The following is a 57,671-nucleotide window of genomic DNA, read 5'->3' on the forward strand; positions in this document are numbered from 1 at the left end:
GAACTGACGGCGAGCCGAAAGCGCGAGCCACTTGCCCAAGGTCGAAAAACGGCGATTATGCCAGAAAATCAGTTGGTTGACGAATTATTGCATCGCCGCTGGCGGGCAGCGTGGCCCTTGGAGCGGGCGCGCCCGGCCTGCGCTCACGCGCCGGCGAGGACGCCCGTGCGCGCCGGGTCCTGGCGGTAATAGCGCGCGAGCAGCCGATAGAGTTCGGGGTATTCCGCCTCGAATGCCTGCGGTTGAACGAACAGCGCTTCGCTGCACACGGCGAAAAACTCGGACGGGTGATCGGCGGCATAGGGATCGATCAGCGATTCGCGCTCGAAGCGCGCCCATCGGCGCCGCGGAACGGCGTCGACGCGTGCGCAGAATGCGTCGTAGGCATGATCGAACACATCGGCCCAATGTTGCGCGTCGAGCGGAGCGTGCCACCGACGAAAGAGGGGCGGATGACCGTCCGCTTCGCCACCAAGCATATCGATCTTGTGGGCGAACTCGTGAATCACGACGTTGTAGGCATCGCGCCCGTCGGTCAGTTGCGCGTCTTCCCAGGACAAGATGACGGGACCGCCTTCCCACGCTTCGCCGCTTGCATCGTGTTCGACTTCATGCACGACGCCGTCTTCGTCTTCGACCGTCTTGCGGATGATGAACTCGCCGGGGTAGACGATCACGCCCACCCAGCCGCGATAGAGATCGAGGCTCAGATTCAGGACGGGCAGGCAGGCCTGCGCCGCGATCCCGACGACAATTTCGTCGGTCAACTCGAGGCCGCGGGCCGTCGAGAATTCCTTTTGCGCGATGAACAGGCTTGTCGTCTCACGCAGCCGCGCGAGATCGGCGGGACCGAGCTGAGCGAGAAAAGGCAGGCGCTCGAGCGTGGCTTGCCACAGCGCATCGTCGATGGCGTGCTCGCGCAGCGCACGTTCGCGACGGCGCGAGTCGAGCCAGCGCGTGAACCTAGTGAGCATCGGTGGAGAGGCTGTCGTCGATGAGCGCCGCCTTCGTGACTCGAAGAAAGCGGCGCCTGAAACCTTAGCCGCCGCGGCGCATCATATCGAAGAACTCGGAGTTGCTCTTCGTCTGGCGAACCTTGTCAAGCAAGAACTCCATCGCTTCGACTTCATCCATGTCGTGGATGAATTTGCGCAACACCCAGACCTTTTGAAGGATCTCGGGCTTGATCAACAGTTCTTCGCGGCGCGTGCCGGACTTGTTCAGGTTGATCGACGGGTACACGCGCTTTTCGGCGAGGCGACGTTCGAGGTGCACTTCCATATTGCCCGTGCCCTTGAACTCTTCGTAGATGACATCGTCCATGCGGCTGCCAGTTTCGATGAGCGCAGTGCCGATGATCGTCAGCGAGCCGCCTTCCTCGATGTTGCGCGCCGCACCGAAGAAGCGTTTCGGACGTTGCAGCGCGTTCGCATCGACACCACCCGTGAGCACCTTGCCCGAAGCAGGGATGACCGTGTTGTACGCGCGGGCGAGACGCGTGATCGAGTCGAGCAGAATGACGACGTCGTGCTTCATCTCGACGAGTCGCTTCGCTTTCTCGATGACCATTTCGGCCACCTGGACGTGACGCGTCGCGGGTTCGTCGAACGTGGAGGCGATGACTTCGCCGGCCACCGATCGCTGCATCTCCGTCACTTCTTCGGGGCGCTCGTCGATGAGCAGCACGAACAGGACGACATCGGGGTGGTTCTGCTTGATCGCGTGCGCGATGTGCTGAAGCATGACGGTCTTACCCGACTTCGGCGACGCCACGAGCAACCCGCGCTGGCCTTTGCCGATGGGCGCAATCATATCGATGATGCGGCCCGTGACGTTCTCCTCGCCGCGCATTTCGCGCTCGAGCAGAAGCGGCTTGTTCGGATGCAACGGCGTGAGGTTCTCGAACATGATCTTATGTTTCGAGGCCTCGGGAGGCTGACCGTTGACTTTGTCGACCTTCACGAGTGCGAAGTAGCGCTCGCCATCCTTCGGCGTGCGGACCTCGCCTTCGATCGTGTCGCCCGTGTGCAAATTGAAACGCCGGATTTGCGAGGGGCTGATGTAGATGTCGTCCGTGCTCGCGAGGTACGACATTTCCGGCGAACGCAGGAAACCGAAGCCGTCGGGCAGTACCTCGAGCGTGCCGTCGCCGAATATGGTTTCGCCGGTTTTGGCGCGCTTCTTGAGGATGGCGAACATCAGCTCTTGCTTGCGCAGACGATTCGCGCTTTCGATCTCGAGGCCATTCGCCATCTCGATCAATTGAGACACGTGCTGAGACTTAAGCTCGGATAAATGCATACAGGAATCCCGCCGGGGAGAAGATGCGACGAAAAGAAATATGGGAGGAGAGTTGAGCGGAACCGCTCAGGGACTTATACGTCTTGAAGTCTTATGATTGTAGCATAGCACAGGCCAGCACCCGTTCAGACGGACGCTGTGCCGCGCGCCAAGCCTGTTGCCCAGTTGCAACAGGCTTGGCGCGCGCCGATTACAGATGGCTGTCGAGGAACGCCGTCAATTGCGACTTCGACAACGCGCCGACCTTCTGCGCCGCGACCGCGCCGTTCTTGAACAGGATCAGCGTGGGGATGCCGCGCACGCCGAATTTCGCCGGCGTCGCTTGGTGCTCGTCCACATTGATCTTCGCGATCTGCAGGCGATCGCCGTAATCCTTCGCGACTTCATCGAGGATCGGGGCGATCATTTTGCACGGGCCGCACCATTCGGCCCAAAAATCGAGAAGCACGGGCTTGTCGGACTTCACCACGTCCTGTTCGAACGATGCGTCGCTGATGTGCTTGATTTGTTCGCTCATGTAAAAGTACCTCTTCGGGTTCGAGGCCCGCGTCTGAAATTGCTCGCCACGATACACCAAAACGGGAGATCGTTCCGAGCGCGCGCGACCGGCCGGGTATACCTGGAAACGGGAACGGCGCTGGCTTTGGCCGGAAAGCTCGCGGGCCATTCGATGCCAGGGCTCGCGATTGCGGGTCGTCTGCTTGTCATATTAGCCCAAATTGCTATGCCTCGTGCAAACCGATAGCGCTGATACGAGCGCGGCCACACGCGGGCGTCGCCACGCTCGATAGCACGCAGACTGCGAGAAAAACGTGGGTGCCTGTCGCGCGCCGCGTGAACCGATGATAGAATGCGACGTGACGGGCCTCCTCGCATGGAGGGGCGGTCAACCTGGTCAGGTCGGGAACGAAGCAGCCACAGCCGTTTTCCACCAGTGCCGAGGGTCAGGCTCGTCACCTTCGCTTTCCTTCTCAGTTCTTCCTTTTCTCTTCCTTCGTATTTCCCCGCGCATCTGCCCTGGTGTTTCCCCTGGTATTTCGCCGTCATCGGCCGTTTTGATGTGCGTTGTTCCGCGCGCATCGTTGCATTGGCGCCGCATCGTTGCTGATACAATTTCGCGATGACCTATCAAGTTCTCGCACGCAAGTGGCGACCGAGGGATTTCGCTTCGCTCGTCGGACAGGAACACGTCGTTCGCGCGCTCACGCATGCGCTCGATGGCGCGCGTCTGCACCATGCGTATCTGTTCACCGGAACGCGCGGTGTCGGCAAAACAACGTTGTCGCGCATTTTTGCCAAAGCACTCAATTGCGAGACAGGGATTACAGCCACGCCGTGCGGCGTCTGCCGCGCATGCCGCGAGATCGATGAAGGGCGTTTCGTCGATTATGTGGAGATGGACGCGGCGAGCAACCGGGGTGTCGACGAGATGGCCGCGTTGCTCGAGCGCGCGGTCTACGCGCCGGTCGATGCGCGCTTCAAGGTCTATATGATCGACGAAGTGCATATGCTGACGAACCACGCCTTCAACGCGATGCTGAAGACGCTGGAAGAACCGCCGCCGCACGTCAAATTCATCCTTGCCACCACCGACCCGCAAAAAATCCCTGTCACGGTGCTTTCGCGCTGTCTGCAATTCAATTTGAAGCAGATGCCGGCCGGCCATATCGTCGGTCATCTCGAAAGGATTCTCGCGGCAGAGCAGATCGCTTTCGAGCCCCAGGCGCTGCGGCTGCTCGCGCGCGCAGCCGAGGGCAGCATGCGCGATGCGCTCTCGCTGACCGATCAGGCGATCGCCTATTCGGCCAATCAGGTTACCGAGGAGGCCGTGCGCGGCATGCTCGGCGCGCTCGACCAAAGTTACCTGGTCCGCTTGCTCGATGCGATCGTCGCCGGGGATGGCGCGCTGGTGTTGTCCGTCGCCGATGAGATGGCGTTGCGCAGCCTTTCTTTTTCCACTGCGCTGCAAGATCTCGCGAGCCTGCTCCACCGCGTGGCCTGGGCGCAGTTCGCCCCCGCATCGGTGCTCGACGAATGGCCAGAGGCGGGTGATCTGCGGCGTTTTGCGCAGGCGCTCGAGCCCGAGCAGGTGCAGTTGTTCTACCAGATCGCGACGCTTGGGCGCGCCGAGCTCGGGCTGGCGCCAGACGAGTACGCTGGCTTTACGATGACGCTGCTGCGCATGCTGGCGTTTGAGCCCGCGCTGCCGCCGGGGTCGGGGCCCGCAGGGCCGACGCAGAAAAGCGGGGGACCCGCGAGTGCATCGAATGCCGGCGCCGGTCGCCGCAGCGCCGTCATGGCGCAGGGCAGTTCAGGCGGCGCCGCGCAAAACGTCGGCGCAGTACCGACGCCGCGCGCCGCACCGCGCGGCGTTGACGTCGGCGTCGGTCAGCCCGCTGCCGACGTTTCCGCTGCGTTCGAGCGGCAGGAAAGGGTGACGACCCTCGCAGCCGCCGCCATCGACACTACGCCAACCGCATCGCCCGACGTTTCCCGAACCGGCGCGTCGCCCGCGCAGCGCGCTGCCGAGCCGCAAGCTGCGCAGGAGCAGGAGCAGGAGCAGGAGCCACCGAAGCCGGACGTCGAAGGGCGCCCGCATATGGGCGGGGCAAGCGCCGCACTCGACGTCCTGCGCAACGCAGGCTTGCGCGTATCGACGGATCGCGGCCGGACGGCGGCCACGTCGGCAGCGCCCGCGCCCACGCCGGTCAAAGCAGCGCCGCCGCGTACGCCTGTCGTCGTGCCCACGCCGCGTCCCCGCAGGCCGGAGGCGCAGCCGCCGCAACCCGACCGGTCTGCGTCGTCCGGCGCGTCGGCCGTGCCGGCTCCGTGGGACGACATGCCACCGCTCGACGACTATCCGCCGCCGTCATCGGAAGACGACTATTTCGCCGGTCCGCCGGACGACGGCTTCGTTCCCGTGTTCGGGGCGGGGCCTGACGACGTGCGCATCGATGCGTCGGCTGTGCCGACCACGCCGGCCGTCGATTTGAGCAAGCTGCCGCCGCCGATCGCGCTCGACGCCGTCGGCTTTGCCGGCGACTGGCCGGCGCTGGCCGTGAGCCTGGGTCTCACAGGTGTCGCGCATCAGCTCGCGTTCAACAGCGAATTGACGGAACTCGACGGCGAGGTGCTGGTGCTGAGTGTGCCGGTGCCGCAGTATGCGGACGCCACGCAGGTCGCGAAGCTGAAGGGCGCGCTCGCCGAACGGCTTGGCAAAGCCCTCGACGTTCGCGTCACGGTCGGGCCGGCGCGCCGCACTGCGGCCGTGCTCGAGGCCGCCGCGCGTGCCGAGCGCCAACGTGAGGCCGAGCGCGAAATCGGCGCCGATCCCTTTGTGCAATCGCTGATTCGCGACTTTGGCGCGAGTATCGTGCCGGGCTCGGTGAAGCCGATCGCGCCCGATATCGACGCCGGCGCCGGCGCGCATTAAGGCCGCCACACGGCACGCCGAGGCAGCGCCTCCCGACGAACGATAGAACGCTCTTCCAAACAACCCATTGGCGGCATCGCATCGATGCGAGGCGCCGCACACGCAACGACCATACGATCGAAGGAGCATATCCATGATGAAAGGCCAACTCGCCGGGCTGATGAAGCAGGCCCAGCAGATGCAGGAAAACATGAAGAAGATGCAGGAGCAGCTCGCGCAGATCGAGGTCGAAGGCCAATCCGGCGCCGGCCTCGTGAAGGTGACGATGACCTGCAAGAACGACGTGCGTCGCGTGTCGATCGACCCGAGTCTGCTCGCCGACGACAAAGAGATGCTCGAAGATCTCGTCGCGGCGGCATTCAACGACGCCGTGCGCAAAGCGGAAGCGACGGCGCAGGAGAAGATGAGCGGCATGACCTCGGGCTTGCCGTTGCCTCCCGGTTTCAAGCTGCCGTTCTGATCGGTTGAACCGGAGCCGATGCCCGAAGGAAGGCGCCCCAGAACAGTCCGTGGGGCGCAGCTTTCAGGGCGCGTACCGACTGACATGAAACAGCCTTCCGCTCTCGTTGCGCTCGTCGAAGCGCTGCGCGCACTGCCCGGTGTCGGACCCAAGTCCGCACAGCGCATGGCTTATCACCTGATGCAACACGATCGGGAGGGAGCCGAGCGCCTCGGCCGGGCACTGCTGTTCGCGACGGAGCATCTGCGGCATTGCGAAAAGTGCAATACGTTCACCGAGGCGCGCATCTGCGATGTCTGCGGCGACGAGTCGCGCGACCCGACGCTGCTGTGCGTGGTCGAGACGCCTGCCGATCAGATCATGCTCGAGCAGACGCTGACCTATCGAGGTCTGTACTTCGTCCTGATGGGGCGCCTGAGTCCGCTCGACGGCATCGGCCCGAAGGAAATCCACTTCGACCGGCTGGTCAAACGGGCTTCGGACGGCGTCGTCAAGGAAGTCGTGCTCGCGACGAATTTCACGAATGAAGGCGAGGCAACGGCGCACTATCTCGCGCAAACGCTCAAGGCGCGCGGACTCTCGGTCACGAGGCTGGCTCGCGGCGTCCCGGTGGGGGGCGAGCTCGAGTACGTCGACGCCGGCACGATTGCACGCGCCGTGCTCGACCGGCGCGCGTTATAGCGGCTTGCTTCCTTGCATCAGTCGTCGCTTTCGTTGGCTGCGGCCAAGAGCAGACGCATCGTTGCCGGGATGCAGGCTGGCTGTCCCCGAAGGATCTGGAAAAGGAGAAGATCGACATGAGCGTATCGGCTGGCCCGCTCGCGGGCGTCAAGGTGCTTGAACTCGGCACGCTGATCGCAGGGCCGTTCGCTGCACGATTTCTCGGAGAGTTTGGCGCCGACGTGATCAAGATCGAAGATCCGAACGGCGGCGATCCGCTGCGCAAGTGGCGCATGCTGTATCCGGAAAACGGCGGCACGTCGCTCTGGTGGGCTGTGCAGGCGCGCAACAAGAAATCGGTGACGTTGAACCTCAAAGCGCCGGAGGGCAAAGACATCCTCAAGCAACTCGCGCGCGAGGCGGACATCGTCGTCGAAAACTTCCGGCCGGGGCTGCTGGAAAAACTCGGGCTCGGCTATGACGTGTTGAGCGCCGACAATCCCGGTCTCGTGATGGTGCGGCTGTCGGGGTATGGCCAGAGCGGCCCCTATCGCGATCGGCCCGGCTTCGGTTCGATCGCGGAGGCGATGGGCGGGCTGCGGCACATCACGGGCTACCCCGAGTTGCCGCCGCCGCGTATCGGCATCTCCATCGGCGATTCGATTGCCGCACTGCATGCGGTGATCGGCGCCATGATGGCGCTTCACCACCGGCAAGCGAACGGGGGTAAAGGGCAGGTGGTCGACGTGGCACTCTACGAGGCTGTCTTCAACATGATGGAGAGCATCGTGCCTGAATACGGCGTCTATGGCGCCGTGCGGGAACGAACCGGTGCTTCGCTGCCGGGCATCGTGCCGTCGAACACGTACCCCTGCAAGGACGGCAGCCTCGTGATCGGGGGCAATAGCGATCCGATCTTCAAGCGCCTGATGCTGGCGATCGAACGTCCCGATCTCGCCGAAGACCCGGAACTCGCGCACAACGACGGCCGCGTGCCGCGCACGCGCGAGATCGACGATGCGATTGCGCTCTGGCTTGCCGAGCGCACGATCGATGAAGCGCTCGACGTGCTCAACCGCGCCGATGTCCCGGTCGGCCGCATCTACAGTGCCGCCGATATGTTCGCCGATCCTCAGTTCGCCGCGCGCAAGATGATCGAGCATTTCAAATGGCAGGATGGCCTCGACATCGCGCTGCCGAACGTTACGCCGAAACTGTCCGAGACACCGGGCGGCACGCGTTGGCTCGGCCCGGAACTGGGCGAGCATACCGACGAGGTGTTGCAATCGCTCGGCTACGACGCCGTGGCGATCGAAAGCCTGCGCGAGCGCAAGATCGTTTAGCGGCTAACCGGCGTGGTTCCAACGGCCGCCTTCCTGAGAGGCGATTGGAATGGGCGGCCGGCCTGCCGCCTCACGGCGTGATGACGATCTTGCCCGTCACGCGCCGCTGCGCCATGTCGGCCAACGCACGCGGAGTTTCCTCCAATCGATAGCGGGCGCTGATGTGAGGGCGAAGTCTGCCTTCGCGCAACCAATGCACGAGTTCCTCGAACGCTTGCGCGTTACGCTGCGGCTCGCGTTTCGCGAATTCTCCCCAAAAGACACCGACGATGCTCGCACCTTTGAGCAGTGCGAGGTTGAGCGGTAGCTTTGGAATTTCCCCGCTCGCAAAGCCGACGACGAGGTATCGCCCCCGCCAGCCGATGCTGCGGAAAGCGGGCTCGGCAAAGGCGCCGCCTACGGGGTCATAGATGACTTCCGGTCCGCGGCCGTCGGTGAGTTCCCGAAGGCGTTCGCGCAGGTCTTCGATGTCGTAGCGGATTGTGGCGTCGGCGCCGTGTTCGCGGGCGACGGCGAGCTTTTCGTCGCTCGAGGCCGCCGCGATCACGCGCGCGCCGAGCGCTTTACCGATCTCGACGGCAGCGAGCCCGACGCCGCCGGCGGCGCCCAGCACGAGCATCGTCTCACCGGCGCATAGCGCACCGCGGTCGACAATGGCGTGGTGCGAAGTGCCATATGCCAGAGTGAATGCAGCCGCGACGGCGAAATCGATGCCGTCCGGCAACGGCATACAGGCTTGCGCCTGCGCAAGCGCCTGCTCGGCGAAGCCGCCGACGCGCGTAAATGCCGCCACGGCCATACCCGGGCGCAAGTGCGCAACGCCGGCGCCCACGGCTCGCACGACCCCCGCGACTTCCGAGCCGGGGGTAAACGGCATGGGCGGCTGGAACTGATACTTGTTCTCGATCACGAGAACGTCGGGAAAATTGACACTGGCCGCTTTTACGTCGATGACGACTTCGCCCGGCCCCGGCTGCAAATCGGGCACGGTTTCGACGACGAGCGTTTCAGGCGGTCCGTACTGATGGCAGCGAATGGAGCGCATAACCGTTTCCTTGCGAATTGATCGACATGCGGGCAGTGTAGCCGACGTCGAACGACCGTGCCTTTTCAAAGCTTTGCGAGCGGAAGCGAACACAGTCGCACGATCGTAGAGGCGCTGTCGGTCCTCGGTTACAATCGCCGCATGCGAATCCTACTGAGCAACGACGACGGCTATCTCGCGCCCGGGCTTGCGGCGCTTTATCACGCGCTCAAGCCGCTGGGCGAAGTCACGGTGATGGCGCCCGAGCAGAACTGCAGCGGTGCATCGAACTCGCTGACGCTTGCCCGTCCGCTTTCGGTCTGGCGCTCGGCCAACGGTTTTTACTACGTGAACGGCACGCCCACCGATTCGGTCCACATCGCCCTTACCGGGATGCTCGATCACAAGCCCGATCTGGTCGTCTCAGGCATCAACAACGGCCAGAACGTGGGCGAAGACACGCTCTATTCGGGCACCGTCGCAGCCGCCACCGAAGGCGTGATGTTCGGCGTGCCGTCGATCGCGTTTTCGCTCGTCGAAAAAGACTGGGCCCATCTGGAGGACGCGGCGCGCGTGGCGGCCGATATCGTTCGTCACTTTTTGGCGCAACCGCTGCCGTCGCATCCGCTGCTCAACGTCAACATTCCGAACCGGCCGTACGGCGAGCTGGGCGAGTGGGAAGTGACGCGTCTGGGCAAGCGACATCCGTCTCAGCCCGTCATTCGGCAAACGAACCCGCGCGGAGAGCCTATCTACTGGATCGGGCCGTCGGGCGAGGCGCTCGACGCCACCGAAGGCACCGACTTCCACGCGCTCGCGAACGGCCGTGTCTCGATTACGCCGCTGCAGCTCGATCTCACCCATACGCAGATGATGACCGCTACGCGCGAGTGGGCACGCGCCGGGCGTCGCGATTCATGACGGGCGAACGCGCCAAGCGCTTTCCACTTGGGCTTGCCGATCTCGAACGCAAGCCGCGCGGCGCCACGGAACGCGTGCGCGAACCGCTTGCTGCCCGCGAGGGGGCGGCGCGTCGCGTTGACACGTTCGCGTCGCATGCTGCCGACAAAATGGGGGCGCCCAATGTCCCGCTCGCGAGCGCGCTTGCATTGACCTCGGAACGGGTGCGCGAGCGCATGGTCGAACGGCTGCGCGGCAACGGCATTGCCGATGCGCGGGTGCTCGATGCGATAGCGGCGGTGCCGCGCCATATGTTCGTCGATCCGGGCTTGGCGGCGCAGGCCTATGAAGACGCGGCGCTACCGATCGGTCACCAGCAGACGATCTCGAAGCCGTCGGTCGTGGCGCGTATGCTCGAACTCGCCGCCGCAGGCCGCCCGCTCGATCGCGTGCTGGAGATCGGCACCGGTTGCGGGTATCAGGCTGCCGTGCTTGCACGCATAGCGCGCGACGTCTATTCGATCGAACGGATCAAGCCGCTCTACGAACGCGCCAAGTTGAACCTGCGTCCGCTGCGGGTGCCGAACATTCGACTGCACTATGGCGATGGGCGCGTGGGACTGCCGGCCGTCGCGCCGTTCGATGCGATCGTCATCGCGGCGGCCGGTCTCGATGTGCCTCAGGCGCTGCTCGAACAGTTGGCCGTCGGTGGCAGGCTGGTTGCGCCGGTCGGTTCGCAGAGCGGGCAGGCTCAGGTGTTGACGCTCGTCGAGCGTGTGGCGCCGAGCCAATGGCGAGAGTCTCGTCTTGATCGCGTTTTCTTTGTCCCCTTAAAATCCGGAGTGATTTGACACCGATGTTTACGTTGCGCGCGATGCAAACAAACAACGAACAGGCGCGGCTGACAGCCGCTCAGCGCGTCATCTGTGCGCTTGCCCTCACTACGCTCGCCGCGTGCGCGACGCGGCTCGATCAGGCGCCTGTCGTCGACCGCTCGAGCGCGCTTTCGACGGGCGCATCGGCAGCCACGCCGTTTGGCGCGTCGCAGCCGGCCATCCCACAAGGGCCGCCCCCGCCGGGCTACTACCGTGTGAAGCCGGGCGATACGCTCTATCGGATCGCGCTCGAAAACGGCCAGAACTATCGCGATATCGCGACCTGGAACAACCTGGCGAATCCGAACCAGATCGAAGTCGACCAATTGCTGCGCGTTGCGCCCCCTGGGGCGAACACGGCGACGACGACCCCGGGCGTCGCGACCGCTCCGATTACGAACGGCGGGGTGGTACAAGGCGCGCCGCTGACACCACCGACGGCGGCTGCCGCCGCCGCGTCGGCCGCCACGGCGAACGCCACGGTGCCGCCGATCTACGGAGCGGGACCGGGCTCGACGGCTACGACGATTCCGCCGCAGCCTGCCGCAAGCCCGGCCGCGGGTGCGTCGACTGCCGGCGCGGGGGAAAGCACCATCACTTTCGCGTGGCCCGTGCATGGCAGCATCGTCAATACGTTCGACGACAACAGCAACAAAGGCTTGAATATCGGAGGCACGCCGGGCGAGGCAGTGAAGGCCGCGGCCGACGGTCGGGTCGTCTATGCGGGAAATGGGCTGCGCGGATACGGCAATCTCATTATCATCAAACACAACGCGATGTATCTCACCGCCTATGCACACAACCGCTCTTTGATGGTAAAAGAGGGGGACGCGGTGACGAAGGGGCAGAAGATCGCCGAGATGGGCAACAGCGATTCCGACCGCGTGATGCTGCACTTTGAGATCCGCCGACAGGGCAAACCTGTCGATCCGATGAAATACTTGCCGCCGCAATAAGCGATACGACCATGCCGACATCGAAGCGCCGCAAGCAGCAAGCCGAAACGGACACGCTCAGCCGCGTCACGCCCGACCTGGTGCATGACGCCGGCGCTTCGACGACCGAGCCCGAGGACGAAACGACGGAGTCCGAAACCGATTTCGAGCCCGAGTCGTCTGCTCGCGAGTCCGAAGAGGGCGAGGGGCGGGAAGAGGCGGCGGAGCCCGGGCCCGATCCGGACGATTTTCGGGCACTTTTGCAGGCCGAACTGACGGCCGATACGATTCAGCACTACCTGAACCGCATCAGCGTCAAGCCGCTGCTGACGGTCGAGGAGGAGCAGCGCTATTCGCGGCTCGCCAAAGCCGGGGAGTTCGAAGCGCGTCAGGTGATGATCGAGCGCAACCTGCGGCTTGTCGTCAGTATCGCCAAAGGCTACTTGAATCGCGGGGTGCCTTTGCTCGATCTGATCGAGGAGGGCAATCTCGGGCTCATGCACGCCATCGAGAAATTCGATCCGACGCGCGGCTTCCGCTTTTCCACGTACGCCACCTGGTGGATCCGCCAAAGCATCGAGCGCGCGATCATGAATCAGGCGCGCACGGTTCGGCTGCCGGTGCATGTGATTCGCGAACTCAATCAGGTGCTGCGGGCCAAGCGACACCTGGAAAAGAATTCGATGAATTCGGGCGAGCCCGTAGAACGGCGCGATGCCAGCATCGACGACATTGCATACCTGACGGGCAAGACCACAGACGAAGTCACCGATATCCTGGCGCTCAACGAGCATACGGCCTCGCTCGACGCGCCGCTCGATCTCGATCCGGCCAGTAGCCTGCTCGATCTATTGTCGGACGACCAGAGCCAATCGCCGGACGCCGAAGTGCAGCACCGGGAACTCGAGACATTGACGCGCGCCTGGCTGTCGCGTTTGTCGGACAAGCATCGGCATGTGATTGAACGACGTTTCGGCCTCAACCACATCGAGCCGGCGACGCTCGAAGAACTGGCCGATGAAATGGGCCTCACGCGCGAGCGGGTGAGGCAGATTCAGCAGGAAGCGCTGGTGCGCCTGAAACGCTTCTTCGCGTCCAACGGCGTACGCAAGGATGCTGTCTTATAGGGTGGCCGTGCAAGCGCGCTCCACCCCGTCTACCCGCTCTACCCGCGAACAACTCCCAGGTTAATGACTCCGATTCTCGTTTTGGACATCGAGACGATCCCCGATGTCGCCGGCATCCGCCGGCTCGACGATCTGCCCGCTTCGATGAGCGATGCCGAAGTGGCCGACCACGCCTTCGCGGCACGTCGCGAAAAGACCGGCAGCGATTTTCTGCCGCACCACCTGCAGTGTGTGGCTGCGATTTCGTGCGTCTTTCGCGACCGCACCGGATTGCGCGTGCGCTCGCTCGGTACCGTTGAGGATGGCGAGGCGGCGCTGATCCAGTCGTTCTATCGAGTCATCGAAAAGTACACGCCCCAACTGGTTTCCTGGAACGGGGGCGGTTTCGACCTACCCGTACTGCATTACCGCGCGCTCATCCATGGGATTTCCGCTTCGCGCTATTGGGATTTGGGCGAAGACGACCGCGACTTCAAATGGAATAACTACATCAGTCGGTATCATGCCCGGCATACCGATCTGATGGACGTGCTTGCCATGTACCAGGCGCGCGCCAATGCGCCGCTGGATGCGCTGGCCAAGCTTTGCGGCTTTCCGGGCAAGCTGGGGATGGACGGCGGTCAGGTCTGGACCGCTTTCCGCGAAGGCCGCATCGAAGAAATTCGCAATTATTGCGAGACGGACGTCCTCAACACCTACTTGCTCTACTGTCGTTTTCAATTGATGCGGGGAGCGTTTTCGCCTGACGAGTACGCCGACGAAATCGCCTTCGTCAAGCAATCGCTCGCGCAAGAGAGCGCGCCCCATTGGGCCGAATATCTGGCTGCTTTTGCCGATACGGCAGCGCCGGGCGGCGCACCGGGCTGAAAAAAGGGTCGAGCTGCGCCGCGATCCCTATCGCCGTCGTTTGACGGTTTCGAGGGGCGGGTTTCACGTGTGCCGATTGGGGCCAGTCGAACGAGTCAGACGAACGAGTGAGACGAACTAGTCGAGTTCGAGCACGATCGGCTGATGATCCGATGCCTGGGTGGCGCCGTCGATCTCGCAACTGCGTAGGCGGGCGCGCAAATCCTCCGTGACAAAGACGAAATCGCAGGTGATCGGGCCGTCGCTCCACTGTTTTGTATCGTAGACACCGGCAGTGAGCGGTGGCGTTTGGCCCGGGTGCAGCGTCGTCCAGGCGTCAATGAAGCCGGGTGCGCCCGCCAACGGCGCGATGAATCGGCGATACGCCTCGGAGTCGAACCTGCTATTGAAATCTCCACAGACGACCGCGCTGACGGGCCGCGAAGTCGGCGCGAACGGACCCGTGGCATTCTCGGCCGCCGCCGGGTGGGCGGCGTGATCGGCGGCTTCCAACTGCAATCGCCGAAGCTCATCGACTTGGGCCAGGCGCTGCTGAAGCGAATAAAATTCGAGATGGGTGACGAGGATGCGTAGCGGTCCGCTGCTCGTTTCGACGACCGCTTCGAGCGCAACGCGTTGCATCGAGGGCGCGCTCGCGTCGGCGGGCCATGGCAGCGAATGGCGCAGGACGAGCGAAACGGGCAGGCGCGTCGCGATCGCATTGCCGAACTGTCGCCGTGACGGCGAGCCGTCGAGCGAGGGCAGATCGGCGCCGATCGCATCGAGCACGGTGTAGCCGGGCAGCGCCTGCGCGATTTCGGCAAACTGGTCTGGCCCCGGTCCGCCCGGCAGGACGCCGAAGCCTCGCGTGATTTCCTGCATGCAGATGACATCGAAATCGGCGAGGCGCCTCGCTGCCTTGAGCGTTCGATCGAGATCGACGCGACCGCCGGCATCGCGTCCCCATTGCACGTTCCAACTCACGAGCTTCACGACTCACCCTCCGTTGCATTGCCCGGTTCGTCTACAATCTCGCCTTTCGTCCCATGTCTGCCAGGAAACCGCAGGTGTCCGAATCCCCTCGTAGTATCGCGCGTCGTAGCGAGCGCGGCGTTGCGCCCGCCGAAACCGTCCGTGCCCCCATTATCGAAATCGACTCGCTCGACGTGGAGGCGCGAGGCGTCGGCCGGTTGACGACCGAGAACGGCGAGCCCGGAAAAGTCATTTTTGTCGAAGGCGCGCTGCCGGGCGAGCGCGTCACCTATTCGAGCTACCGCAAGAAAGCAAGCTTCGAGCAGGCTCATGTCGTCGACATCTTGCGTGCAAGCCCCATGCGCGCGGCGCCGCAATGCCGTTTTTTCGGCGTCTGCGGCGGTTGTTCGATGCAGCATCTCGACGAACGCGCACAAGTCGCGATCAAGCAGCGCGTGCTCGAGGATAACCTCTGGCATTTGTCGAAGGTCAAGCCCGAAACCGTGTTCCGGCCGATCCACGGGCCGTCATGGGGCTATCGGTATCGTGCGCGGCTGACCGTTCGCCACGTTGCGAAGAAGGGCGGTGTGCTCGTCGGTTTCCACGAGAAACGGAGCAGCTACGTTGCCGACATGACGAGCTGCGAAGTGTTGCCGCCACATGTTTCCGCAATGCTCGTGCCGCTGCGCCGACTCGTGGAGGGCTTGTCGATCCGTGACCGCTTGCCGCAAATCGAGTTGGCCGTCGGCACGAGTGTCACGGCGCTCGTGTTACGTGTGCTCGAACCGATGACCGCGGACGACGAAGCGCAGGTGCGAGCGTTCGCCGATTCCTATGGCGTGCAGTTCTGGGTTCAACCGAAAGGGCCCGACACGGCCGTGCCGTTTTACCCGCTCGACGTCGACCTCGATTACACGCTGCCCGAGTTCGGCATCCGCATGCCGTTCAAGCCCACCGATTTCACGCAGGTCAATCATGCGATCAACCGGGTGCTTGTGGGCCGCGCTTTGCGCTTGCTTGCGCCGCGCCGCTCCGACCGCGTGCTCGATCTGTTCTGCGGCCTCGGCAACTTCACACTGCCGCTCGCCCGGATGGCACGCGAAGTCGTCGGCATCGAGGGCAGCGACGCGTTGACGACTCGTGCGCTCGCCAATGCAAAGATCAATGGCGTCGACCGTCATACCTCGTTTGCCTGCCGCAATTTGTTCGACGTGACGGCTGACGACTTGCGTTCGCTCGGCCCGTTCGACAAATTCCTCATCGACCCGCCGCGCGAAGGTGCGCTCGCCGTGTCGAAGGCGCTGGCTGAAATCGCGCAGAGCGGTGATGGGTCGCTGCCGGGCCGGATCGTTTACGTGTCGTGCAACCCGGCGACGCTCGCACGCGATGCGGGCTTGCTCGTGCATGAGGCTGGCTATCGGCTGAAGGGCGCGGGTGTCGTCAATATGTTCCCGCATACGTCGCACGTCGAATCGATCGCGCTGTTCGAGCGTCAGTAACGCTTGCCGGTGGTGCTTGTACCGGGCTACCAGCGACATCCCGAATCGTCGAGCGCGTCGTAGGCCAGCATCGGCAACGCCAGCAAGCCCATGTTGGCGTGCGCCTCGCGGCAATCGGCCTTCGCCGCCTTTGCTGTTTGTCTTTCAAATTCGCTCTGTGTCGGTGCTGGTGGCAGACTGGCCGAGCCGGCGCCCATCGCAGCAGTGGCGCGCTCGGCGTTGCTGCCGTAGCGGTACGAGCGCGCCGTGCCGATCTCGCCCCGTGCGCTTTGCCAATTCACCGTGGGCGCGACGGCGGCAGAGGTCGCAGAATGCGGCGGCTCGTCGAAGTGATCTGTTGCGGAGGGTGGTAACCGCGCGGGTCTGGGCGGCGCCGTACGTACCGGCTGAGCGGGGCGCTGCAAGGGTCGTCGGTTTTCGGCTGCGCGAGCGTTCGTCGCTTTCGGCGCCATGATGGGGCGCAGTGGTGCAATCAGCGAGACGACAAGCGGCTGACGGCCCGGTTGGGTGTGGCGGATATCCGTCTCTTGCTTCGGCGTGTTCAGCAGCCACCATGCGAGCGCGTGCAGCGAGCTGACCAGGATCAGCGTGCCGCCGACAGTCAAGCGACGCTTCGGGCTGCCGCGTTGCTTCCATGGCGCGCCCCATCGAGGGGCACCAGCGTGCGAAATGCAGGGTGTGGCGGACACGGGATCTGACGGGATTCGCGGATCGGCTAATGACAGGGCTGTATCGGACGGATCGCAGGCTGAAAGCCGGGCGATTCGGCAATCTGTCGATCGTAGCTGTCTCGTGATTGACCGGGCAACGCGAACTTACTGAGATTGTCGGGCAGCGAGCAGGCGGCGAGCCATAAAAAGAAAGCCCCCGCGGCGCCAGGCCGTGCGGGGGCTTGCATGAATCGGGCGAGGCCGGCACTTGCATGCCGGCTTTCGACGCGAAGGGCGTTGCCGCCCCTGAATCGTCAGTTCCGGTTGCCGCCGAAAATGCCGAGCAACGACAACAAGTTGACGAAGACGTTGTACAGATCGAGATAAATCGAGAGCGTTGCCGAAATGTAGTTCGTTTCGCCGCCGTTTACCACGCGCTGAACGTCGAACAGCATGTAGGCGGAAAAGATCACGATCGCGAGCACCGACACGGTCAGCATCAAGGCCGGCAGATGCAGGAACATGTTCGCGACGGCTGCGAGCATGATGACGATCACGCCCATGAAGAGCCATTGGCCGAGGCCCGAAAAATCGCGCTTGCTGACCGTGGCGATCGTGGCCATGGCCGCGAAGATGACGGCCGTGCCCCCGAACGCGAGCATGATCAGCGATGGCCCGTTCGAAAAGTGCAGGATGATCGTCAGGATGCGCGAGAGCATCAGGCCCATGAAGAACGTGAAGCCCAGCAGCACCAGCACGCCCACCGAACTTTCCTTCGTGCGCTCGATCGCGAACATGAAGCCGAACGCGATCGCGAGGAACGCGAACATGCTCATCACGGGGCTCGTCGCGGCGAACAGCGAGAAGCCGGTCGCGACACCGATCCATGCCCCGATCACCGTCGGCACCATCGACAGCGCCAGCAACCAATAGGTATTCCGTAGCACCCGGTTGCGGACGGCGGCCGAGCCGACGGCGCCGCCGCGGGCGACGTTGTACGGATAGTCGTTCATGCTTTCTCCTTGCGTAAAACGCATTCGAACCAGGTTTGCCGAATTGCCGGCGACGAGCCGAACATATAGCTTACCCGTTTCCTAAGATCGGTCCGGTGGGCGCGAGTTTCAAGCGCACAGACGCTTTTTACACCACCTTTCGTCAGTGTAAGGGTTTGGTCGCAATCATACACCGGAACATGCTACAATTGCAGATTCATTAGAATCTGTAACCCCTTAATTTTTTGGAGTTTTTATGGCGATCGAGCGTACCCTGTCGATTATCAAGCCCGATGCAGTGGCGAAAAACGTGATTGGCCAGATCTACAGCCGTTTCGAAAACGCGGGCCTGAAGATCGTCGCGTCGCGCATGGCTCAACTCTCGCGCGCCGACGCCGAGAAGTTCTATGCCGTGCATGCCGCACGCCCGTTCTTCAAGGACCTCGTCGACTTCATGATCTCGGGTCCGGTGATGGTGCAAGTGCTCGAAGGCGAAAACGCGATTCTGAAGAACCGTGACCTGATGGGCGCAACGGATCCGAAGAAGGCCGAGAAGGGCACGATCCGCGCCGATTTCGCCGACAGCATCGACGCCAACGCCGTGCACGGCTCGGACGCAGCGGAAACGGCGGCCGTGGAAATCGCCTTCTTCTTCCCGGAAATCAACGTCTACTCGCGCTGATCGCCGGGCGAGACGTCCGCGTAACGATGCTTGGCGCGCCCGGGTCGCCTGGCGTTGCGGCGCGTTTGACGCGCGGCGATATCAGGCGCTCCGTTTTGGAACAGCAGGATCCGACATGACGAGCAGTACTCCCGTCAATCTTCTCGACTTCGATGCCGCAGGTCTGGTCGCCTATTGCAACAGCCTGGGCGAGAAGCCGTTTCGCGCCAAGCAATTGCAGCGCTGGATTCACCAGTACAACGCCGCCGATTTCGACGGCATGACCGATCTCGCGAAATCGCTGCGCACGAAGCTCAAGGATCGCGCGGCGATCGTGATGCCGCCCGTGGTCAGCGATCACGTGTCGAGCGACGGCACCCGCAAGTGGCTCGTCGATGTCGGCAACGGCAACGCGGTCGAGACGGTGTTCATCCCCGAAGAGACGCGCGGCACGCTGTGCGTGTCGTCGCAGGCCGGCTGCGCCGTCAATTGCCGGTTTTGCTCGACGGGGAAACAGGGTTTTTCGCGCAATCTGACCACGGCCGAAATCATCGGTCAGTTGCGCATGGCCGAATTCGCGCTGCGCGCTGCGCTGGGCCGTCCGCATGCGCCGGATAGCAAGGGCGAGCGCGTCATTACGAACGTCGTCATGATGGGCATGGGCGAGCCGTTGCTCAATTACGATGCGCTCGTGCCGGCGCTGCGCTTGATGCTGGACGATAACGCCTACGGGTTATCGCGCCGTCGCGTGACGGTGTCGACCTCGGGCGTGGTGCCGATGATGGACCGTCTCGGCGCCGATTTGCCGGTCGCGCTTGCCGTATCGTTGCACGCGCCGAACGACGCATTGCGTGACATGCTCGTGCCGTTGAACAAGAAGTATCCTTTGCGCGAATTGATGGCCGCGTGCGGGCGCTATCTCGAAGTGGCCCCGCGCGATTTCATTACGTTCGAGTACTGCATGCTCGACGGCGTGAACGACAGCGACGCGCACGCACGCGAGTTGCTGGCCCTGACGGCTGACGTGCCGTGCAAGTTCAACCTGATTCCGTTCAACCCGTTCCCGGAGTCCGGGCTGGTTCGCTCCAAGTCCGAGCGGATCAAGCGATTTGCACAGATCCTGATCGATGCGGGCATCGTTACCACCGTGCGCAAGACGCGCGGCGACGACATCGACGCCGCCTGCGGCCAATTGGCGGGCGCCGTAAAGGATCGGACGCGTGTGGCGGAACGGATGGGACGAAACACGGAAGGCCGGACGAACAAGATCATCGAAGTGCGGCCCGTGCGCTGAGGCCTGCGCGGTCCGTGCGGTAAGGAGGGCATGTCGCCTTGAGCGGCATGCGGCAGGAAGGGGGTGCGCCCGCCGGGCGTTGACCAGATGGATGCTTCGCGCAGCGAGGCCATCGAGTCGGCTCGGCGAGGCGCGAAGTGGAAAAAGAGAATCGACGCGAGGATCAGGGATGAGCGAATCGCAGCATCCGCAATCAGAAGGCACACAGACGAGCGCAAGGCGTTCAGGCGCCGAGGTAGGCACCGCGCCCCAGACTGCGCCGGGCGCCGCTTACACGCCGCTCGATTCGCTTGCCGCGGTCGGAGCTCGACTTGCTCAATTGCGGGAAGCGAAGGGCTGGTCCGTCGACGACGTGTCCGCGCGATTGAAAGTGTCGCCGAACAAGATGCGTTCGCTCGAAGCCGGCGACATCAGTCAACTGCCCGGTACGACGTTCGCGATCGGTGTGATCCGCAGTTACGCCAAGATGCTGGGCACCGATCCGGAGCCGCTGGCGCAGGCGCTGCGGCGCGTCAAAGGCGAGGCTGAGCCGGATTTGTCGATGCCCGCTTCGATGGGGGCCGATCTGCCGCGTGGGCGCGTCTCGGTATCGCTCGGTGGTGCGCCGAAACATCGGTCCTGGTGGTGGGGGGTGGCAGCAGGCGTAATCGTTCTCATCGCGCTGGCGATGTGGCGTCAAGGCGGCGACTCGTCGGCGTGGCTGGCACGGCTGAAGGCCAGCGCGGGCGGGATGGCGGCCAATCCCGCCGGCCCTGCCTCGGGAGCGGTTGCGCCCGGTACGGCCGTGACAGCCGTGACGGCAGCGGGCCCGGTCGGCGAACAGCCGGCGGCCGCTTCGGGCGTCGCTGCTGCCGCGCAGGACACGAGCGGCGCAGTGATCACGCATTTGGAAACGCCTCATACCGCGTCGCAGCCGGCGATCGTTGAAGCAGCGCCGCCGGTGACGACAGCGTCGGCGCCGTCGTCCGGCGCCTCGGTTGAGCCGCAAGCGGGTGCGCAGAGCGCCGCGACAGCTTCGGCACCGGCCGCCCAGCCCGCGGCAGCCTCGCAGGCGACGGCAGGGGTGCCCGCTTCGGGGGCGTCGACGATCGCGGTCAAGGTCACGCAAGATAGCTGGTTCAGCGTGCGCGACAAGAGCGGCAAGGAAGTGTTTTCCGGGCTTGTTCATGCCGGCGACACGAAGGAAGTCACCGGTACGCCGCCGTTCAAGGTCACCGCGGGCAACCGCGCGGGGCTCGAATCGATGACGCTCGATGGGCAAGCCGTCGACGCAGCCAGGTTCGGTCCCAACAAGGGCAACGTTGCACGTTTCACGTTGCCGTAACGTTTCGACGCCACGGCGGCGCGCCGCGGCTTTCCCAATCGGGCGCGCAGCCGCTGGCCGGTGCTGCGCGCGCAGCGTAACCAGGACTCAAGGGTCTTTCGATGCCTACCGACAGCACTAGTCAGATTTGTTCTTCCGTGCCGGTTTTCGGCGGTCCCGCGAAGCGTCGCGCCTCGCACGCGGTCGACGTTCGCTGGGGCGGCCAGCTTGTGACGATCGGCGGCGATGCCCCCGTGCGCATCCAATCGATGACGAACACGGATACGGCCGACGCCATCGGCACGGCGATTCAGGTGAAAGAGCTCGCGCAGGCCGGCTCGGAGCTCGTTCGCATCACCGTCAATACGCCCGAAGCGGCGCAAGCCGTTCCCGCCATTCGAGAGCAGCTCGATCGCATGGGCGTCACGGTGCCGCTCGTCGGCGATTTTCACTACAACGGCCATTTGTTGTTGCGCGATCACCCGGCCTGTGCCGAAGCACTCTCGAAGTATCGAATCAATCCCGGCAATGTCGGCCAGGGCGCGAAGCGCGATACGCAATTCGCGCAAATGATCGAAGCCGCGATCCGCTTCGACAAACCGGTGCGCATCGGCGTGAACTGGGGCAGCCTCGATCAGGATCTGCTCGCGCGGATGATGGATGAAAACGCGGCTCGCAGCGAGCCGTGGGAAGCGCAAAGCGTGATGTACGAGGCGCTGATTCAATCGGCGATCGGCTCGGCCGAGCGCGCCGTCGAACTGGGTTTGTCGCGCAGCAGGATCATCCTGTCGTGCAAGGTCAGCGGCGTGCAGGATCTGATCGCGGTCTACCGCGAGCTCGCGCGTCGCTGCGAGTTCGCGCTGCACCTGGGATTGACCGAAGCCGGCATGGGCTCGAAGGGCATCGTCGCGTCCACGGCCGCGCTCGGCGTGTTGCTGCAAGAAGGGATCGGCGACACCATCCGCATTTCGCTCACGCCTGAGCCCGGCGCGTCGCGCACGGGCGAGGTCATCGTCGGCCAGGAAATCCTGCAGACGATGGGGCTGCGCTCGTTCACGCCGATGGTTATCGCCTGTCCCGGCTGCGGCCGCACGACAAGCACATTGTTCCAGGAGCTGGCGTCGCAAATTCAGTCGTACCTGCGTGCGCAGATGCCTGTGTGGCGCGACGAATATCCTGGCGTCGAAAAGATGCACGTTGCGGTGATGGGCTGCATCGTCAACGGGCCTGGCGAGTCGAAGCAGGCCAATATCGGCATCAGCTTGCCGGGCTCCGGGGAAAATCCGGCGGCGCCGGTGTTCATCGACGGCGAAAAGGTGAAAACGCTGCGCGGTGAGCGCATTGCCGAGGAATTCCAGCAAATCGTGAGCGATTACGTCGAGCGCCGCTATGGCCGCACGAGCGTCGCAAACTAAAAGTCGACCGAACAACGATGACAGAACAGAAGAGAAAGCTCGAGAAGCTCGCAGGCGTCAAAGGCATGAACGACATCCTCCCGCAGGATGCCGCGCTGTGGGATTTCTTCGAATCGACGGTCAAGTCGATGCTGCGTGCGTACGGCTATCAGAACATCCGCACGCCTATCGTCGAGCACACGCAGCTGTTCACGCGCGGCATCGGCGAAGTGACCGATATCGTCGAAAAGGAGATGTACAGTTTCGTCGACTCGCTGAACGGCGAGCATCTGACGCTGCGCCCTGAAAATACCGCGGCCGTTGTGCGCTCGGCCATCGAGCACAACCTGCTGTACGACGGGCCGAAGCGGCTTTGGTACATCGGACCGATGTTCCGTCACGAGCGCCCGCAGCGCGGACGCTATCGTCAGTTTCACCAGGTCGGCGTCGAGGCGCTCGGCTTTGCGGGACCCGACACCGACGCCGAAATCATTCTGATGTGCCAGCGTCTGTGGGACGACCTTGGCCTGACCGGCATCCGTCTCGAAATCAATTCGCTTGGCTTGGCGGAAGAGCGCGCGGCGCATCGCGTCGAATTGATCGCTTATCTTGAAAAGCATGTCGATTTGCTCGACGAGGACGCCAAGCGTCGGCTCTATACGAATCCGCTGCGCGTGCTCGACACGAAGAATCCCGCGCTGCAGGAGATCGCGCAAAATGCGCCGAAGCTCATCGACTTTCTCGGCGACGTCTCGCGTGCTCACTTCGACGGGCTGCAGCGCTTGCTGAAGGCCAACAATATTCCCTTCACGATCAATCCGCGTCTCGTGCGCGGTCTCGATTACTACAACCTGACCGTGTTCGAGTGGGTGACCGATAAGCTCGGGGCGCAAGGCACGGTCGCCGCCGGTGGCCGCTACGATCCGCTCATCGAGCAGTTGGGCGGCAAAGCCACGGCCGCGTGCGGCTGGGCGATGGGCGTCGAGCGTATCCTCGAATTGCTGAAGGAAGAATCGCTCGTGCCGCAGGAAGAGGGATGCGACGTCTACGTCGTCCATCAGGGCGAGCGCGCGTGTGAGCAGGCGTTCGTCATTGCCGAGCGTCTTCGCGATACGGGGCTCGACGTCATCCTGCATTGCAGCGTCGACGGCGCACCGGCGAGCTTCAAGTCGCAGATGAAGCGCGCCGACGCGAGCGGTGCGGCGTTCGCGGTCATTCTCGGAGAAGACGAAGTTGCCAACGGCACGGTCGGCGTCAAGCCGCTGCGCGATGCGGCGGCGGCGGGCGAAAAGAGCGAACAGCGAACGGTGCCGGTTGAAAACTTGACCGAATTTCTAATCAATGCGATGGTTGCAACCGCCGAAGACGGCGACGACTGACGCAACCGTCGCCGCGTAAGACTAACGACGGCGCGAGACAAGAAGGAATCGCTTGGCGATGAGTTATCACGACGAACAAGAATCGATAGAAAGCTTCAAGGCTTGGTGGGCGCAATGGGGCGATAAGACCACCTGGATCGTCCTCGTGGCGCTTGTCGCCGCAGCGGCATGGAACGGTTGGAATTTCTGGCAGCGCCGTCAGGCCGCGCAGGCCGCGGTGCTCTATGAACAAGTCCAGCAGGCTGTCGCGTCGAAAGACAAGGCGGCTGTCGTACGCGACGCCGGCGACATGGAGTCGCGCTACGGCGGCACAGCCTACGGCCAGATGACTGCGCTTGCCGCGGCGAAGGCGCTTTACGAAGCCGGTGATGTGGCCGGCGCCAAGGCGCAATTGCAGTGGGCCGTGGATCACGCCCGGGACGACGAGTACAAAGAAGTCGCGAAGCTGCGGCTTGCCGCCGTGCTGCTTGACGAAAAGTCCTACGACGCTGGCCTCGCATTGCTCGACGGCACGCCACCCGAAGGCTTCCAAGGCGCGGTAGCCGATCGCCGTGGCGATTTGCTGGCGGCTGCGGGGAAACGGGCTGAGGCGCGTAGCGCCTACCAGCTCGCGCTGTCGTCGCTCGGCAAGAGCGATCCGTCCGCACGCCAGCTCGTCCAATTCAAGCTCGACGCGCTTGGCGGCTGAGCGGCGCTTGCCGGCGCTGCAGCTGACCGCCTTTACCTGAACAACCTTTGACGAAGCTTCGCTCACCGATGAATTTGCTGAAACGTATCGCCGTGCCCGTCGCTTGCGCGATGACCGTCCTCGCGATGGCCGCTTGCTCGTCCACCAAGGACGAACGCCGCAATCCGGTGCCGCTTACCGAGTTCAAGCCTGTCTTCAATGTCGAGCGGGCCTGGAAGGCGAGCGTCGGCAAGGCCGGCCGTTACTTCTTCTCGCCCGTCGTCGTCGGCGATGCCGTGTATGCGGCTGGCGGCAACGGCACCGTGGCGAAGATCGACGGCAAGACCGGGCAGGACATCTGGCGCGCCAAGCTGCACACCGACCTGACGGCGGGTGTCGGTAGCGACGGCACATACACCGCGGTCGGCGCTGAGAAAGGCGGTGTGCAGGTGATCGGCTCGGACGGCAAGCTGCTCTGGAAGACGTCGGTACCGGGCGAAATCGTATCCCCGCCGCTCGTCGGCAACGGCTACGTGATCGTCCGTACGATCGACGGTCAGATCAATGCCTTCAACGCGGCCACCGGCGAATTGCGCTGGCAGTATCACAACCGGGCCGTCCCGCTCAACCTGCGCGTGTCCGCAGGCATGGCGTTCGCGGGTCAGGCGGCGGTGCTGGCAGGGTTCCCGGGGGGCTCGCTCGCGGCGATCAACCTGAAGACCGGCGACGACTATTGGCAAGCGCCGGTGTCGTTTCCAAAGGGCGTGACCGAAGTGGAGCGGATCAACGACGTAACGGGCGCACCGACGCTCGTCGGCGCCCAGGCGTGCGCCGTGACCTTCCAGGGGCGCCTGAGCTGCTTCGATGCCAACAACGGCCAGCCCGTCTGGGAGAAGCCGTTTTCAGGCGTCAGCGGTCTTGCGGAAGACAACAAAGTGGTGGTTGCGCCCGACGATTGGTCCGTGCTGGAAGCGTTCGATGTGACGTCGGGCAATCTGCTCTGGAAGAACGACAAGCTCAAGAATCGCGATTTGAGCGGGCCGTATCTGCTGGGGCCCAATGTGGTGGTCGGCGATTACAAGGGCTTTGTCCATTTCCTGTCGCGTGACGACGGTTCGTTCCTCGCGCGAGCCAAAACGGATGGCAGTGCGATCACGGCTGCGCCGGTGGCAGTGGACAATACGCTGATCGTGCAAACACACGACGGCGACCTGTACGGGTTCGTATCGCGCTAGGCGCGGCGATTCCTAGCGTGGAGACTGCGGGCCGGCTCAGCCGGCCGCAGCCGTTTGAGTGCTGGCGCGGGATCTGCGGCCGGCGAACGGGTGCGCGGAACGCCGGGCTCCGATGTATCTTGATTATTTTTCAGCGGCATCGCGCGGGCATCGGCTCGCGCAGCCGGCGGGCGGCGCCGATCGCCGGCGCGCTATGCCAGCTTGCGCCGCACGCGGCGCATTGAAACGCCGATGTTCTCGTAGCTCGTCATTCGATGGGCGGGCGCGGCGGCGCGAGCTTCCTTTAGGCAACATCAGATGAAACCCGTTATTGCCCTTGTCGGGCGCCCCAATGTGGGGAAATCCACTCTGTTCAACCGCTTGACGCGGTCGCGCGACGCGCTGGTCGCCGATTTGCCGGGCCTCACGCGCGACCGCCATTATGGCGAAGGGCGCGTGGGCGAACGCGCCTATCTCGTCGTAGATACGGGCGGATTCGAGCCCGTCGCGAAAGACGGCATCCTGCATGAAATGGCGCGGCAAACGCGGCAGGCTGTCGAAGAGTCCGATGTCGTGGTCTTCATCGTCGACGGGCGCAACGGCCTGGCGCCTCAGGACAAGGCGATCGCCGACTACCTGCGCAAGACCGGCCGCCCGATCGTGCTCGTCGTGAACAAGGCCGAGGGTATGAAGTACACGGCCGTGGCCTCCGATTTTTACGAGCTCGGTCTCGGCGACCCACGCGCCATCTCCGCGGCGCACGGCGACGGCGTCACGGAGATGATCAATGACGCGCTCGAAATCGCCTATGCCGGCCACCCGGAAGAGGATGAAGAAGAGAGCGCCGCGCGCGGCATCAAGATTGCGATCGTCGGCCGGCCGAATGTCGGCAAATCGACGCTCGTCAACACGCTGATCGGCGAGGACCGCGTGATCGCGTTCGACATGCCGGGGACGACGCGCGACTCGATCTATGTAGACTTCGAACGCCAGGGCAGGAAATATACGCTGATCGACACGGCCGGCCTGCGCCGCCGCGGCAAGGTCTTCGAGGCGATCGAGAAGTTCTCGGTGGTGAAGACGCTGCAGTCGATAGCCGACGCCAACGTCGTGATCTTGCTGCTCGATGCGCGTCAGGATATCTCGGAACAGGATGCCCACATCGCTGGATTCGTGGTGGAGCAAGGGCGCGCGCTCGTCGTCGGCGTCAATAAATGGGATGGGCTCGATGCGCACGTGCGCGACCGCACGAAAGCGGACATGATGCGCAAGCTCAAATTCCTCGAATTCGCGAAGTTCCACTTCATCTCGGCCACCGAGAAAACCGGTATCGGCCCGCTGATGCGCTCAGTTGACGACGCTTATGCCGCCGCCATGGCGAAGCTGCCCACGCCCAAGCTCACGCGTGCGCTGATCGAGGCTGTCGAATTTCAGCAGCCGCGCCGCCGCGGCCCCGTGCGTCCGAAATTGCGGTACGCGCACCAGGGCGGGCAAAACCCGCCGATCATCGTCATCCACGGCAACGCGCTCGATGCGGTGACCGAAACTTACAAGCGATATCTCGAAAATCGCTTCCGAGAAACTTTCTCGTTGACCGGAACTCCATTGCGCATAGAGTTCCGTTCGTCGGCGAACCCGTACGCCGACAAGGGCTGATCCGGGTGTCCGGCAGGGGGCTGCCGGATGGCCGGGCGGCCCGTGTGACAACGAAAATCGGCTATAGTGTAGCGATTGGTGGCGGATTTCTTTTTCTTCGTCCCAATCTGGATCCAACCTGCAAAAAAACGACGGAGTTTGCTATGAGCAACAAAGGGCAACTGTTACAAGACCCGTTTCTGAACGCACTGCGCAAAGAGCACGTGCCGGTTTCCATCTATTTGGTCAACGGCATCAAGCTGCAAGGGAACATAGAATCGTTCGACCAGTACGTCGTGTTGCTCCGGAACACCGTGACCCAGATGGTTTACAAGCACGCCATTTCGACGGTAGTGCCGGCCCGTCCGGTCAATTTCCATCCCGATTCGGAAACGGCCTGAATTCACCCTGGCGGCCGGCACGGCGCCGACGCATCGGCGCCGTGCCGGCCGCTTCTCTTTTAGACACTCATCAATTTGATCAACGCAGCGCTCGTCGGCATCGATTTCGGCAAGATCGACTTCGAAGCCAGTCTCGAAGAACTCAGTCTGCTCGCGCAAAGTGCGGGCGCACATCCCGCCGTGACATTGACCGGGCGCCGTACGAGCCCGGACGCCGCTTTGTTTGTCGGTAGCGGGAAGGCCGAGGAGTTGCGTCTCGCGTGCGAGGCCAACGAGGTCGAAATCGTTATCTTCAACCATGCGTTGGCGCCGGCCCAACAGCGCAATCTGGAACGTGCGCTTAATCGGCGCGTCGTCGATCGCACCAGTCTGATTCTCGACATCTTCGCGCAGCGTGCGCGCAGCCATGAAGGCAAGCTGCAGGTCGAACTGGCGCAGTTGCAGTATATGGCCACGCGGCTCGTCCGCGCGTGGACCCACCTGGAGCGCCAAAAGGGCGGTATCGGCCTGCGCGGCCCCGGCGAAACGCAGCTCGAAACCGACCGCCGCCTGATCGGCGAGCGCATCAAGATGCTCAAGGTCCGGCTCGAGAAGTTGCGCCGTCAGCACGGCACGCAGCGGCGTCAGCGTGCGCGCAACCGCGCAATGTCGGTGTCGCTGGTCGGCTATACGAACGCGGGCAAATCGACGTTGTTCAATGCGCTGACGAAAGCGCAAGCGTATGCGGCCGATCAATTGTTCGCGACGCTCGACACGACTTCGCGGCGGCTTTATCTCGGTGATGAGGCCGGGCAGGTGATCATCTCCGATACGGTCGGCTTTATTCGCGAATTGCCACATCAACTTGTGGCCGCGTTTCGCGCAACGCTCGAAGAAACGATTCATGCCGATTTGCTGTTGCACGTGGTCGATGCCTCCAGCGCCGTGCGGCTGGATCAGATCGACCAGGTCAATGAAGTGTTGAACGAGATCGGCGCGCATGCGGTGCGGCAGATTCTCGTTTTCAACAAGATCGACGCCGTGCCGGAATTGGCGGCTCGCGGCGAAGCGGTCGAGCGGGACGAATATGGTAATATTTCGCGCGTCTTTTTGAGCGCGCGCACCGGGCAGGGTCTGGATACGCTGCGCGCAGCCATCGCCGAAATCGCCACCTCAGAACATCTCCCAGATAGCGGGCGAGCGCAGCCGGAAGAAGCGCTGCCAGGTCATGAGCGCGAAGACTCCGACGCGTCGGATGCGCGGACATGGCGCTCTGATTTGCATTGACCGGCCCTCCCAACTCGAGCGAACGAACAGGTGAACGAATACAACGAGCGGAGTTTCTGGCTGCGTGCGCGCGCCATTCTTTCGATCAACGATCCCCGTTGGGGGCGCAGCGACGGTAACGGTAGCCGGCAACGGCCGAACGAGCCGAAGCGTGGCCCCGGCGGCAACGATGGCGACGGCGGCGGTCCGCCCGATCTCGACGAAATGTGGCGCGATTTCAATCGGCGCCTGTCGCGCTTTTTCGGCGGTAAAGGCCAGGGAAGCGGGCCGGGGGATCGGCGTCCGGACAACGGACGAGCGGCTCGAATCGGCGTCGGCATTGTCATCGGCGTGCTCGCGGCGATCTATATCGGCAGCGGCATCTTCGTCGTGCAGGAGGGCCAAACCGGTATCGTCCTGCAATTCGGCAAATACCGGGGAACGGTGGAGCCGGGTATCCATATCCGTCTGCCCTATCCGTTTGAAACCCACGAAATCGTCAATGTCGCGCAAATCCGTTCGGTCGAGATCGGCCGCGGCAATGCAATGAGCGATGCCGACATGAAGGATGCATCCGTGATCACGCAAGACGGTGGTATCGTCGATGTCCGCGTGGCCGTGCAATATCAGGTCAAATCGGCTACCGATTACCTGTTCCAAACGGTCGATCCCGATCTCAGCGTGACGCAGGCGGCGCAAGCGGCGGTGCGAGAGACCGTCGGCGCGCGCAGCACGGAGAGCTTGCTCGACGGCAACCGCGACGCGATTCGCGAGCCGCTCGCGCAAGCCATTCAGAGCGCGCTCGACCGGACTCGCACGGGGCTTGCCGTGACGAGCGTCACCGTGCAGTCCATCGAGCCGCCGGCGGCGGTGCAGGGCGCCTACGCGGACGCCGCGCGGGCCCGCCAGGAGCACGCGCGTGCCAAGAGTGCGGCGCAAGCCTATGCGGGGCAAATCTTGCCGGGTGCGAAAGAACAAGCGCAGCGTTCGATCGACGACGCGAAGGCGTACGCACAACGCGTCGAAGCGCAGGCGCAGGGAGACGCCGAGCGCTTCAAAGAGGTCTACGCTCAGTACGCGAAAGCGCCGGCCGTCATACGCGAGCGGATGTACCTGGAAACCATGCGCGAAATATATGCGAACACCACGAAGGTATTCGTCGGCGCCAAGGGTGGTAGCAACGTCGTGAACCTGTCGCTTGATAAGCTGCTCGAGGCCAATCGGCGCGCGGCGCCCGAAACGGCGGCATCGGCAGCCGCGGGTGCTCAAGGCGCGGCGGCGGGCGCGCAGGCGGCGTCGCCACAGGCGCCGGCCGCAGCAGCGCCGAGCGCGGCGAGCCAGGCGGCCGCGGCAAGCGATGCGATGCGTTCGCGAGACGCGTTGCGCAGTCGCTCCCGCGAAGACGAATTGCAGCAGCAATAGGAAGCGCTGAACATGAACCGAATTATTGCGCTTGTCATTGTGGTCGTGGCTGTGTTGTTCGCCGGGGCGTCGACGCTGCTCGTTGTCGATCAACGGCACGTCGCGGTCGTATATTCGCGCGGCGGTAGCAACCCCGTCGTGGTCGGCACCGGCCTGCACGTCAAGCTGCCGGCGCCGCTGCAATCGGCCATGATCGTGGACACGCGCGTGCGTACGCTTGCGCCGTCCGACGCCGATCATTGTGTCACCTCGGACAAGAGCGAGCTGCTCGTCACGCCCGCCCTCAAATATCGTGTGACGGACCCATTGAAGCTCTTCAATGAAACCGAGGGGGATCAGCAAAGCGCGAATGACCGGCTTGCCGCAGCGCTACGCTCTGCGTTAGGCGAGGCATTCGGCAAACGCTCGCTCGCGGATGCGCTTGCGCACCAAGGCGCGATTGCGCGGGAAGCCCAAGCAGCGATGGCCGGTACGGCTGGTACGCTCGGTGTCGAACTCGTGGATCTGCAGTTCCTGCGTGTCGATTTTCCGCATGCTGCTGCCGACGCCGTCTACAAGCGCATGACGGCGGCCGAAGAGAAGGCGGCCAGTGATGCGCGTGCGCAGACTTCGGCCGAAGTCGCCGAAATCAAAGCCGATGCCGAGCGACAGCGCGACGCCGTGCTGGCCGATGCCTACGCGGCAGCGCAGTCGATCAAAGGCGGGGGCGATGCGAAAGCAGCCGCCATTGCCGCGGACGCATTCGGGCGCGATCCGAACTTCTACCAGTTCTACCAGAGCTTGCAGGCCTATCGAAGCGTATTCAAAGCGGGGGATGTCATCGTCGTCGATCCCGACAGTGAATTCTTCCGCTTCATGCGTAGCCCCGACGGGAACGCCGCCTCAACCAACCCGGCCGCTTCGGCTTCACGCAAACACTGATTCACAGGCGCCGCCCGATCGACGGGCGGCGCCGTCATTTTCATGGACATGGCCGGTTCGTTACTGCTTGCGATCGCACTGATGCTCATTATCGAGGGCATGTTCCCGTTCGTATTCCCGACAGCATGGCGCGAGACCTTTCGTAGAATAGCGGAACGGCCGGCGCATCATATCCGGATCGGCGGTTTGCTCGTCATGGCGCTCGGCTTGCTGCTGCTGGTGGCGGCGACCTAGGGACGAAACGATCACGCGCCGCGCGCGAAGCGTCTTCGACCCGCGCCGCGCACCGCTTCATTCGCTTTGGGCCGCGCGTTGCTCGCCCCAATTAACGTTGTAGGACTCAACCGATGTCGACCTGGCTGCTTCCCGAAAATATTGCCGACGTGCTGCCGTCCGAAGCACGCAAGATTGAAGAACTTCGACGTGCGCTGCTCGATCGTTTTCGTACGTACGGCTACGAGATGGTGATGCCGCCGATGCTCGAGTATCTCGAGTCGCTGCTGACCGGTGGTGGGAGCGACCTGAACCTGCGCACGTTCAAGCTCGTCGATCAACTGTCGGGGCGTACGCTCGGGCTGCGAGCCGACACCACGCCGCAAGTGGCGCGCATCGACGCTCACCTGCTCAACCGCCAGGGCGTGACGCGGCTTTGCTATGCCGGCAGCGTGTTGCACACGAGGCCGCGCGGCTTGCATGCGACGCGCGAACAAATTCAGATTGGTGCAGAAATATACGGCCATGCAGGGCTCGAAGCCGATCTCGAAGTTCAGCAACTGATGCTGGACGTGCTGCGTCTGGCGGGCATTGAGAACGTCCGACTCGATCTTTGCCACGCCGGGGTCTTGCTCGCGCTGTTCGAGCGCGATCCGGTCGCAGCCGGGCGGGGCGAGACGCTTTACGAGGCGCTGGCCGGCAAAGATGTGCCGCGTATCGCCGAACTCACGCAGGATCTCGACCCGGTCGTGCGCGACGCGCTGCGGGCGCTGCCGTCGCTGTACGGCGATGTCTCGGTGCTCGACCTCGCGCGGCAACAGTTGCCGCAATGGCCGGCGATTACGCGCGCGCTTGACGATTTGACGTTCCTCGCGACGCATGTCGAGGGCGCGCAGGCAGCGATCGACCTTGCCGACCTGCGCGGCTATGCCTATCACAGCGGCGTTATGTTTTCCGCATACGTCGACGGCGTGCCGAACGCCCTCGCGCGGGGCGGGCGTTACGATCACGTCGGCCAAGCCTACGGGAGGGCGCGCCCGGCCACGGGTTTTTCGCTCGATCTGCGCGAGATCGCGACGGTTTCGCCAATCGAGGCGCGCAGCAGTGCCATCCTCGCGCCGTGGAAGCACGACGATTTGTTGCGCGAACGCGTCGCTGCGCTGCGCGATGCCGGAGAAGTCGTGATTCAGGCATTGCCAGGGCACGATCATGCGCTTGACGAATTCGCGTTTGATCGTGTGCTCGTGGAGCGAGACGGCGCTTGGCTCGTAGAGGCGCGCGAGTCGCATCCGGTCGCCTGATCGAGCGGTTCGAGTCGATCAAGGCATGCTGCCGAGATTGCTCGAAGATGGGCCATGCCGTTGAAGCGAAACGGAAAAATTCGGAAGCTTCCGCGAACATGGGTAGAATACGTTTTTAACCAGCTAACGAAACAACATGTCTGCCAGTGCAGTGAACGCGGCTCCGGGACGCAACGTCGTCGTCGTCGGGACCCAGTGGGGTGATGAAGGCAAGGGCAAAATCGTCGACTGGCTGACGGACCACGCGCAAGGCGTCGTGCGTTTTCAGGGCGGTCACAATGCCGGTCATACGCTCATCATCGGCGGCAAGAAAACGATCTTGCGCCTCATTCCGTCGGGCATCATGCGCGCGGGCGTCGCCTGCTACATCGGCAACGGTGTCGTGCTTTCGCCCGAAGCGCTGTTCAAGGAGATCGGCGAACTCGAAGCGGCGGGCGTCGACGTCCGTCAGCGCCTGTTTATCTCCGAAGCCACCACGCTGATTCTGCCGTATCACATCGCGATCGATCAGGCGCGCGAGGCGCGTCGCGGCGCGAGCAAGATCGGCACGACCGGGCGCGGCATCGGCCCCGCCTACGAGGACAAAGTCGGCCGCCGCGCGCTGCGCGTGCAGGATTTGTTCGCGCCGGACACGTTCGCCGAACGTCTGCGCGAAACGCTCGATTTCCATAATTTCGTCCTGACCCAATATCTGGGCGCCGCCGCAGTCGACTTCCAGCAGACGCTCGACACGATGCTCGGCTACGCCGAGCGCCTCGCGCCGATGGTCGCCGACGTCTCGCGGCGCTTGTACGACGAAAACGCGGCGGGCCGCAATCTGTTGTTCGAAGGCGCGCAGGGCACGCTGCTCGACGTCGATCACGGCACTTATCCTTTCGTCACGTCGAGCAATTGCGTCGCAGGCGCTGCCGCGGCAGGCGCAGGCGTCGGTCCGCAAAAGTTGCACTACATTCTCGGTATCACGAAGGCGTATTGCACGCGCGTCGGCTCCGGGCCGTTCCCGAGCGAGCTCTACGATGCGGACAATCCGCAGCGACAGAATGCGGTTGGCGTCACGCTCGCGAACGTCGGCAAGGAGTTCGGCTCCGTGACAGGGCGTCCGCGTCGCACGGGTTGGCTCGACGCCGCTGCGCTGCGTCGTTCGATCCAGATCAACGGCGTGTCAGGGCTGTGCATGACCAAGCTCGACGTGCTCGACGGCCTGGAAGAGGTCAACCTCTGCGTCGGATACAAGATCGACGGCAAGAGCGTGGATCTGCTCCCGCGCGGTGCGGCCGAAGTGGCGCGCTGCGAGCCCGTCTACGAGACGTTCGCCGGGTGGAAGGAGAGCACGATCGGCATTACGCAGTGGGATCGTCTTCCCGCCAATGCGCAGGCTTACCTGACGCGCGTTCAGGAAGTGGCCGGCGTGCCGATCGACATGATCTCGACAGGCCCCGATCGCGACGAGACGATCTTGTTGCGCCATCCGTTCAAGGTCTAAGCGATGACGCAGAACATGCCGATGATCGCGATGGCCGACCCGCGCAACGACGAAAAGAACCTCTGGGTGAGCTGGGACGAATATCATCGGCTCATCGAGCTCCTGGCGCTCGCCGTGCATGATTCGGGTTGGAAGTTCGACCAGATCCTTTGCCTTGCGCGCGGCGGCTTGCGCGTCGGCGACCAGCTTTCGCGTATTTACGACCTCCCGTTGGCGATTCTCGCGACGAGTTCCTACCGCGAGGCGGCGGGGACTCAGCAGGGCGAGCTCGATATCGCGCAATACATCACGATGACGCGCGGGGATTTGTCAGGCAACGTGTTGCTCGTCGACGATCTGGTTGACTCGGGAGTGACGCTTGCGCGTGTCCAGCAACATTTGAAAGAGCGCTATCCGGCCGTTGCGGCCGTGCGCTCGGCCGTGCTGTGGTACAAGGGCTGCTCGAAGGTCAAACCCGACTATTTTGTTCAATCCTTGCCGACCAACCCGTGGATCCATCAGCCGTTCGAGGAGTGGGACACGGTTCGGCCGCACAATCTGGGCGCCTGGATCAAACGTGGCGTCGCTCAGGATTGAACTGCGGCACGTAAGTTGCACTTGGTCTGAGTCTCGCCGTTGCGCGGGTATCAATGATCGAGCGGAGTCGGGCGACTCCGCTCTTTTTATGTGTATTCGTCATCGATGCACCGCTAGAATAGCGCTCGGTGCCGGCTGATCCGGTACGAATCGCTTCGTTTATGACAGACAACAACCACGACAACCTTCGCCAGCATTCGTTGCCGGCGCTCGCTCTGGCGGCCATCGGCGTCGTGTTCGGCGATATCGGCACGAGCCCGCTGTATGCGCTTAAGGAAGCCTTCAGCCCCGCACACGGCATCGCACTGACCGACCATTCGATCCTTGGCGTTATCTCGTTATTGTTCTGGGCGATCGTCGTTGTCGTCTCGATAAAGTACGTGTTGTTCGTGATGCGCGCGGACAACAATGGCGAGGGTGGGGTGCTTGCGCTGATGGCGCTGTCTTTGCGGCCGTTTTCGGCAAAGTCGCGCGTCACGGGCGTCTTGATGATGCTCGGCATATTCGGCGCATGCATGTTTTACGGCGATGCTGTCATCACGCCGGCTATCTCGGTCATTTCGGCCGTTGAGGGGCTGGAGATCGCAACGCCGCATCTGTCGCATCTCGTTTTGCCGATCACGATGCTGATCCTCGTCGCGCTGTTTTGGATCCAGCGGCATGGCACGTCGCTCGTCGGCAAACTGTTCGGGCCCATTATGCTCGTCTGGTTTGCGACGCTTGCGTTGCTCGGCATCCATCATATTGCGCGTGCGCCCCAGATCATCGCTGCGCTTAATCCGTACTATGCGATTTCGTTCATGCACGCGCATATGTTGCAAGCGTATGTCGTGCTCGGTTCGGTGTTCCTCGTACTGACGGGCGCCGAAGCGCTGTATGCCGATATGGGTCACTTCGGCGCGCGTCCGATTCGTCTGGCGTGGTACATCCTCGTTATGCCGTCGCTCGTGCTCAATTACTTCGGCCAGGGCGCGCTGCTGATGCTGAACCCGAAGGCGATCGAAAATCCGTTCTTTTTGATGGCGCCGCAGTGGGCGCTGCTGCCGCTCGTCGTTCTGTCGACAGTGGCGACGGTCATCGCGTCGCAAGCCGTCATTTCGGGTGCCTATTCGCTGACGAGCCAGGCAATTCAACTCGGCTACGTCCCGCGGATGAAGGTGCTTCATACGTCGGACCTTGCGATCGGGCAGATCTACGTGCCCGTCGTCAACTGGCTGCTGCTCTTCATCATTTTGTGCGTCGTTCTTGGGTTCAAGAGCTCGGACAACCTGGCTGCGGCGTACGGTATTGCCGTCACGACGACGATGGTCATCACGACCGTGCTGGCCTGCGTCGTCATGGTCAAAGTGTGGAACTGGAACAAGGCGCTCGTCGCAGTCATCATCGCGGCCTTTACGGCCGTCGACCTGGCTTTTTTCGGTGCGAACCTGCTCAAGGTCGCCGAAGGCGGCTGGCTGCCGCTCGGCATTGGCGCGATGCTGTTCTTCTTGCTGATGACCTGGTACAAAGGCCGCATGCTCGTGAAGGAACGCACGGCGGCCGACGGTATCCCGCTCGCCCCGTTTGTGAAGGGGCTGCTCGCGCATCCGCCGCATCGGGTGTCAGGCACTGCAATCTACCTGACCGGCAGCGATTCGCTCGTGCCCGTCAGCCTGTTGCACAACCTCAAGCACAACAAAGTGCTGCACGAACGGACCATTTTTCTCACGTTCCTGACGCGCGATATTCCCTATGTCAAAGACGACGAGCGCATCACGTTGAAGGACGTGGGAGGCGGCTTGTATCTCGTTAGAGCCGCCTACGGTTTCAATGAGACGCCCGATGTCAAAGCGGTGCTGTTCGAGCTTGAGCGCATTTATGGCATGCAGTTCGAACTCATGGATACGTCGTTCTTCCTGGCTCGTGAAACGGTCGTCCCCACGCAATTGCCGGGTATGTCGATCTTGCGCGAACGCGTGTTCGCCTGGATGCATCAGAACGCTGCCAAGCCAACGGACTTCTTCCGTATTCCCGCCAACCGCGTGGTCGAGTTGGGCACGAAGATCGAGATCTGAGCATGATGTAGCCGCCGTCTCCCAAGCTGTCGGACCGGCTTCTCGAAAAACAAAGCCCGCACCTGGAACGACAGGCGCGGGCTTTGTCATTGCAACCGGCGCAATTAATGCCGCGCAGCGGGCGCAGGTGGAGAGCGGCTAGTGTTTGCCAGCCGCGCGCAGCGGCCGCCGCGTCTTGCGCTGTCCCGCTTCGGTTCAGCGCTGTTTCAGCTTCGCAAAGGCCGCAGCCATCGCGCCGGCCGGCTCCGCGTCGCGCGAGCGCTGCGGGGCGCGTGCCGTGCCGCCGGGGCGGCTTGCGCCACGCTCGTCGCGCGCTCCGCTACGCGCCACTGGCGCGGCATCGTCGTCCAGGCGCATCGTGAGCGCGATGCGCTGGCGTTTGACGTCCACATCGATCACTTTGACCTTCACGACCTGGCCGGCCTTGACGACTTCGTGCGGATCCTTGATGAACTTCGTGGACATCGCCGAGACGTGGACGAGTCCGTCCTGATGCACGCCGATATCGACGAACGCACCGAATGCCGCGACGTTGGTGACGACGCCCTCGAGCACCATCCCGGGCGCAAGATCCGAAATCTTCTCGACGCCTTCCCGGAACGTTGCGGTTTTGAATTCGGGACGAGGATCGCGGCCCGGCTTTTCGAGTTCGCCAAGAATGTCGCGGACGGTGGGAAGGCCGAAACGCTCGTCGACGAACTCTGCAGGCGACAGCCCCGCCAGCGCTTCGCGATTACCGAGCACATCGCCGATTTGCTTGCGAATTTTCGCGAGCATCCGTTCGACGACGGGGTACGCTTCAGGATGCACGGAGGAGCGATCGAGGGGATTGTCGCCGCCGTTGATACGCAGGAATCCGGCAGCTTGCTCGAACGTTTTGTCGCCGAGGCGAGGCACCTTGCGCAGATGCTCGCGGGAAGGGAACGGGCCGTTCGAATCGCGGTATTCCACGATGTTGCGCGCCAGCGTGCTGTTCAAGCCCGACACGCGCGCCAGCAGCGCGACCGATGCGGTGTTGGCGTCGACGCCTACTGCGTTGACGCAGTCTTCCACCACGGCATCGAGCGAACGGGCGAGCTCGCGCTGGTTGACATCGTGCTGATATTGGCCCACGCCGATCGCCTTGGGCTCGATCTTGACGAGTTCGGCCAACGGATCTTGTAGACGCCGAGCGATCGAAACGGCGCCGCGCAGCGAGACGTCGAGCTCGGGGAACTCCTTCGCAGCCAGCTCCGACGCCGAATATACGGACGCGCCAGCTTCGGAAACGACAATCTTTTGCAGCTTGAGCTCGGGATGGCGGGCGATCAGTTCGCTTGCAAGCTTGTCCGTTTCGCGCGACGCCGTGCCGTTGCCGATGCTGATCAATTCTGCCTGCGTCTGCGCCGCGAGGCGCGCGAGCTTGGCGATGGAGCCGTCCCAATCGCGACGCGGCTCATGCGGGTAAATCGTGTCGGTGGCGAGCACCTTGCCCGTTCGATCGACCACCGCGACCTTGACGCCTGTGCGCAAACCCGGATCGAGACCGATGACCGCCTTCGGGCCCGCGGGAGCCGCGAGCAGCAAGTCCTTCAGATTGCGCGCGAAGACGCGGATCGCTTCGTGCTCGGCCGTTTCGCGCAATTGCGTCAGCAGCTCATTTTCGAGATGAGGTTGGACTTTGACGCGCCAGCACCAGCGGCACACGTCGGAGAGCCATTTGTCTGCCGGGCGGTTTTGATTCGAGATGCCAACGTGGTGCGCGATCATCGCTTCGCATGGATGCGGCAGTTGCGTGTCCAGTTCTTCGCCGAGCCCCAGCCTGATCATCAGAACGCCCGCGTTGCGTCCGCGAAACAGCGCGAGCGCACGGTGCGAGGGGACCGTCTTCAGCGTTTCCGAGTAGTCGTAGTAGTCGCGGAATTTTTCGCCTTCCTCGTGCTCCTTGCCTTCGACGACCGAGGACGAGACGATGCCGCGCTCCGACAGATAATCGCGCAACTTCCCGAGCAATTCCGCTGTTTCGCCGAATTGTTCCGAGAGAATGTCGCGTGCGCCGTCGAGCGCCGCTTTGACGTCGGCAATGCCTTTCTCGGCGCTGACGTAGGCGGCGGCTTCGGTTTGCGGATCGAGGCGGGGATCGGCGAGCAGCGCCTGTGCGAGCGGCTCGAGCCCTGCCTCGCGCGCGATCTGGGCACGCGTGCGACGCTTGGGCTTGTACGGCAGGTAGAGATCCTCGAGCACTTGCTTGCTGTCCGCGGCATCGATTGCGGTGCGCAGCTCGTCTGTCAACTTGCCTTGCTCGCCGATGCTTGCGACGATCGTCGCGCGCCGGTCTTCCAGTTCCCGCAGATAGAGCAGGCGCTCTTCGAGTTGGCGCAGCTGCGTGTCGTCGAGGTTGTCGGTGACTTCCTTACGGTAGCGCGCGATGAACGGAACGGTGGCGCCTTCGTCGAGCAGTTGCACGGCCGCGGCGACCTGGCGCGGCTGCACGGTCAGTTCGGTGGCGATGCGTTGTACGATCTTGAGAGCTACGGAGTCCGTCATAAGAGAAGCGTCTGGCTGCTGGGGCCTCCTTTCCGCGTGAGGCCGAAGCCTGAAAACGCGAGCCCGAGGCCGGGTTGCTGAAGCGGCGCATTTTGCCACAAATGCCCGGGCGGTCGAGCGCGGGTGTTAGAATTTCGAGCATGTTCCGATCCCCGCCTACGACGTTGCCAACCTCCCGTTTTTCAGTCGCCCTGCGCGCCGCTGCCGTGGCCGCGCTGGCGCTTGCTGTGCCGCTCGGCATGCCTGCCGCTGCACTTGCACAAGCCATGCCCGCGAGCCACCCGGCCGCTGCCACGCCCGAGCCCGCGAGCGGCGCGGCATCCTCCGGCGCCGCCGGTTTCAACGCGCGCCAGCAAGCGCTCGACGCTCGCTCGGCCGCCAACGAATACGCGTACGGCGTCGCCGTGCATAACTGCTATAGCAAATTTTTCGTCAATGCCTGCCTCGGACGGGCGCGCGACAAAATGCGCGCCGTGAGCGGAAAGATTCACGCCGAGCAGCTTGCACTGAACGACGAGCGACGCTCCGTGCGGGCGCAGCAACGCGATGAGGAAGAAGCGCTGCGTCGCGAGCGCGAGGCGGCCGAGGCCCCGCAACGCGCGGCGACCGATGCGCGCAATCAGCAGGCTTTTGAGGACAAGCAGCGCCAGCACGCGCTTGATCAGGCGCAACGCAATGCCGAGGCGCCGCAACATGCCGCCGACCAAGCCGCTTACGATCGTAAGCAGGCCGACTTTCAGCGCAAGCTCGACGAGGCGCGCCAGAACGCAGCCCGGGACGCGAAGGAGCGCGCCGAGCGCGCCCAGCGGTTCGAGCGGAAGCAGGCCGACGCGCAGCAGCACAAGGCGGACGTCGAAGCGCGGCAGAAGCAGGCCGCGCAAAAGGCCCAGGAAAAGCAGCAGCAACAGCAGCAACGGCAGCAGGAACAGCAAAAGCGCTTGCAGCAGGAGCAGCAAAGCGACTGAGGCACGGGGTTTTTGCTGAATGGCAACCTCAGGCGGGCGCCCGTACGGGCGGGTTCGCGCCTGACGAACCGAGGAGGCGACCATGCGCGACCATCATGCGATCCAACCGGAGATGCTTCGCGACCGCATTTTGCAATTGCAGTCGGAGCATAGCGAACTCGATCGCGAGATAGACAAATTGGCGGACTCGTCGGACATTACCGACCTCGACCTGCGTCGGCTGAAAAAACGCAAGCTCAAGGTCAAAGACGATATCTTGTTGCTGCAGTTGCAGCTCGAACCGGACAAGCACGCGTAAGCGGCGAGCGGGCAGGCGTTGTTGCCGCGCGCTCTGCGCCGGTCATTGCATGGAAATGCCTGCCTTGAATTCACCGCTTGATGCCCCATCCGCCGCGTTGCATCCTTCGGCGCCCAGTGCGCCCGAGGATGCTCGCGACGAAACTACATCGTCGACGCAGCGGCAGACGCGTCAGCCCCATGCGCTCGCGGCTGCGCTCGCTCCGCGTCGGCGCGCCGAACTCGACACGATTTTCGCAAGCGATGGCCTGCTGGCTCGCGCCATCGACGGCTATCGGCCGCGTGCCTCGCAAATCGAAATGGCGTCGGCCGTGGCGGCAGCCATGGAGGCGTCGGGGCGCGCCATGCCTGAGCCCGCGATGTTCGAGGCCCAACGTCGCCCAGCGCGACGGCTGCGTGCGGACGCCGAGACACGAACCGAGTCGGCGGACGCAGCGTCCGAAACCGGGGCGTCTTCGCAGGAAGGTAGCGACGGCGAAAACACGCTCATCGTCGAAGCGGGAACCGGCACGGGCAAGACCTTTGCCTACCTCGTTCCGGCGATGCTCTGGGGCGGAAAGGTGATCGTCTCGACGGGCACCAAGCACTTGCAGGATCAGCTGTTTCAGCGCGACATCCCAACGGTGCGCGATGCGCTCGCGGTGCCCGTGTCGGTCGCCATGCTCAAAGGCCGCGCAAATTACCTCTGTCACTACTATCTGCAGCGCACGGCCGACAACGGACGGCTGCCGTCACGGCAAGACACCGCCTACCTGCAAGACATCGTGCGCTTCGCCAAGATCACGCGCACGGGTGACAAGGCCGAACTCGCGAGTGTGCCCGAGACGGCGGCGGTCTGGTCGATGGTGACATCGACGCGCGAGAACTGTCTCGGCCAGGAGTGTCCGCACTATAAAGAGTGCTTCGTCATGCAGGCGCGGCGCGAAGCGCAACAAGCCGACCTCGTCGTCGTCAACCATCATCTCTTCTTCGCCGACATCATGCTGCGTGATACGGGGATGGCCGAGTTGCTGCCGACCGCGAATACGATCGTCTTCGACGAGGCGCATCAATTGCCCGAGACGGCCACGCTGTTTTTCGGCGAAACATTGTCAACGGCGCAATTGCTCGAACTCGCGCGCGACACCGTGGCGGAAGGGCTGGCGCACGCGCGCGACGCGATCGAATGGGTCAAGCTCGGGGCGGGGCTCGAACGGGCGGCCCGCGACGTGCGGCTTGCGTTCAAAGACGACACGTTACGCGTATCGGCCGCACAGCTTGGCGACGATCATCCGCTCTATGGCGCCCTCGATGCGCTCGAAGCGGCGCTCGACGCGGTCTGCACAGCGCTCGCAGGGCAGGCCGAACGGGCCGAATCATTGGGCGCCTGTCTTCGTCGCGCGCGGGAACTGCAAGATCAACTGGCGCGATGGACCGCATTGCCGGAGGACGAGCCGCCGCCTGCATCAGGGACAGGCGGAGCGGCGTCCACGACCGGGCCGTCGGCTCAACACGATCTCAATGAGCGTATCCGTTGGGTCGAGGTGTTCGCACACTCCGTGCAATTGCACGAAACGCCGCTATCGGTTGCGCCGATCTTCGCCAAGCAGCGGGCCGGTGTGCCGCGTGCATGGATCTTCACGTCGGCGACGCTGTCCGTGCGCGGAGATTTCACGCACTACGCTGCGCAAATGGGCCTCGATGCGCGTCGCTCGATGACGTTGCCGAGTCCGTTTGACTATGGCACCCAGAGCTTGCTTTACGTGCCGCGCAATGTGCCGCAGCCGTCCTCTCCGGCTTTCACCGATGCTGTCTTCGAAGCCGCGCTGCCGGTGATCGAAGCGGCCGGCGGAGGCGTGTTCTTTCTCTGCACGACACTTCGCGCCGTCGATCGGATTGCCGGAAAGCTGCGCGACGTCATCGAGGCGCGAGGGTGGTCCACGCCGCTGCTCACACAAGGCGATGCGAGCCGCACGGAACTGCTCGATCGCTTTCGCGCGTATGGCAATGCGATTCTCGTCGGAAGCCAGAGTTTTTGGGAAGGCGTGGACGTGCGCGGCGATGCGCTGTCGCTCGTCGTCATCGATAAGCTGCCGTTCGCACCGCCCGATGACCCGGTTCTCTCCGCGCGCCTCGATGCGCTGACGAAGAAGGGGCTTAGCCCGTTTGCCGTCCACCAACTGCCGCAGGCCGTCATCACGTTGAAGCAGGGCGCCGGTCGCTTGATCCGCGCGGAAACGGACCGCGGCGTGTTGATGATCTGCGATACGCGGCTCGTCGATAAGCCGTACGGCCGGCGCATCTGGCAGAGCCTCCCGCCATTCAAGCGCACGCGCGAAATCGAGGTGGTACGGGAGTTTTTCGCCGAGGGCGCCGAGCAGTCTTCGTAGACGGGGAAGATAAAGAAAACCGGCCGCGAAGGCCGGTTTTCTTTTCGCCGAGATCTTCCGGCTCTAACGAGCCTGATCTGGCCGGCCCGTTAGAACTGCCACCACGATTTCTTGGTGCCGGGCCGTGCATGGCCGGTGATATACGGGCTGTCGGGGAATGTGCCGGCGAGCACGCGACGCGTATCGTCGGCGAGCTTCTGTTCGTTCAGCTTCGTGTACGACAGGATCATCAGGTGCAGGGCATCTTCGATCGCCGGCGCGTTCTTGTACTCTTTGATCGCAAGCTGCGCACGATTGATGGCCGCCACGTAGGCGCCGCGGCGATAGTAGTAATCGGCCGCATGCACTTCATACGATGCGAGCGCGTTGACGATGTAGCGCATGCGCGCTGCAGCGTCGGGGGCGTACTTGCTCTTCGGGTACTTGTCGACGACGATCTTGAACGCGTCGTAGGACTCGCGCAGCGACTTGGGATCGCGTTCGCTCATATCCTGACCGGAGAAACGGCCGAACAGACCGAGATCGTCGTTGAAGTGGATCATCCCCTTCAGGTAGTACGCGTAGGCGATGTCGGGGTGATCCGGATGCAATGAGATGAAGCGGTCGATCGCTTGATCGGCAGCGGCCGTTTCGTTGTCCTTCCAGTCGCAATAGGCGACATTGATTTGCGCTTGCTGCGCGAAGTGGCCGAACGGGTCGCGGCCCTCGAGCGCTTCGAAGTATTTCGCACACTTGCCCCAGTCGCCGCCGGACAACGCATCCTGGGCCTCCGAGTATAATTTGTTGTTTGGCCAGGCGGCTGTCTCGTCGGTCTTTTGCGGCAGGCCGTGGCAGCCTGCCACGAGCACCGCGGCCGCGGCGAGCGCAAGGCCGGCCGAAGCGGATTGAACCGCACGCTTGGCCGCGCGGCTCGCTGCGCACGAAGCCGTGCGCATCATGGTGTTGAGGGCTCGCCGCATTTCTCCATGCTTCCTAGCAATCAGTCTCACTCAGTGACCCAGTTTCAATGACCCGCACACGTCCTTCCGGCAACATGCTCGGCCCTATCGATGAAAGCGCCGATTATAGCCGAAGCGTCAGCGCCGCCGACTCGCAAGAAGACGATCGCGCTGACGGTCGTCCGAGCGCTCGCGCCGATGCCGTCGCGCACACGGGCGAAACGGCCCCACGCGTGGCGTCCGTCCCGTCCGAACTTGCGGGCGATCGACTCGATAAGGTGCTCGCGAAAGTATTTCCCGAGTTTTCTCGCAGCCGCCTGCAGAGCTGGACCGAAGCGGGCCGGGTTCTGCTGAACGGCTCGCCGGCCAAAGTGCGGCAGGCCGTGCCGCTCGGCGCGCGCATCGAGCTTACGCCCGATCTGCTGCCCGAGCAGCTTGCGTTTACCCCTGAGCCGGTTCCGCTCAACGTCGTCTACGAGGACGATTCGCTCGTCGTCATCGACAAGCCCGCGGGCCTCGTGGTTCATCCGGCGGCCGGCAACTGGAGCGGCACCCTTCTCAATGGGCTGTTGTATCGCTACCCCGATGCGGCCGGTCTGCCGCGGGCCGGCATTGTGCATCGGCTCGACAAGGAAACGTCGGGCCTGATGGTGATCGCGCGCACGCTCGAGGCGCAGACCGACCTCGTGCGCCAACTGCAGGCGCGCACGGTCAAGCGCCGCTATGTGGCACTGGTGTGGGGGGCAATGCCCGACGAGGGCATCATCGACGCGCCGATCGGTCGCGATCCGCGTGAACGTACGCGGATGGCCGTCGTCGCGGGCGCCGCCGGCAAGCATGCGCGCACGCGTTTTCGTCTGGTCGGGCAAACGACGTGGCATCAACAGACCGTCAGCGCGATCCATTGCGACCTCGAAACCGGGCGCACACACCAGATTCGCGTTCACTGCGCTCATGTCGGGCATCCTTTGTTGGGCGATCCCGTCTATGGTCATGCGCGCGGGCGCCGCTCCAGCGTGCCGCTGCCTGGGGGCTTCGCGCGCCAGGCGCTGCATGCCTGGCAGCTGGGGCTCGTGCATCCGCGCTCCGGGCGCACGATGCGCTGGCGGGCCGACGTGCCGGCCGACATGGCCGAACTCGCGCAAGCGCTTGGTTTTGGTCAGGATGCAGCGGCGTTCGAGCCCGATGAAGCCAGTGACCACGACGCATACGAGGCGTTCGACGAGAGCGAGGGCGGGTATGCGGATGAGACGGACGACGACGCCGACATCGAGTGATTGCATCCGCCGCGAGACGCGTTGCCGCAGCGGCGAAGCGCGCCAGACCCTGTGCCGCCAGCCTGAATGAACCCCGATGAGCCACGAACGGCCGACACCTGCAGCGCTATGAAAAGAACGGATGAAGGCACCGCGATGAACGAAACCTCGTTGACCGAAGCAGATTGCCTCCTGCCCCCGTGGCGCGTCTCTGCGCGTGTGCGTGCGCTCGTCACGACCCGGGCCGGCGGCGTCAGTTTGCCGCCTTACGGGCGTTGGGCGTCAGGACGCGAAGTGAAGGGCGGCCTGAACCTGGGCTTGCACACCGGCGACGATCCGGCTCATGTCGAGGAAAACCGCGCACGTTTGCTCGCGCTCGCCGGGGTACGGGCCGCGTGGCTCGAGCAAGTCCATGGCGACGCAATCGTCCGGGCCGAAGATGCACTGCGCGATGGCCCGCCCGTGCGAGCCGACGCGAGCGTCACGGCGCAACCGGGCGTTGCCTGTGTCGTGATGGTCGCCGATTGCCTGCCCGTCTTGCTGTGCGACGGCGAGGGCAGGGCCGTTGGCGCGGCACATGCCGGCTGGCGTGGTCTCGTTGCGGGCATTGTGGAAAAGACGGCGCAACGCGTGGCCGATCTCGCGCAGGACGAGGCGAGCGCCCTGCATGCTTACCTGGGGCCGGCAATCGGTCCGCAAGCGTTCGAAGTGGGCGACGACGTGCGCGATGCTTTCCTCAGTGCAGCCGCGGCCACAGAGCGCGATGCGACGGCGCGTGCGTTCGTCGCGCGCGCGGATGCGCCGGGTAAGTATCGGGCCGACCTGTACGCGCTTGCGCGCCTGCGCCTGGCGCGGCTTGGTGTCACGCGTGTGACAGGGGGCGACGCATGCACGGTCGCGCAACGCGAGCGCTTCTTTTCGTACCGGCGCGAGCGCGTCACGGGCCGTATGGCCGCGATGATCTGGCTGACCGACTGAACGTTCGCGGGGGGGCGTTCCCCGCGCCGCACAACGGATGCGCGTGTGTCGCCCCTACGTTCGTTCGCAGGTGCGCGCGAGGGCGGCTATGTGATATGCCGCACATTCAAGCGGCGCTTGGCTTCCGTGTTTTCGATCGACATCGGGAAAACGATAATAAAAAACCTGTCGCGCTGCGGCAAAATCGGTCCAAACCATTGACACGCCTCGTGGCGGGGGCAAGAATGACCGCTCGCAAGGGTGAGCGCAGCGAGGGTCGCAAGGGTTCGCCCAGGTGCGCTCGGTGCCCGCCTCTCAATCAGTCTTCCTTCCCAGACTTACGGCCAAAGCGGGTATGACTGCATCAAAATCTCGATCGACTTCTTCTCACCCCGAAACCCATACGAGCGGCGCGCAGCAAGCCGGAGCCGGCAACGCTGACATGCAACGCATGTTCGAAGCCTGGATGGGCGCCTGGCGTTCGTTCGCCGATCCGAGCAAATGGCCGTCCGCGGCACAGGCGGCCCAGATGGGCGGGGCGGCCGCGCAGGCGAACCGCAGTGCGAGCGGCGCGCCATTCCCGTTTCCGCTCCCGTTCGCGATGCCGCAGATGCCCCAAATGCCGGCAGGCGGGTTCCCGGGTATGACGATGCCCTCGATGCCCTCGATGGCCGACGCCAGCCACGCGTTCGCGGGCATGCAACTGCCGGTAGCGGCGATTCCGCCCGAAAAGTTGCGCAAGCTCCAGGCCGATTACTCGCGCGACTGTCTCGCTCTCATGCAGCAGGCCGGCGCGGCCGACCAGGCGCCGCCCGAGTTGCCCGACCGTCGATTCAGCGCGGACGCCTGGAAAGCCACGCCGGCGTTCGCCTACATGGCGGCGTGGTATCTGCTGAACGCCCGCTACCTGCAGGCGCTCGCCGATGCCCTGGATACGGACGCGAAGACCCGCGAACGGATTCGCTTCGCCGTGCAGCAGTGGACGGCCGCGGCGTCACCGAGCAACTTCTTCGCACTGAATCCCGAGGCGCAGAAGGCGCTGCTCGAAAGCCACGGCGAGAGCCTGCGCCAAGGCGTGATGAATCTTCTGGCCGATATGCGCCGCGGCAAGATTTCGCAGAGCGACGAATCGAGATTCGTCGTCGGCAAGAACATCGGAGCGACCGAGGGCGCGGTCATCTTCGAAAACGAGTTGATGCAACTGATTCAGTACAAGCCGCACACGCCGAGCGTGTTCGAACGGCCGCTGCTGATGGTGCCGCCTTGTATCAACAAGTTCTATATCCTCGATCTGCAACCCGAGAGTTCGCTTGTCGCGCATGCGCTCGACTGCGGCCATCAGGTCTTCATGATCTCGTGGCGCAACGTCGACGCGTCGCTGGCTGGCAAGACTTGGGACGACTACATGAGCGAGGGCGTGCTGGCCGCGATCGACGTGGTCAAGAGCGTCAGCGGGCGTGAACAGATCAATACGTTCGGCTTTTGCATCGGCGGCACGATGATCGCGACGGCGTTGGCCGTATTGGCGGCCCGTGGCGAACATCCGGCCGCGTCGATGACGCTGCTCACCGCGATGCTCGACTTCTCCGATACGGGGGTGCTCGACGTGTTCGTCGACGAATCGCACGTGCGCATGCGCGAGCAGGCGATCGGCGGCCTGAATGGCGCGGCGCCAGGGCTCATGCGCGGCGTCGAGTTCGCGAACGCGTTCTCTTTTCTGAGGCCCAACGACCTGGTGTGGAACTATGTCGTCGACAACTACCTCAAAGGCCGCACGCCCGCACCGTTCGACCTGCTGTACTGGAACAGCGATTCGACGAATCTGCCGGGGCCGATGTACGTCTGGTACCTGCGCAACACGTATTTGGAGAACCGCTTGCGCGAGCCGGGCGCACTGACCGTCTGCGGCGAGGCGCTCGACCTTTCGCGCATCGATGTCCCGACGTTCATTTACGGCTCGCGCGATGACCACATCGTGCCGTGGCGCACCGCGTACGCTTCGGCGCCGCTGCTGACGGGGCCGCAGCGTTTCGTGCTGGGCGCATCGGGGCATATCGCGGGCGTCATTAATCCGCCGGCGAAGGGCAAACGCAGTTTCTGGTCGCATGAAGGCAACGAGAAGGCGTTGCCCGAGAATCCGGACGACTGGTTCGACGGCGCCGTCGAAAAGCCGGGCAGCTGGTGGCCGGAGTGGATGGCATGGCTCGAGCAGTACGGCGGCAAGAAGGTCAAGGTGCGTGCGCAGTTGGGCTCGGCCGAGTACCCGGTTATCGAACCCGCACCGGGCCGGTACGTGCAAGAGCGCGATTGATTCAACCGAGGGCCGGCGACGGGTCGGATCGATCGATCCGGCGTTGATCGGGGCTGGGGAAGCTTTTTAACTATGATGCGCGGCCCTCAGGCCGCCTCACCCGCAAGGAGTCACAAATGACTGACGTAGTGATCGTATCGGCCGCCCGTACGGCGGTCGGCAAATTCGGCGGCTCGCTCGCGAAGATTGCTGCGCCCGACCTCGGCGCGGCCGTCGTGCGCGCGGTGCTCGAACGCGCGGGTGTCAAGCCCGAACAAGTGAGCGAAGTCATCTTGGGACAGGTGCTGACGGCCGGCTCGGGCCAGAACCCGGCGCGTCAGGCGCTGATCAAGGCCGGCTTGCCGAGCGCCGTGCCCGGCATGACCATCAACAAGGTCTGCGGCTCCGGCTTGAAAGCCGTGATGTTGGCGGCGAACGCAGTGATTTCGGGCGACGCCGACATCGTCGTCGCGGGCGGACAAGAGAACATGAGCGCCGCGCCGCACGTGTTGCCGGGCTCGCGCGACGGCTTCCGCATGGGCGACGCCAAGCTCGTCGACACGATGATCGTCGACGGCTTGTGGGACGTCTATAACCAGTACCACATGGGTATCACCGCCGAGAACGTGGCCAAGGAATACGGCATTACGCGCGAAGAGCAGGACAAGTTCGCTGCGTTGTCGCAGAACAAGGCCGAGGCCGCGCAAAAGTCCGGCCGCTTCGACGATGAGATCGTTCCGATCGAGATTCCGCAGCGTAAAGGCGAACCGTTGCGCTTTGTGACCGATGAATTCGTGCGCCATGGCGTGACGGCCGATGCGCTGTCGAGCCTGAAGCCGGCGTTCTCGAAGGAAGGCACGGTCACGGCCGCCAACGCCTCCGGTCTCAACGACGGCGCGGCCGCCGTGCTCGTGATGTCGGCGAAGAAGGCTGAGGCGCTCGGTTTGACGCCGCTTGCCCGCATCAAGGCTTACGCGAACGCGGGCGTCGATCCGAAGGTGATGGGCATGGGGCCGGTGCCGGCATCGCGCCGCTGTCTCGAGCGCGCGGGTTGGTCGGTGGGCGACCTGGATCTCATGGAAATCAACGAAGCGTTTGCGGCGCAGGCGCTGGCAGTCCATAAGCAAATGGGTTGGGATACGTCGAAGATCAACGTGAACGGCGGGGCGATCGCGATCGGTCATCCGATCGGCGCATCGGGTTGCCGCATTCTTGTCACGCTGCTGCATGAGATGCAAAAGCGCGATGCGAAGCGTGGCCTTGCGTCGCTCTGCATCGGCGGGGGGATGGGCGTCGCATTGGCGGTCGAGCGCGCTTGATGCGCGCAACAGCCGCGGGCAGAGCTGTTGGAGCACTGCGGTGGCAACGAAGCGGGTCGCCGGCAGGCGTCCTGCAATACACAGGAATGGAGCGTGATTCATGACTCAGCGTATTGCGTACGTAACGGGCGGGATGGGTGGCATCGGCACCGGGATCTGCCAACGCCTTCATAAGCAAGGCTTCAGGGTGGTCGCCGGCTGCGGGCCGAATTCGCCACGGCGCGTCACCTGGCTCGAGCAGCAAAAGGCGCTCGGGTTCGACTTTGTCGCCTCGGAGGGCAACGTGGGCGACTGGGAGTCGACCAAGACCGCGTTCGACAAGGTGAAAGCCGAGGTGGGCGAAATCGACGTGCTCGTCAACAACGCGGGCATCACGCGCGACGTCGTGTTCCGCAAAATGACGCACGAAGATTGGACGGCCGTCATCGATACGAATCTGACGAGCTTGTTCAACGTCACCAAGCAAGTCATCGACGGCATGGTGGAGCGGGGCTTCGGGCGCGTGATCAATATCTCGTCGGTGAACGGGCAAAAGGGTCAGTTCGGGCAAACGAACTATTCGACGGCCAAAGCCGGCATTCACGGCTTCACGATGGCCCTTGCGCAGGAAGTGGCAACCAAGGGCGTGACCGTCAATACCGTGTCCCCGGGCTACATCGGCACGGACATGGTGAAGTCGATCCGCGCCGACGTGCTCGAGAAGATCATCGCGACGATTCCGGTTCGCCGTCTGGGCACGCCGGACGAGATCGCATCGATCGTCGCCTGGCTGGCCTCGGACGAATCGGGCTTCGCCACGGGCGCCGATTTCTCGTTGAACGGCGGTTTGCATATGGGCTGACGCCCGGGCGCCGGCGGCGGTTCCCACGGCCGTCGGCGCAAAACGCGTTAAAGTATATGGGTTTCGGGGGTCCGGTTCGCTGCGGCAGACGTGGCGGATTCAAGGAGCGCCGTCATTGCGCTGCGTTGCGTTCATAAAAGGCATTACATGTCGACTACAAAGAAAACAGCCGAGCGATTCATTAAAAAGTACCCGAACCGTCGGCTCTATGACACGGAGACGAGCACGTACATCACGCTGAGCGACGTCAAGCAGCTCGTGCTCGATCAGGAGGATTTCAAGGTCATCGATGCGAAGACCAATGAGGATCTGACGCGCAGCATTTTGCTGCAGATCATTCTCGAGGAGGAAAGCGGCGGGGTGCCGATGTTCTCTTCGTCGATGCTTTCGCAGATCATCCGTTTTTACGGTCACGCGATGCAAGGCATGATGGGCGTTTACCTCGAAAAGAACATTCAAGCGTTCATCGAGATTCAGAACAAGCTGGCCGAGCAGTCGAAGAACCTCTATGAAGGCAATGCACTGAACCCCGAGGTCTGGTCGCAATTCATGAACATGCAGGCGCCGATGATGCAAGGGATGATGACGAGCTACATCGAGCAGTCGAAAAACATGTTCGTGCAGATGCAGGAACAGATGCAGAACCAGGCCAAGACGATGTTCAGCTCGTTCAACTTCAAGCCGGGCACGGGTTCCGAGCCGGAGAAGAAGTAACGAACGTGCGGGAGCGGGTGGTAGTGTCGGCCCCGGACGGAGGTTTGGGGGCGCGCCGGGCGAAAGAACGGGGTGCCGGCCCGACCGGGCGCCGAGCGTATAATCCCACGTTTGTCCGGTGAGCCGCTGGCCGCGAAATCGCGTGCGAAGCGCTGGGCCGGAGTCTTCGCCATTCGCTGGATCACCTCATGCCGCACACTTCCGCTTCCCCCGAGCCTTTGCCAGCCACGCCTCAGGCAGCGTCTCAACCGCCCAAAGTGGGCTTCGTTTCGCTGGGCTGCCCCAAAGCGCTGGTCGATTCCGAGCAGATCATCACGCAGTTGCGCGCGGAGGGCTACGCGATCTCGGGCACCTATGATGGCGCCGATCTCGTCGTCGTCAACACCTGCGGGTTCATCGACGAAGCGGTACAAGAGAGCCTGGACGCGATCGGCGAAGCGCTGACCGAAAACGGCAAGGTGATCGTGACGGGCTGTCTCGGTGCGAAAAAGAGCGCCAGCGGCGAGGGGCTCATCGAGCAGGTGCATCCGAAGGTTCTGGCCGTCACGGGCCCGCATGCCGTCGGTGAGGTCATGCAAGCCGTCCATAGCCATCTGCCGAAACCGCACGATCCGTTCGTCGATCTCGTGCCGGCTGCCGGCATCAAGCTCACGCCGCGCCACTATGCGTATCTGAAGATTTCCGAAGGCTGCAATCACCGCTGCACGTTCTGCATCATTCCCTCGATGCGCGGCGATCTCGTGTCGCGACCCGTGGCCGAGGTGATGCTCGAAGCCGAGAATCTGTTCAAGTCGGGCGTCAAGGAGCTACTCGTCATCTCGCAAGACACGAGCGCCTATGGCGTCGACGTGAAGTTCCGCACCGGTTTTTGGAATGGCCGGCCGCTCAAGACGCGCATGACCGAACTCGTCGGCGCCCTGGGCGAGCTCGCGGCGCAGTACGGGGCGTGGGTGCGGCTGCACTACGTCTATCCGTATCCGCACGTCAACGAAATCATTCCGATGATGGCCGAAGGACCGCTCAAAGGCCACGTGCTGCCTTATCTCGATGTGCCGTTCCAGCACGCCGATCCCGAAGTGCTGAAACGCATGAAGCGGCCGGCCAATGCCGAGCGCACGCTCGAGCGCGTGGCCGCCTGGCGCCGCATGTGCCCGGATCTGACCATCCGCAGCACGTTCATCGCCGGCTTTCCCGGCGAAACGGAAGCGCAATTCGAAACGCTGCTCGAATTCGTTCGCGCGGCCGAACTCGATCGCGTCGGCTGCTTCGCCTACTCGCCCGTCGAAGGGGCGAGCGCAAACGAGCTCGATGGCGCGTTGCCCGACGAAGTGCGCGAGGAGCGCCGTGCGCGCTTCATGGAAGTCGCCGAGGAGGTTTCGGCGCAGCGCATGAAACGCAAGGTTGGCAAGACGCTCAAAGTACTGATCGACGAAGTCAATGCCGACGGCGGCATCGGCCGCACGGCCGCCGATGCGCCTGAAATCGACGGCGTTGTCTATGTCGCTCCCGCAACCAAGGCGTCGAAGCGCTACAAGGCGGGCGATTTCGTCTCGGTTCGAATCACGGGCGCCGACGGCCACGATCTGTGGGGCGAAGTCTGACGCTGCCTCGCTTTGTTCGCGTAACGATAAGCCGCCATGGCGAGCCGGCATGGCCGTCATCTTCGCGCGGCGGTAAAACAAGATGCTGCCATCAGAGGACCGAGACACGATGAGGGCGCGGTTTGGTAAGCAGGACCGATGTGAAGGCAAAGCGCACCTGTGCGCCGGGGGCGCCATCCTGTCAGTGCTGTGCTCGCTCGTGCTGCTGGTGCTCTGGCCGCGTTCGGTGTGGGCTCAGGCGGCCACCGCGGTAGGCGCCGCGATCGGTCAACAGGCCGACGACGCAGCCGGCTGGGTGGCGCACCGACGTTCCGATGCGGCCAGCCTTGTCGGGCAAAGCGCTTCGGATGCAGCGGAAACAGTCAACCGGCAGGCCACGGATGCGGCCGGCGCAATCGCTCGACAATCCGCCGATGCGGCCGCGGTCGCGGTGCCGCGTGCGCCGGCCCCGCTTGTGCCCAATCCGGAGTTCGCCCATTTCCCACGCTATGCCGGCATGTTGGGCTCGCGCCGGATCGTGTTGCGTCTTGGTAAGAAGGCCGACGCCGATGATCCGACGGGCGTGCATGGCGAATATCAATTCGTCGATACGGGCGAAGTCGTGCTCGTAGCCGGCGACCGTGAAGGCGATGTGCTCGAAATCGAAGAATCGAACGATGGCACGACCATCACGGGCAATTGGGTCGGGCGCTTTGCCGCCGACGGCTCGCTTGCCGGCGATCGCATGAACATCGACGATTCCGATCCCCAGCCATTCGCTCTCCGCCCGCTTGCGGGCATCTCATCGACACCGTGACCATGACCGACTCCGCTTCCTCTCGCGCACGCCAGACTCGTATCGTTCATCCCGACGTCGAGCTTTCGCCCGGCTTCGAATCGTTCTCGACCCCCGTCATGCGCGCGTCGACGGTGGTGTTTCCCAATCTGGCCGCCGTACGGGCAGCCGATTGGCGCAACGACGGGCAGTGGCGCTACGGCTTGCATGCGACGCCCACCTCGGCTGCGTTGACGCAGCGTCTGGCACAGATCGAAGGTGGCAGGTATGCGCTGTTGCAGCCGTCCGGGCTGTCGGCGATTTCGAATGTCTACTTCGGTATCGTCAAAGCCGGCGACGATGTTTTGATTCCCGACAACGTCTATTCGCCGAATCGCGAGCACGCCAACTGGCTCGCACACGACTTCGGCCTTTCGGTCCGCTACTACGACCCGATGATCGGCGCGGGCATTGCCGGGTTGATTCGACCAAACACGCGGCTGATCTGGCTCGAAGCCCCGGGTTCCGTGACGATGGAAGTCCCCGACGTTCCGGCGATCGCCGCGGCCGCGCGGGCGCGCAACGTCGTGACGGCGATCGACAATACGTACTCGGCGGGCCTTGCGTTCCGGCCGCTCGAGCACGGCGTCGATATCTCCGTGCAAGCGCTCACGAAATACCAGTCGGGCGGGAGTGACATACTGATGGGCGCCACGATTACGGCGAGCGAGGAACTGCACCACGAGCTCAAGCGTGCGCGCATGCGTGTCGGGATCGGCGTGTCGGCCGATGACTGTTCGCTCGTGCTGCGCAGCCTGCCGAGCATGAAGGCGCGTTTCGAAGCGCATGATCGCAGCGCGCTCGCGCTGGCTCATTGGCTCAAAGCGCGGCCCGAGATCGCGGCTGTGTTGCACCCTGCGTTCGAGGATTGCCCGGGCCACGCTGCGTTCAAGCGTGACTTCACGGCAGCCGGCGGCCTCTTTTCGGTCGTGTTCGACGAGCGTTACAGCCCGGCGCAGATCGATGCATTCGTGGAGGCGCTCGAGTTGTTCGCCATCGGCTGGAGTTGGGGCGGGGCGCATAGCCTGGCGATGCCGTACGACATTGCGTCGATGCGCTCCGAATCGCAATGGCCGCACCGCGGCGTGCTGGTCCGGTTCTATGTCGGGCTCGAAGACGAGGCGGACTTGTGCGCCGATGTCGCGCGCGCGATGGCGGCGGCGCTCGGCTGAGCCATTCCAGATAAAACGCGCAGGCTATCGGGCCTGCGCGCTTTGCCCGGGGCGGGCCGGACCCGGCTGATGGCCGTTCAGAACAAGCGCAGCAACCCGTCGAGACCGACGTGATTGAACGCGACGCTGGCCGCCGCCCGCACGACCGGCTTCGCGCGAAACGCGACTGACAGGCCCACTTCCGCCATCATCTCCAAATCGTTCGAGCCGTCTCCCAGCGCAATGGCCCGGGACGTGGGGATGCCGAGCCTGGCGCAGGTCTCGCGCACCGTCCGTGCTTTGACGCTCGCGTTGACGATTTCGCCGGTCACCTTGCCGGTCAGCTTACCGTCGACGATTTCCAGCGTGTTCGCGCAGGCAAAATCGAGCCCCAACTGCGCTTTGAGTCGTTCGGTGAAGAACGTGAACCCGCCCGAAACGAGCAGCGTGCTCAGGCCGGCCGCCTTCGCGCCCGCCAACATGGTTTGCGCACCGGGCGACAAGCGCAGACGCTCCGTGAACACATGTTCGAGCGCCGATGCGTCGAGTCCCTTGAGCAGCGCCACGCGCGCCGTCAGGCTTTCGTTGAAATTCTTGATCTCGCCGCGCATCGACGCTTCCGTGATGGCGGAGACTTCGGCTTTGAGGCCGCAGAAATCGGCGATTTCGTCGATGCATTCGATCGTGATCAACGTCGAATCCATGTCCATCGCGACGAGACCGAAGTCGCGCAGCGTACGGCCCGGTTCGACGAAGGCGTAATCGAGCGCGTGGGTCGAACAGTACGATTCGATATCGAGACGTTGCCGCGGGTCGGCATCGGCGATACGAAGTGCATGGCCGTCGATCGTATGCGCTTGCGCGCCGCGGGCGAGTGCGACGAGCGGCTTGACATGGGCGGCCGCGAACGGCTCGGGGCTTTGGACGACGAGATTCATGAAAATGGCGATGCGCTGTAGGAAACCGGCGGGCTGCCGCTATGGGCGGAAAATCCCGGTATTGTAGCGGGTCGGTTGGGGTTAGACTGACAACGCGTCGATGACCATCGGTCGCGCCCCGCAAAGCGGAGCGCCCGCCCAGCCAGGAGGTGAGCATGAGGGTTCGTTTGAAGCCTGTAGCCGTTTTGGTTTGCGTCGCCGCATTTGCGGCCAGTGGTTTCGCTCAAATCGCGCAAGCGGCGCCGCCGATCACCGTCACATCGAAGACGCCGGCCGATGGACCGATCAAGTACACGGTCAAGGTCGTATCGAAGATCTATGGCAATGCGCAGGACACACGCACGATCCGTTCGGGACAAACCGACGATTACACCTGGATGACGCCGCCGCCCGGTGGCCCCGTGACAGTCCCGGAGAAATGCCCGAATTACGCGACCTTTACGCTCGACACCAACGATGAGGCACAGCGTGAAATGCGCATCAGGCTCGCGCCGACGGTGGCCGAAGACGGCACTGCTACCGTGCAATTGAGCGTGCATGCCAGTGCGCCTCATGGAAAGATCAGCGCGAAGTCGGGCGGCAAGACGCTTCAATGTCCCGGCGTCTCGACGCTGAGCCAGGTCGTGCGTTTCACGATGTCGACGGACGGCAGCGCGAAAACGATCACGCTCAGCGATGGCTCACAGGTGACCATTTCGGCGAAACCTTAGCCGATCGCTCTGCGCAGTGGCGTGGTGCGTCATGGTCAGCGCGACCGCGCGCGCTCGACGAGCCGCGTCGCGATGAACCGATGCTCGGCGCTGAACAGCCTGCGGTACGTCAGCAGCACCGCGCCCACGGTGCCGAGCGCCGACGCCGCCGCGATCAGAAACATGATGACGATCTGATAGCGAACCGCCTGCAGCGGCGATTGGCCGGCCAGCACCTGGCCTGTCATCATGCCGGGCAGGCTGACCACGCCGACGACCGCCATCTGATTGAGCGTCGGGATCATTCCGGCTCGGGCGGCTTGACGGGCCGGGCCACGCGCGGCCTCCCAACGCGTCGCGCCAAGGGCCAGCGCCATTTCGACCCGATCGCGTCGCGCCGTCAATTCTTCGGTCATTCGCTCGATGGCAAGCGAGACGCCTGTCAACGTATTGCCCAGAATCATGCCGAGAATCGGAATCGCATATTGCGGCGCGTACCAAGGATGAATGCGCATGACGGCGAACAAGCCGACCGCCGCCACGAGCCAGGCGCTGATCCAGATCGATACGAGGCTGTCGAGCCGCTGGCCGGCGTACGTGTGCGCACCGCGCGAAGCGCCGGCGAAGCCGGCGATGACTGTCATCAAGGCCATCAGCGGCAATACCACGTACCAGCGATCGACTGAAAAGACCCAGCCGAGCACGTAGCCGATCGCGAGCAACTGCACGACGGTGCGCACGGCGGCCAACGCCAGTTGGCGTCCGAGCCCGAGGGATAGCGCAACCGAAAGTGCGCCGTTGACGATCACGAGCAGCGCCGCGATGC

Annotated in this window: 50 protein-coding genes, 1 other RNA gene and 1 pseudogene (1 of these 52 cut by a window edge); 41 read left to right on the forward strand and 11 right to left on the reverse strand. The window is 63.6% G+C overall.

Annotated features, from left to right (window positions below; genetic code table 11):
- Positions 1-143: 143 nt before the first annotated feature.
- From C0Z19_RS02565 to trxA, 3 genes are all read right to left on the reverse strand, one after another.
- Positions 144-974 (reverse strand): M90 family metallopeptidase, encoded by an 831-nt coding sequence (locus tag C0Z19_RS02565; protein WP_102608240.1) that lies wholly within the window; start codon positions 972-974, stop codon positions 144-146.
- A gap of 64 nt (positions 975-1,038) precedes the next feature.
- Positions 1,039-2,301 carry a transcription termination factor Rho gene (gene rho / locus C0Z19_RS02570; RefSeq protein ID WP_102608241.1) on the reverse strand — a complete coding sequence of 421 codons (1,263 nt, stop codon included), beginning with the start codon at positions 2,299-2,301 and terminating at the stop codon, positions 1,039-1,041.
- 190 nt (positions 2,302-2,491) lie between these two features.
- Positions 2,492-2,818, reverse strand: a complete 327-nt coding sequence (gene trxA, locus C0Z19_RS02575; protein ID WP_102608497.1) for a thioredoxin TrxA — start codon at positions 2,816-2,818, stop codon at positions 2,492-2,494.
- Between the two features lie 342 nt (positions 2,819-3,160).
- On the opposite strand from trxA, the gene ffs reads away from it, so the two are divergent.
- From ffs to C0Z19_RS02600, 5 genes are all read left to right on the forward strand, one after another.
- Positions 3,161-3,259: signal recognition particle sRNA small type (ffs, locus tag C0Z19_RS02580), an RNA gene on the forward strand.
- Between the two features lie 162 nt (positions 3,260-3,421).
- Entirely contained in the window at positions 3,422-5,734 is a 2,313-nt protein-coding gene (locus C0Z19_RS02585) for a DNA polymerase III subunit gamma/tau (RefSeq protein WP_102608242.1), read from the forward strand.
- A gap of 133 nt (positions 5,735-5,867) precedes the next feature.
- Positions 5,868-6,194, forward strand: a complete 327-nt coding sequence (locus C0Z19_RS02590) for a YbaB/EbfC family nucleoid-associated protein (RefSeq protein WP_102608243.1) — start codon at positions 5,868-5,870, stop codon at positions 6,192-6,194.
- An 84-nt stretch (positions 6,195-6,278) separates the two neighbouring features.
- On the forward strand, positions 6,279-6,875 hold the full coding sequence (recR, locus tag C0Z19_RS02595) for a recombination mediator RecR (protein WP_102608244.1): 597 nt from the start codon (positions 6,279-6,281) through the stop codon (positions 6,873-6,875).
- 116 nt (positions 6,876-6,991) lie between these two features.
- Positions 6,992-8,197, forward strand: coding sequence for a CaiB/BaiF CoA transferase family protein (locus C0Z19_RS02600; RefSeq protein WP_102608245.1), 1,206 nt, complete (start codon positions 6,992-6,994; stop codon positions 8,195-8,197).
- Positions 8,198-8,267: 70 nt separating this feature from the next.
- Here C0Z19_RS02600 and C0Z19_RS02605 read toward each other — a convergent pair whose 3' ends face one another.
- Positions 8,268-9,242, reverse strand: coding sequence for an NADPH:quinone oxidoreductase family protein (locus C0Z19_RS02605; RefSeq protein ID WP_102608246.1), 975 nt, complete (start codon positions 9,240-9,242; stop codon positions 8,268-8,270).
- A gap of 141 nt (positions 9,243-9,383) precedes the next feature.
- Between C0Z19_RS02605 and surE the strand changes: the two genes are divergently transcribed.
- The 5 genes from surE to C0Z19_RS02630 all read left to right on the forward strand — a co-directional run bounded on the left by surE (position 9,384) and on the right by C0Z19_RS02630 (position 13,925).
- Positions 9,384-10,142 carry a 5'/3'-nucleotidase SurE gene (surE, locus tag C0Z19_RS02610; protein ID WP_102608498.1) on the forward strand — a complete coding sequence of 253 codons (759 nt, stop codon included), beginning with the start codon at positions 9,384-9,386 and terminating at the stop codon, positions 10,140-10,142.
- Positions 10,139-10,972 (forward strand): protein-L-isoaspartate(D-aspartate) O-methyltransferase, encoded by an 834-nt coding sequence (locus C0Z19_RS02615; protein WP_102608499.1) that lies wholly within the window; start codon positions 10,139-10,141, stop codon positions 10,970-10,972. Before surE ends, C0Z19_RS02615 begins: the two co-directional genes overlap by 4 nt.
- Before the next feature lie 5 nt (positions 10,973-10,977).
- Positions 10,978-11,952 carry a peptidoglycan DD-metalloendopeptidase family protein gene (locus C0Z19_RS02620; RefSeq protein ID WP_102608247.1) on the forward strand — a complete coding sequence of 325 codons (975 nt, stop codon included), beginning with the start codon at positions 10,978-10,980 and terminating at the stop codon, positions 11,950-11,952.
- Between the two features lie 11 nt (positions 11,953-11,963).
- Entirely contained in the window at positions 11,964-13,058 is a 1,095-nt protein-coding gene (rpoS, locus tag C0Z19_RS02625; RefSeq protein ID WP_102608248.1) for an RNA polymerase sigma factor RpoS, read from the forward strand.
- Between the two features lie 63 nt (positions 13,059-13,121).
- The gene (locus C0Z19_RS02630; protein ID WP_102608249.1) at positions 13,122-13,925 is read left to right on the forward strand and encodes a 3'-5' exonuclease; all 804 of its coding nucleotides are present in this window, start codon (positions 13,122-13,124) and stop codon (positions 13,923-13,925) included.
- Between the two features lie 117 nt (positions 13,926-14,042).
- Here C0Z19_RS02630 and C0Z19_RS02635 read toward each other — a convergent pair whose 3' ends face one another.
- On the reverse strand, positions 14,043-14,897 hold the full coding sequence (locus C0Z19_RS02635) for an endonuclease/exonuclease/phosphatase family protein (RefSeq protein WP_102608250.1): 855 nt from the start codon (positions 14,895-14,897) through the stop codon (positions 14,043-14,045).
- A 53-nt stretch (positions 14,898-14,950) separates the two neighbouring features.
- On the opposite strand from C0Z19_RS02635, the gene rlmD reads away from it, so the two are divergent.
- Positions 14,951-16,375 carry a 23S rRNA (uracil(1939)-C(5))-methyltransferase RlmD gene (rlmD, locus tag C0Z19_RS02640; RefSeq protein WP_102608251.1) on the forward strand — a complete coding sequence of 475 codons (1,425 nt, stop codon included), beginning with the start codon at positions 14,951-14,953 and terminating at the stop codon, positions 16,373-16,375.
- A gap of 26 nt (positions 16,376-16,401) precedes the next feature.
- Here the strand turns inward: rlmD and C0Z19_RS02645 are convergent, their stop codons facing one another.
- Both C0Z19_RS02645 and C0Z19_RS02650 read right to left on the reverse strand, forming a co-directional pair.
- Positions 16,402-16,980: a hypothetical protein gene (locus C0Z19_RS02645; RefSeq protein ID WP_102608252.1), complete on the reverse strand. Its 579-nt coding sequence runs from the start codon at positions 16,978-16,980 to the stop codon at positions 16,402-16,404.
- 359 nt (positions 16,981-17,339) lie between these two features.
- Positions 17,340-18,038, reverse strand: coding sequence for a Bax inhibitor-1/YccA family protein (locus C0Z19_RS02650; RefSeq protein WP_102608253.1), 699 nt, complete (start codon positions 18,036-18,038; stop codon positions 17,340-17,342).
- Positions 18,039-18,273: 235 nt separating this feature from the next.
- Here C0Z19_RS02650 and ndk point away from each other — a divergent pair, with 235 nt between their 5' ends.
- From ndk to C0Z19_RS02740, 17 genes are all read left to right on the forward strand, one after another.
- Positions 18,274-18,699 (forward strand): nucleoside-diphosphate kinase, encoded by a 426-nt coding sequence (ndk, locus tag C0Z19_RS02655; protein WP_102608254.1) that lies wholly within the window; start codon positions 18,274-18,276, stop codon positions 18,697-18,699.
- A 115-nt stretch (positions 18,700-18,814) separates the two neighbouring features.
- Positions 18,815-19,972 carry a dual-specificity RNA methyltransferase RlmN gene (gene rlmN / locus C0Z19_RS02660; RefSeq protein WP_102608255.1) on the forward strand — a complete coding sequence of 386 codons (1,158 nt, stop codon included), beginning with the start codon at positions 18,815-18,817 and terminating at the stop codon, positions 19,970-19,972.
- A 169-nt stretch (positions 19,973-20,141) separates the two neighbouring features.
- Positions 20,142-21,296 carry a RodZ domain-containing protein gene (locus tag C0Z19_RS02665; protein WP_102608256.1) on the forward strand — a complete coding sequence of 385 codons (1,155 nt, stop codon included), beginning with the start codon at positions 20,142-20,144 and terminating at the stop codon, positions 21,294-21,296.
- Positions 21,297-21,397: 101 nt separating this feature from the next.
- Entirely contained in the window at positions 21,398-22,690 is a 1,293-nt protein-coding gene (gene ispG / locus C0Z19_RS02670) for a flavodoxin-dependent (E)-4-hydroxy-3-methylbut-2-enyl-diphosphate synthase (protein WP_102608257.1), read from the forward strand.
- Positions 22,691-22,707: 17 nt separating this feature from the next.
- Entirely contained in the window at positions 22,708-24,048 is a 1,341-nt protein-coding gene (hisS, locus tag C0Z19_RS02675) for a histidine--tRNA ligase (RefSeq protein WP_102608258.1), read from the forward strand.
- Between the two features lie 58 nt (positions 24,049-24,106).
- Positions 24,107-24,736 carry a tetratricopeptide repeat protein gene (locus C0Z19_RS02680; protein WP_102608259.1) on the forward strand — a complete coding sequence of 210 codons (630 nt, stop codon included), beginning with the start codon at positions 24,107-24,109 and terminating at the stop codon, positions 24,734-24,736.
- 68 nt (positions 24,737-24,804) lie between these two features.
- Entirely contained in the window at positions 24,805-25,950 is a 1,146-nt protein-coding gene (gene bamB / locus C0Z19_RS02685) for an outer membrane protein assembly factor BamB (RefSeq protein ID WP_102608260.1), read from the forward strand.
- 297 nt (positions 25,951-26,247) lie between these two features.
- Positions 26,248-27,585 carry a ribosome biogenesis GTPase Der gene (der, locus tag C0Z19_RS02695; RefSeq protein ID WP_102608262.1) on the forward strand — a complete coding sequence of 446 codons (1,338 nt, stop codon included), beginning with the start codon at positions 26,248-26,250 and terminating at the stop codon, positions 27,583-27,585.
- Between the two features lie 143 nt (positions 27,586-27,728).
- A complete protein-coding gene (gene hfq / locus C0Z19_RS02700; protein WP_102608263.1) occupies positions 27,729-27,965 on the forward strand; it encodes an RNA chaperone Hfq in 237 nt (78 codons plus the stop codon).
- Between the two features lie 75 nt (positions 27,966-28,040).
- Positions 28,041-29,231 (forward strand): GTPase HflX, encoded by a 1,191-nt coding sequence (hflX, locus tag C0Z19_RS02705; protein ID WP_102608264.1) that lies wholly within the window; start codon positions 28,041-28,043, stop codon positions 29,229-29,231.
- A gap of 30 nt (positions 29,232-29,261) precedes the next feature.
- On the forward strand, positions 29,262-30,632 hold the full coding sequence (gene hflK / locus C0Z19_RS02710) for an FtsH protease activity modulator HflK (RefSeq protein ID WP_102608265.1): 1,371 nt from the start codon (positions 29,262-29,264) through the stop codon (positions 30,630-30,632).
- Positions 30,633-30,644: 12 nt separating this feature from the next.
- A complete protein-coding gene (locus C0Z19_RS02715) occupies positions 30,645-31,553 on the forward strand; it encodes an SPFH domain-containing protein (protein WP_102608266.1) in 909 nt (302 codons plus the stop codon).
- A gap of 42 nt (positions 31,554-31,595) precedes the next feature.
- On the forward strand, positions 31,596-31,787 hold the full coding sequence (locus tag C0Z19_RS02720) for a DUF2065 family protein (protein ID WP_102608267.1): 192 nt from the start codon (positions 31,596-31,598) through the stop codon (positions 31,785-31,787).
- Positions 31,788-31,900: 113 nt separating this feature from the next.
- Positions 31,901-33,067: an ATP phosphoribosyltransferase regulatory subunit gene (locus tag C0Z19_RS02725; RefSeq protein ID WP_102608268.1), complete on the forward strand. Its 1,167-nt coding sequence runs from the start codon at positions 31,901-31,903 to the stop codon at positions 33,065-33,067.
- 136 nt (positions 33,068-33,203) lie between these two features.
- Positions 33,204-34,550, forward strand: coding sequence for an adenylosuccinate synthase (locus tag C0Z19_RS02730; protein WP_102608269.1), 1,347 nt, complete (start codon positions 33,204-33,206; stop codon positions 34,548-34,550).
- A 3-nt stretch (positions 34,551-34,553) separates the two neighbouring features.
- Entirely contained in the window at positions 34,554-35,126 is a 573-nt protein-coding gene (locus C0Z19_RS02735; RefSeq protein WP_175083966.1) for a phosphoribosyltransferase, read from the forward strand.
- Between the two features lie 161 nt (positions 35,127-35,287).
- Positions 35,288-37,180: a potassium transporter Kup gene (locus C0Z19_RS02740; protein ID WP_102608270.1), complete on the forward strand. Its 1,893-nt coding sequence runs from the start codon at positions 35,288-35,290 to the stop codon at positions 37,178-37,180.
- A gap of 195 nt (positions 37,181-37,375) precedes the next feature.
- Here the strand turns inward: C0Z19_RS02740 and C0Z19_RS02745 are convergent, their stop codons facing one another.
- The gene (locus C0Z19_RS02745; RefSeq protein WP_102608271.1) at positions 37,376-39,706 is read right to left on the reverse strand and encodes a Tex family protein; all 2,331 of its coding nucleotides are present in this window, start codon (positions 39,704-39,706) and stop codon (positions 37,376-37,378) included.
- Between the two features lie 140 nt (positions 39,707-39,846).
- On the opposite strand from C0Z19_RS02745, the gene C0Z19_RS02750 reads away from it, so the two are divergent.
- From C0Z19_RS02750 to yoaA, 3 genes are all read left to right on the forward strand, one after another.
- Positions 39,847-40,671 (forward strand): colicin transporter, encoded by an 825-nt coding sequence (locus C0Z19_RS02750; RefSeq protein WP_102608272.1) that lies wholly within the window; start codon positions 39,847-39,849, stop codon positions 40,669-40,671.
- An 82-nt stretch (positions 40,672-40,753) separates the two neighbouring features.
- On the forward strand, positions 40,754-40,969 hold the full coding sequence (locus tag C0Z19_RS02755) for a DUF465 domain-containing protein (RefSeq protein WP_102608273.1): 216 nt from the start codon (positions 40,754-40,756) through the stop codon (positions 40,967-40,969).
- A 64-nt stretch (positions 40,970-41,033) separates the two neighbouring features.
- Positions 41,034-43,337, forward strand: coding sequence for a DNA repair helicase YoaA (gene yoaA / locus C0Z19_RS02760; RefSeq protein ID WP_233195967.1), 2,304 nt, complete (start codon positions 41,034-41,036; stop codon positions 43,335-43,337).
- Between the two features lie 89 nt (positions 43,338-43,426).
- On the opposite strand, the gene C0Z19_RS02765 is transcribed toward yoaA, so the two are convergent.
- Positions 43,427-44,272: an outer membrane protein assembly factor BamD gene (locus C0Z19_RS02765; protein ID WP_425330253.1), complete on the reverse strand. Its 846-nt coding sequence runs from the start codon at positions 44,270-44,272 to the stop codon at positions 43,427-43,429.
- 71 nt (positions 44,273-44,343) lie between these two features.
- Here C0Z19_RS02765 and C0Z19_RS02770 point away from each other — a divergent pair, with 71 nt between their 5' ends.
- The 9 genes and pseudogenes from C0Z19_RS02770 (at position 44,344) to C0Z19_RS02810 (ending at position 55,239) form a co-directional block, all read left to right on the forward strand.
- The gene (locus C0Z19_RS02770; RefSeq protein WP_102608276.1) at positions 44,344-45,552 is read left to right on the forward strand and encodes an RluA family pseudouridine synthase; all 1,209 of its coding nucleotides are present in this window, start codon (positions 44,344-44,346) and stop codon (positions 45,550-45,552) included.
- A 135-nt stretch (positions 45,553-45,687) separates the two neighbouring features.
- Positions 45,688-46,509: a peptidoglycan editing factor PgeF gene (pgeF, locus tag C0Z19_RS02775; protein WP_102608501.1), complete on the forward strand. Its 822-nt coding sequence runs from the start codon at positions 45,688-45,690 to the stop codon at positions 46,507-46,509.
- Between the two features lie 421 nt (positions 46,510-46,930).
- Positions 46,931-48,799 carry a class I poly(R)-hydroxyalkanoic acid synthase gene (gene phaC, locus C0Z19_RS02780; protein ID WP_233195968.1) on the forward strand — a complete coding sequence of 623 codons (1,869 nt, stop codon included), beginning with the start codon at positions 46,931-46,933 and terminating at the stop codon, positions 48,797-48,799.
- A gap of 116 nt (positions 48,800-48,915) precedes the next feature.
- The gene (locus C0Z19_RS02785) at positions 48,916-50,097 is read left to right on the forward strand and encodes an acetyl-CoA C-acetyltransferase (RefSeq protein ID WP_102608278.1); all 1,182 of its coding nucleotides are present in this window, start codon (positions 48,916-48,918) and stop codon (positions 50,095-50,097) included.
- 100 nt (positions 50,098-50,197) lie between these two features.
- Positions 50,198-50,938, forward strand: a complete 741-nt coding sequence (locus tag C0Z19_RS02790; RefSeq protein WP_102608279.1) for a 3-ketoacyl-ACP reductase — start codon at positions 50,198-50,200, stop codon at positions 50,936-50,938.
- Positions 50,939-51,085: 147 nt separating this feature from the next.
- A complete protein-coding gene (gene phaR / locus C0Z19_RS02795; RefSeq protein WP_102608280.1) occupies positions 51,086-51,652 on the forward strand; it encodes a polyhydroxyalkanoate synthesis repressor PhaR in 567 nt (188 codons plus the stop codon).
- Positions 51,653-51,840: 188 nt separating this feature from the next.
- Positions 51,841-53,253, forward strand: coding sequence for a 30S ribosomal protein S12 methylthiotransferase RimO (gene rimO / locus C0Z19_RS02800; protein WP_102608281.1), 1,413 nt, complete (start codon positions 51,841-51,843; stop codon positions 53,251-53,253).
- A 448-nt stretch (positions 53,254-53,701) separates the two neighbouring features.
- A pseudogene (locus C0Z19_RS29140) lies at positions 53,702-54,046 on the forward strand (hypothetical protein); the annotation flags it as partial.
- A 5-nt stretch (positions 54,047-54,051) separates the two neighbouring features.
- Positions 54,052-55,239, forward strand: a complete 1,188-nt coding sequence (locus tag C0Z19_RS02810; protein ID WP_102608282.1) for a cystathionine beta-lyase — start codon at positions 54,052-54,054, stop codon at positions 55,237-55,239.
- A 77-nt stretch (positions 55,240-55,316) separates the two neighbouring features.
- Here C0Z19_RS02810 and serB read toward each other — a convergent pair whose 3' ends face one another.
- Entirely contained in the window at positions 55,317-56,156 is an 840-nt protein-coding gene (gene serB, locus C0Z19_RS02815) for a phosphoserine phosphatase SerB (RefSeq protein ID WP_102608283.1), read from the reverse strand.
- Between the two features lie 155 nt (positions 56,157-56,311).
- Here serB and C0Z19_RS02820 point away from each other — a divergent pair, with 155 nt between their 5' ends.
- Positions 56,312-56,866 (forward strand): DUF6013 family protein, encoded by a 555-nt coding sequence (locus tag C0Z19_RS02820; RefSeq protein ID WP_102608284.1) that lies wholly within the window; start codon positions 56,312-56,314, stop codon positions 56,864-56,866.
- Between the two features lie 35 nt (positions 56,867-56,901).
- On the opposite strand, the gene C0Z19_RS02825 is transcribed toward C0Z19_RS02820, so the two are convergent.
- Positions 56,902-57,671, reverse strand: the 3' portion of a protein-coding gene (locus C0Z19_RS02825) for an ABC transporter permease (RefSeq protein ID WP_102608285.1). The gene runs 40 nt beyond the window's last position; the window shows 770 of its 810 coding nt (coding positions 41-810); its start codon lies beyond the right edge, outside the window — the gene reads right to left on this strand; its stop codon occupies positions 56,902-56,904.

It is taken from the genome of Trinickia soli (assembly GCF_002879855.1).
Classification (GTDB): domain Bacteria; phylum Pseudomonadota; class Gammaproteobacteria; order Burkholderiales; family Burkholderiaceae; genus Trinickia; species Trinickia soli.

Coding starts and splice junctions, on each gene's coding strand:
- C0Z19_RS02565 (WP_102608240.1), bottom strand. CDS start 974: ATGCTCACTAGGTTCACGCGCTGGCTCGACTCGCGCCGTCGCGAACGT.
- rho (WP_102608241.1), bottom strand. CDS start 2,301: ATGCATTTATCCGAGCTTAAGTCTCAGCACGTGTCTCAATTGATCGAG.
- trxA (WP_102608497.1), bottom strand. CDS start 2,818: ATGAGCGAACAAATCAAGCACATCAGCGACGCATCGTTCGAACAGGAC.
- C0Z19_RS02585 (WP_102608242.1), top strand. CDS start 3,422: ATGACCTATCAAGTTCTCGCACGCAAGTGGCGACCGAGGGATTTCGCT.
- C0Z19_RS02590 (WP_102608243.1), top strand. CDS start 5,868: ATGATGAAAGGCCAACTCGCCGGGCTGATGAAGCAGGCCCAGCAGATG.
- recR (WP_102608244.1), top strand. CDS start 6,279: ATGAAACAGCCTTCCGCTCTCGTTGCGCTCGTCGAAGCGCTGCGCGCA.
- C0Z19_RS02600 (WP_102608245.1), top strand. CDS start 6,992: ATGAGCGTATCGGCTGGCCCGCTCGCGGGCGTCAAGGTGCTTGAACTC.
- C0Z19_RS02605 (WP_102608246.1), bottom strand. CDS start 9,242: ATGCGCTCCATTCGCTGCCATCAGTACGGACCGCCTGAAACGCTCGTC.
- surE (WP_102608498.1), top strand. CDS start 9,384: ATGCGAATCCTACTGAGCAACGACGACGGCTATCTCGCGCCCGGGCTT.
- C0Z19_RS02615 (WP_102608499.1), top strand. CDS start 10,139: ATGACGGGCGAACGCGCCAAGCGCTTTCCACTTGGGCTTGCCGATCTC.
- C0Z19_RS02620 (WP_102608247.1), top strand. CDS start 10,978: ATGTTTACGTTGCGCGCGATGCAAACAAACAACGAACAGGCGCGGCTG.
- rpoS (WP_102608248.1), top strand. CDS start 11,964: ATGCCGACATCGAAGCGCCGCAAGCAGCAAGCCGAAACGGACACGCTC.
- C0Z19_RS02630 (WP_102608249.1), top strand. CDS start 13,122: ATGACTCCGATTCTCGTTTTGGACATCGAGACGATCCCCGATGTCGCC.
- rlmD (WP_102608251.1), top strand. CDS start 14,951: ATGTCTGCCAGGAAACCGCAGGTGTCCGAATCCCCTCGTAGTATCGCG.
- C0Z19_RS02650 (WP_102608253.1), bottom strand. CDS start 18,038: ATGAACGACTATCCGTACAACGTCGCCCGCGGCGGCGCCGTCGGCTCG.
- ndk (WP_102608254.1), top strand. CDS start 18,274: ATGGCGATCGAGCGTACCCTGTCGATTATCAAGCCCGATGCAGTGGCG.
- rlmN (WP_102608255.1), top strand. CDS start 18,815: ATGACGAGCAGTACTCCCGTCAATCTTCTCGACTTCGATGCCGCAGGT.
- C0Z19_RS02665 (WP_102608256.1), top strand. CDS start 20,142: ATGAGCGAATCGCAGCATCCGCAATCAGAAGGCACACAGACGAGCGCA.
- ispG (WP_102608257.1), top strand. CDS start 21,398: ATGCCTACCGACAGCACTAGTCAGATTTGTTCTTCCGTGCCGGTTTTC.
- hisS (WP_102608258.1), top strand. CDS start 22,708: ATGACAGAACAGAAGAGAAAGCTCGAGAAGCTCGCAGGCGTCAAAGGC.
- C0Z19_RS02680 (WP_102608259.1), top strand. CDS start 24,107: ATGAGTTATCACGACGAACAAGAATCGATAGAAAGCTTCAAGGCTTGG.
- bamB (WP_102608260.1), top strand. CDS start 24,805: ATGAATTTGCTGAAACGTATCGCCGTGCCCGTCGCTTGCGCGATGACC.
- der (WP_102608262.1), top strand. CDS start 26,248: ATGAAACCCGTTATTGCCCTTGTCGGGCGCCCCAATGTGGGGAAATCC.
- hfq (WP_102608263.1), top strand. CDS start 27,729: ATGAGCAACAAAGGGCAACTGTTACAAGACCCGTTTCTGAACGCACTG.
- C0Z19_RS02715 (WP_102608266.1), top strand. CDS start 30,645: ATGAACCGAATTATTGCGCTTGTCATTGTGGTCGTGGCTGTGTTGTTC.
- C0Z19_RS02720 (WP_102608267.1), top strand. CDS start 31,596: ATGGACATGGCCGGTTCGTTACTGCTTGCGATCGCACTGATGCTCATT.
- C0Z19_RS02725 (WP_102608268.1), top strand. CDS start 31,901: ATGTCGACCTGGCTGCTTCCCGAAAATATTGCCGACGTGCTGCCGTCC.
- C0Z19_RS02730 (WP_102608269.1), top strand. CDS start 33,204: ATGTCTGCCAGTGCAGTGAACGCGGCTCCGGGACGCAACGTCGTCGTC.
- C0Z19_RS02735 (WP_175083966.1), top strand. CDS start 34,554: ATGACGCAGAACATGCCGATGATCGCGATGGCCGACCCGCGCAACGAC.
- C0Z19_RS02740 (WP_102608270.1), top strand. CDS start 35,288: ATGACAGACAACAACCACGACAACCTTCGCCAGCATTCGTTGCCGGCG.
- C0Z19_RS02745 (WP_102608271.1), bottom strand. CDS start 39,706: ATGACGGACTCCGTAGCTCTCAAGATCGTACAACGCATCGCCACCGAA.
- C0Z19_RS02750 (WP_102608272.1), top strand. CDS start 39,847: ATGTTCCGATCCCCGCCTACGACGTTGCCAACCTCCCGTTTTTCAGTC.
- C0Z19_RS02755 (WP_102608273.1), top strand. CDS start 40,754: ATGCGCGACCATCATGCGATCCAACCGGAGATGCTTCGCGACCGCATT.
- C0Z19_RS02765 (WP_425330253.1), bottom strand. CDS start 44,272: ATGCGCACGGCTTCGTGCGCAGCGAGCCGCGCGGCCAAGCGTGCGGTT.
- C0Z19_RS02770 (WP_102608276.1), top strand. CDS start 44,344: ATGACCCGCACACGTCCTTCCGGCAACATGCTCGGCCCTATCGATGAA.
- pgeF (WP_102608501.1), top strand. CDS start 45,688: ATGAACGAAACCTCGTTGACCGAAGCAGATTGCCTCCTGCCCCCGTGG.
- phaC (WP_233195968.1), top strand. CDS start 46,931: ATGCAACGCATGTTCGAAGCCTGGATGGGCGCCTGGCGTTCGTTCGCC.
- C0Z19_RS02785 (WP_102608278.1), top strand. CDS start 48,916: ATGACTGACGTAGTGATCGTATCGGCCGCCCGTACGGCGGTCGGCAAA.
- C0Z19_RS02790 (WP_102608279.1), top strand. CDS start 50,198: ATGACTCAGCGTATTGCGTACGTAACGGGCGGGATGGGTGGCATCGGC.
- phaR (WP_102608280.1), top strand. CDS start 51,086: ATGTCGACTACAAAGAAAACAGCCGAGCGATTCATTAAAAAGTACCCG.
- rimO (WP_102608281.1), top strand. CDS start 51,841: ATGCCGCACACTTCCGCTTCCCCCGAGCCTTTGCCAGCCACGCCTCAG.
- C0Z19_RS02810 (WP_102608282.1), top strand. CDS start 54,052: ATGACCGACTCCGCTTCCTCTCGCGCACGCCAGACTCGTATCGTTCAT.
- serB (WP_102608283.1), bottom strand. CDS start 56,156: ATGAATCTCGTCGTCCAAAGCCCCGAGCCGTTCGCGGCCGCCCATGTC.
- C0Z19_RS02820 (WP_102608284.1), top strand. CDS start 56,312: ATGAGGGTTCGTTTGAAGCCTGTAGCCGTTTTGGTTTGCGTCGCCGCA.